Here is a 55411-nt window from a genome sequence, read left to right as displayed (position 1 = left end):
GGAACAGCTCCGCCTTGGCCATAAAATGAACCATCCGCTCGATCGGCGAACCGATAAAGGGCGGGTCCCAATTGCTGGTATGATTGCAGCACAGCACCACTCCGCCTTGGGCGGGGATGTTCTCCAGACCGCTGACTTCCCACCGGAAGCCAATCCGGAACATGCCGCGGAAGCATGCACGCAAGCTTCGGTATAACAGCATGGGGTCGATTACCTCCACTCCGTCTTCATTCTGCACAGATCCAATACGGCATGTACGACCTGCTCCAGGGACATGTCCGTGCTGTCCAGGAGTATGGCGTCTTCCGCCTGCCGCAAGGGTGAAACCTTGCGTTCCCGATCCAGCTGGTCTCTGCGTTCGATGTCGCGTTCGAGCTCCTCCAGGGTCATTCCGGGCTCCGTAAGCTCTTGAAAGCGGCGTTCCGCACGCCTCCTGGCGCTGGCGGTCAGGTATACCTTGACCTCGGCATCCGGAAGCACGCTTGTGCCGATGTCCCGGCCATCCATGACAACCCCTTTGGATGACGCCATCTGCTTCTGAAGATGGACAAGCACCTCCCGCACCCGGGGAATAGCCGCCACATGCGATACGTGCTGATTGATCTCCGTGGAACGGATCCGTTCGGTCACGTCCGTACCGTCCAGCTCCACCGTCTGGCCCAGTGGTCCGGGCTTAATGACGATGTGGGTCCGGGCTGCCGTCTGTGCGATCTTCTCGGTGTCGGACAAGGGAATGCCTTCCGAGAGAATCTTCCAGGTGATGGCGCGGTACATGGCTCCTGTGTCCACATATACGAAATCAAGCTCCTTCGCCACCAATCGGGCAACGGTGCTTTTGCCTGCCCCTGCGGGACCATCAAGCGCAATATTGAACTTCCCCAAAGATGTGGCCCCCTTGTGAATTCCTAGGTCCGAACCGGTGTCCGGGATAGACGCCGGGCCGCCGGCCTATCAGCAAAAAAGCAGGCCGCGCCTGCGAACGATGAAAATTATACCATACAAACCTCTCAGGTGCAAAAATGCTAGGAATCCGATTGGGATGATTCTCCCGATCCGAAGGGCACTCCCTCCAGCCGCTCGACGCGGACCCAAGCCTCCCGCACCGCAGGAATAAGCAGCGCCAGCTGGGCGGCTGCCAATAGAACCGCCAAGACCAACGCTGCGCGTATAAGCATCCGTTCGACACCGGCCGAGAAGACGGCGAACGTCTCCTCATAGCCGGGCTCATCCCCGGCCAGCTCCGCTTCTGTAACCTCCGCCGGCTGACTGCCGGAGTAACGCTTCATGTCCATCGAAATTCCGCCTGCCTTCGGGTTCTTGTCCATCAGGCAGTATACCCTTATCGCGCCGGGATATTACACTTTGCGGAATTCCAGCTGGCGTTCGAAGCAGAATCGGATCACCTTCTGCCGCTCTTTATCGGTTATGTCGGAGAAACGCATCATGATCTGCTGCCTTCCGGACTCCAGAGGCTTCACCCGGACCACCTCGCCCTTGAACGGCACATGGTCCACCTTGCCGCTCTTGTAGGGCAGAAGCAGCCAGCAATGCAGGTTATCCTGCGCCTTCAGCGGGATGCTCCCATCGCACAAGAGCGAGATTCCGCCGCCGCCCACATCATCCGTCATGGCGATGAATTGGATCTGTTCCGTCAGCTTCACGGCAATCTCCAGCTCGGCTGGCACCCGCAGGAAGCTGCGGCGCTGGACCTTGGTAATCGCTTCAGGCTCCGGCTTCTTGATCAGGATCATCCGCACCACGTCTTCCCGGAAGCCGAGAACGGTAGTGGTAAAATAATTCTTGACCCCGCCGTCGGTCAAGAAATAGACGGAAAGCTCATCTCCGACGAACAGGCGCTTTAAACGGCCGGACTTTTCATTCAGCGGCACTTCCATCGTGATGTAATCAGCCGCAATATCGGAAATGCGGGACTTGTACTCCTGTTTGGCTTCTTCTTCATCAATCGAGTTGATTTGCATATGCAGCACTTGGTTGATCTTGGGGAGCATAACCGGCACCTCCTGATGTTGCCACGATTTCCTGACACATGACCTGATTATAGCATTTTTGCAGCTGAATATCGTCATAAAATGAAAAAAGAAGTCGCATTCGTCCGGTTTGGACGTTTGCGACTTCTTAAGGCAGCAGGCTGCAGGATTATTTGCCGTCCAGGCGGAACTCCTCGATCTTCTCCTCCAGTCCGGTATCTCCATTAATGTAGATCCGGTATCCGCTGCCGTTGATCTTGCCTGTGAACTCGTAGCAGAGAACCTCCTGGTCCAGATCGTTCTTGATCCAAGCCAACGTCACGGACTCATTCTGGAAGGACGGGTTCAGCTCCTTGCGAGCCTGCTCCTCGGACAGGGATGGCGCCGTAAAGGTCCGGCTCTTCTGTTCGTACAGGTAATCCGATGCCTGCATGCCGGTTACCTCCGCATTGTCCAGAGCCACCTTAACCACGATCTTCTCGGGATAGACCGTAACGTTGCCGACCTTGTGAGCGAAGGTGAAGGAGGCCACGTTCTCATACTCGTCGTAATTGACCGGAACCATATCGCGAAGCTCGTGGGCGTCCAGGAACTCCTGAGCCGCTTCCCTCGCCCCTTTGATGTCGATATTCTTCTCCTGCACATCCCGAGCGGCCATGTAGTAGATGATATGCCCGCCCTTCTTGGTCAGATCGAGCTGCATGTCCTGTCCGTAGTACGGATGCTTGCCCCGGACGGTAAAGCTGCTGTATTCCGTTCCTCCCCCGTTCTCCGTGACCTGCAGGGCGTTCGCATCCTGGGCTTGGACGAACTGGGCAGCTTTGGCTTTTGCTTCGTCCCCGTTGATCTCCATGCCGGGCAGTGTGCCGTAGCTCCGCTTTTGGTACAAGGTTGCCATCGTCGGCCCCCAATTCAGCTCGCCGTACTCCTGCACCTTCTTGTCCACGGTCTTGAAGCCGTCGACGATCGTGTTGTCCATTTGCTTGGATTGGGTCGCAAGAGCGGTTTCCACGTCCATCCAACGGAGGTTCTGGTTCAGCACCTTGCTCTGCACGTCTTGAAGCTGGGAGGTCATCTCCTTGGACCGCTTATACAGCTCCTGCAAGGTGTTCTGCTCGTCCGGGGAGAGCGGGTTCTTGGTCAAGTCCCGCACGGCCGTCCGGTACGTGAAGTTGGAGATGTTGGACAGGAACTCCTCCGTGTTGTTGAAGGGCAGGAGCGTCAGCGGAAGCTGGTTGATCTCGTTCTGTGCCTGGCTGGCCAGTCGCCATACGTTCGCCAAGCCGCGTCTGTAATAATCGCTGGAGTCCGAATTGGCCGCGATGGTCTTGCCCATTTCGGACTGCAGCTGCTCCATATGGTAGGACAAGTCATGGAAGGCCCGTTGGTACTGGTTTTCCGCTTTGATCAAAACCGCATTTTTCTCCTGATTTTCCTGGTAGCCCCATACGGCCGTCCCAAGAAACGCCAAGGTCATTATCGGGAACAAAATGTAGGTTAATCTTCTATACATGGCGGCATTCGCTTCCCCTTTCGGCTGATGCTTCGAATGGTTCTAGCTTTTGCCCTCCGCCGTCTGAATATGCAAATCTGGCTGATGTCCCCCGTATAGGAAACGAAAAAAGGCGCCGGCTGCACGTAGGTGTGAGCGGTCGCCCTTCTTCAATAATCCTCGTATTCGATCTCGAAATCGCGGTCGTTGTTGCACAGGCACTGCCGGAAGCCGGTCTCAACCTTCCCCTTCTCCCGCTTGCCCTTGAGCACGAACCGTTCGCCGCACTGCTTGCAGCGGATCTTCACCTTCGTCCGTCCCGGGTTCATGGTACCTCCTTGTATCAAGCAAGTATGCCATTACCAGTATGGACGTGTTCAGGAAATTTTAACCTCTTCCTCCCGGATGAATCCGCGCAGCGGGGAGATGTCGTTGGCCTTGTTCATCTTCCAGATGCTCCGGAACCATAAGAATGCCATAAGCGGAAGCATGAGCCAGAGCCAATACTTGCGGTTATCCAGCTGAATATAGTCGAAGATTCCGTGATAGAACACAGGCAGCAGCAGGGCCATCGTCAGGTGATAGGTTTCGCGGCTCTTCAGGAATTTGGCTCTTCCTAAATGATAGCCCATGATCACTCCGAACATGGCATGGCCGGAAACCGGAAGCAGCGCCCTCATCAGAAGGGCGGAGAAATCCATGGATCCGAGAAACGCGTAAATGACGTTCTCTACGGTTGCATAGCCCAACGATACGGCTGCGGCGTATACGATACCGTCGTAGGGCTCATTAAAGTCCTGATGCTTATATATGACGAAGAAGACCAGAAACCACTTCAGGAATTCCTCCAAGAAGGAAGAATAGACGAAGGAGAACAGTATGCGGTTCTCCCCAAAGCCCAGCACGAAGGCCCGCTGGAGGACCATGGTGGGAAAAACAAGCAGGGCGCCGAATGCAAACATTCGGATCACCAAGGAGACCGGCTCGGATTCGTAACGGTCCTTCAGATAGAAGTAAGCCATTAGCGCCAGACCCGGTGCTATGGCTGCCGCTAATACGGACAACGGGAACAATCCGGCTTCCTCCTTCCACAGATGATCCTTCTATATTACCACAAAGCGTCCGTAAACTGGGACCGATTCTCGTAAAACTTCACAAAGACGGTGCCGGAGGCGCCTGAACGGTTCTTAAGGGATGATATACGAAGCTTGCGGGCCCCGTCCGCCGTGGTTCCGGAGGCTTCCAGAGCGAGCACCAGGTCTGCGGAGGCCCGAATATCCAGAGTGACCTCCTCTGGGCGCTCGGCGGGCAGAGCCGCAATGACCGGCACGTTCCAATCCCGGCTCCATTCCTTCAACTGATAGGCCGTGGCCCGAAGTCCCTTGGCTTTGCCCGCTTCGTCGGCTTCCAGAAACCGGTGGAGCGGATCCACGAACACCACCGGATTCTTGCCGGTGACCACATGGATGCGCTCGATGGCCGCTTCAATCTGCCTGAGCTCCGTGGACCGGCCGCATTCCAGGGTCCACTGCATTTTGCCGGCCTGCATGTAGATCTGGTTGGCGCCGTGTACCGCCTCGGGCTCATGCTCCCCGCGCAGGACCGAGCCGTAAGGCACACCGAGCACGCGGGCGATGCTCACCGCCCACAGCTCGAAGGGGGACAGATCCCAGCTGATATAGAGCACCGGCTGCTGGAGGGCGGCAGTCCGGTCCGCGATCTGCTTCAGCAAGGTGGTCTTGCCTAAACCTGGCGGTCCGGCAATAACGCTAAGCCCATCAGGCAGCGTGCCGTTCAGCATCCGGTCCAGCGCGGCGAGTCCGGTGGCGGGCCCATTTCCGCGCCCCTTGAACCTCTTGATATACTCCTCGTTGAAGACCGTCATGTTCCGGATATCCGGAGACATCGGCGCGTAGATTGTTTCCTCGATGGCATGGTTCAGCAGCTTCACGAAGACGTCGACCGGCTGCTGCAGCCGTACGAACAGATCGTTGATATCCCGTACGGATTCCGGCAGCTGGACGATGAAGGTCTCTTGGGCCACGGAAGCGAGCAGGGATTGAAGCCGGACCGATTCCCGGCGGCCCGTCTCATCATTGCCCATGCAGATGAAGACCCGCTTATCCTTCAAGCGCTCCGCATGGACTTCCTTGAAGAGCAGCATGTTCGGCAGACAGATTCCCGGCAGGCCGGCCTGCTGCAGCACCATCACGTCGAAGATGCCGTTGCATAGGATCACATCGTCGGAATCCTCCAGCACGCTCTCCTGGAAGAAGACGTCCTCGATACCGTACAGGGACCGGTACTTGGGCTCCCGATGGTCCACCGAACGGCCGATCAGGTCTACGACTTCTCCTTCCCCGTTCACCAGCGGGATGACCACCCGGTTCTCGAAGGTCTCGGCAACGGGATCCTCATCCGCCACGTAGAAGCCGATCCGTGCCGGGACGAAGCCGACCCGGAACTGCTCTGCCGAATCCCGGTTAACCCCACGCTTCTCCAGATAGTAATAGGCATCTGCATTCATATTCTTCTGAAGGGCTTGGGACAGCTGCTCCAGGTCCCATTCCCGCCCTGCGCCCCACTTCATCTCTGCTTGGCTCATGCGATCCTCACCCGGCTCTCTCTCGTTGATAGGTCCGGCAGGAAACGCCCATTCCTGCCGGAAGCCATAAAAAAGCATCCTCAAAAACCTATGGTTTTGGGGATGCCGGTACTACCGATTATCCTGTTGCGATTCCGCTATGCGGTTGTTCCGATTAGGATGCAAAATGCGAACACAGCACCTTGACCGCATCGTCGGCGATGACGGTCTTCCCGTATTCCTCGAGTACGGCCCGGGTGACGGAGGTGGCTTCCCCGAATTCGGACATGACCGCAATCAAAGCCTGATAACGGCCGTCCTTCTCATCCCATTCGGAAGGCTCCACCTGCAGAATATACTTTCCCTTGTAAGCGAACAACGTTCCGCCCTCCGGAAGAAGGGGCAGGATCACCTTAGACATGCGCAGCAGATCTTCAAAGTCGGAAAATGCATAGGAGATCAGCTCGCTCTCTTCGAGCGTGACTTCCATTTCATATATATCCTCTTCATCCTCCAGCTGGTCGGATGCAGGTGTGCCGCTCATTTTGCCGCGGGTTACGATAACCACCATTCCCTGTGCGGGAAGCGCGAACACTTCCACGGCCAAAGGACCGGTTGCATCGAAGCCCAGCTCCGAGTAGGCCTGCTCCATCATCTCACTGAAGAGCTCATGGACCTTCGGAATTTCCCTCCACATGTCTTCCTTCTGGATCCCGCGTTCGGTCAAGTCGTCAAAAGTGAGGAAAATCCTAATCTTATCCGTACTTAAACGCTCAATTTTCATACCAGGATCCTCCTTTTGTTGCCAGCTTCGTTTCATGGTCTAAGAAGCGCAGCGTACTGATAGTTTATGAATAAAAGCGTGAAAAAGTGTGCTAAAAAGCCCACTGCGGCCACTGGACCCTTGGAGACCATCTGAACGGCGATCCTTGGTTCGTGTCACCCCGGAAACGGAATCGGGTAGTACTATTATTATATCATGTTACCACTCTTTATTGCTAATCGCACCCGAAAATTTATGTATAACAGGTTGTTCCATCCGGGCAAAAAAAAACGCACCGTTCAAGCACGGCGCGCTGGATTTGTTGCCTATCGTCCGAAGCATTCTTGCGTTAATCAGTGAGCGGACATCTGATTTTCGGCCAAGATCTGATCCACTTCAGACCGAACCTGCGGGTCACAGTTGACGAGCTGCTCCACCTTGTCGAGGGATTGGCTATTCTCCGGCTCTCGGTAAGGCTTCATGCTTCTGTCGGCCATTGACATCATGGCCTTGTCCACCGCTTTGTTCAGATTGTCGCCCATCTGGGAGAAGCTCATCATCACCGACTTGTTTGTACGGTTCATGTACATGACAGCTGCAGCGCCTGCCGCCGCGCCAACCAGAAATGTGGTCATACGCATATGGATGTGCCTCCTTTTATAGTTGATTCGGCCTTAGTTTCCTACACAGGGCCCAGGGTTATGTCTGCAAAAAACAGGGAATAAAGGAGCGATATGAACCCGCCCGTTTATGGTACAATAGGATCCGACCCTACTTTCCTAACGAGGAGAACCGTATGAAACGAGCAGCTTTAGCGGCACTTGGAGCTCTTCTCTTGGCTTCAGGTTGCCAGAACACCCAGAAATCCTCCGCACCGGGCAATACTTCCCCCATGCCGGGGAGTACGTCCCAGGCCGCAGCGTCAGCCGCGGCGTCCGTCGCGCCGTCACCGGTTCAGGCCAGTCCATCTCTAGCGCCAACTCCCACGCCTGCGCCGGTGCCGGCGGCGAAGCTCTACAAGATCAACAAAAACTACGACTTCGTCCCCATCGATCCGAATGCGGGCACTCCCACCAAGGTCGTGCTGCTGACCTTTGACGACGGCCCTAAGGACCGGGCGGTGCTGACCTCTATGCTGGATACGCTGGACAAGCATCACGCCAAGGCCATCTTCTTCGTGAACGGCTACCGGGTGAAGCAGAACCCGGATCTTCTGAAGCTGATTCATGAGCGTAAGCAGACGATCGGGAACCATTCGTGGGATCACATCGATCTGAAGAAGGAATCCAACGCCAAGATCGACCAGCAGATCGGAGACGTCCAAGCGAAGGTTCAGGAGTTGACGGGCGCCAGCCCCCGCTTCTTCCGTCCTCCCTTCGGCAGCGGCAGCGACTATGTCCGCGAGAAGGCGGTGAAGGAGAAGCTGCTCTACATGACCTGGTCCAACGGATCCCTGGACTGGGATACGAAGACCAGCGACAAACCCAAGGAAGTCATCGAGAACGTCATGAAGCAGCTCCATCCGGGAAGCAACATTCTCATGCACGAGCTGGCCTGGACCTCAGAAGCCCTCGACAGCTTGCTGACGCAGCTGGAAGGCAAAGGATACGGCTTTGTCGATCCGGCAACGATCGAGCTTGTGGACTAAGGTATCACGCAAAAAAGCACCCTTGCGGGTGCTTTTTTCGTGTTTCTTACAAGTATTCGTTCTCGTGGCGGGCCTTCAGGCGAACCCAACGGCGCTCCACTTCGTTCTCGAAGGATTTCAGCGCTTCGGCGTACTCCGGCTTGGTCATGTGCTTGGTCTTGCCCATGGTCTTCAGCCAGTCGGACAGCGGAACGCGCTTGCCCTTCTCTTCCGGATTGTACGTGATGGACGTCACGCCGTGTTCGATTTCGAACAGCGGGAAGAAGCAGGAATCGACGGCGGCACCGATGATCGATGTGCCTTCCTTCTCTTCGGACAGCCAGTTCAGCGGACAGGTGATCAGGATCTTGCCGTATACCAAGCCCTCGTTCTGTGCGTACCATTGAGCTTTGGCCGCTTTTTTCACGAGATCCTGCGGGAACGCTTCGGAGCCGGTGAAGACGTAAGGAATGTTGGTAGCCGCCATAATCTGAGCGGTGTCCTTGTGGTGGAACATCTTGCCGCCCTGGTGCTTGCCCACGTTGGACGTGGAGGTCCGGTGTCCCAGAGGCGTGGAGTAGGACAGCTGGGCGCCGGTGTTCATGTAGCCCTCGTTATCGTACTCAAGAATGATCATCTTGTGGTTACGCAGTGCGGCACCGATTGCAGCACCCATACCGATGTCCATACCGCCGTCGCCGGTTACCATGACGAAGGTGAAGTCGTCCTTCAGCCCCAGGTGGTCCAGCTCGCCGCGGCGCTTGCGCTCCCAGAAGGCTTCGACTACGCCGGACAGCGTAGCGCCGCCGCTCTGGAACAGGTTATGGATATAGGTTGCTTTGTGTGCGGAATACGGATAGCCGGTTGTAACAACCATCGCGCAGCCGGTATGGAACAGGGAGACGATGTCGCCTTCAATCCCCTTGAAGAACAGCTCCAGGCCGGAGAAGATACCGCAGCCCGGGCAAGCGCCGTGTCCAGGTGCGATCCGCTTCGGCTTCTTGGTCAGAGCGCGCAGCGGCGGGATCTTCACGTTCAGCTTGTTGGTGGTTTCGTCCTTGGTAACGGTGATGAGACCGGTCTTCAAGTCCTCGAACTTCATCGGGTTCAGCACGCGCTTCGGAGCCTTGGTCGGGTCACCCGGAGTATGTCCGTGGTAGTCGAACGGCACTTCAACCTTGCCCTTGGCCAGAGCGTCCAGTGCGTATTGGAACATGGCATGGCCGTCTTCAGCGTAGAAGTCCTTGCCGCCCAGACCGTAGATCCGACTGATGACCATGGTGCTGGAGTTGCCGTGGGTGAACAAGGCTGCCTTAATCTCGTTAACCATGTTGCCGCCGTATGCGCCGTAGGAATCGGCACGGTCGCCGACGGTGATGGCCTTCACGTTCTTCAGGGCTTCGGCAATTTCCTTCTGCGGGAACGGACGAATCATGTTCGGCGCGATGGAACCGGCTTTGATGCCCTTCTCGCGCAGCTGATCGACCACGTCCTTGATGATCTCGGAGGACGAGTTCATCAGGAATACGGCAACCTCTGCGTCTTCCATGCGGTACAGATCCAGAATCGGATAGTCGCGGCCGGTCAGCTCCTTGTACTCCTTGCGGATGCGATCGAACACTTCTCCCGCATTGTACATGGCCACGGATTGCTGCCAACAGTTATTGATGTAGTCCGGCTCGTTCATGTACGGGCCGACGGTGATCGGATTGTTGCGGTCCAGCACGTCCGGGTAACCGACTGGCGGCTGCGGTCCGATGAAGGCATGAACGTCGGAACGGTTCGCGAAGGTCTGAACGCGGCGCTTCTGGTGAGAAGTAAAGTAGCCGTCGGAAGCGACCATGACAGGCAGGCGGACTGCCGGATCTTCGGCCAGCTTGATGGCCATAATGTTCATATCGTATACGGCTTGGGGATCGCGGCACATCAGGATCGGCCAGCCGGTGTTCAGTGCAAAGTACAGGTCAGAGTGGTCGCCGTGAATGTTCAGCGGGCCGGATACGGAACGGCACACCAGATTCAGGACCATCGGGAAGCGGGTACCGGATTGAACCGGCATTTGCTCCAGCATGTATAGATAACCGTTGGCGCTGGTAGCGTTGAAAACACGGGCGCCTGCAGTGGACGCGCCGTAGCAGATCCCCGCGGAGCTGTGCTCGCCGTCGGACGGGATCAGCTTCACGTCATGCTGGCCGCTGGCTTTCATCAAGTCCAGGAACTGCGCGACTTCCGTAGACGGGGAAATCGGGAAGTAACCCATGATATGATAGTTGATTTGGTGGGCGGCATAAGCGGCCATTTCGTTGCCGGATTCATAAACCATCCGCTGCTCGACTTTGCCTTCGCTGATTTCTTTCTTTATCTCGATTGCCATGTCAAGTACACGCTCCTCTCCAGATTAGGCAGTTACCGCACGGTCAAAGCGGTGCGGAACACGGTTTTGCTCGCCGTATCCTACTTCTTCACGTTCGCCGGTCAAGGCTTCGGTCGGGCAGGCAATGACGCACTTCAAGCAACCCTTGCAATATTGGTAGTCAATCCCCTGCAGGAACATTTGCGGACGGCCCTTCTTATCGGCCTGCTCTTCCCATACGAAGCAGAAGTCCGGGCAGACGTTGTCGCAAGCGGCGCAGTGGATACATTTGTCTTCGTGGTAGTGGGGCATCATGCCCGAACGGGAAATGGACAGATCCTTCAGTATGCTGTTACCGGGGTTCGCTACATAGCCGCCCATCGGTTGGGTCTCATAGCCGAGCACCGGTGTATCGTGGCGTACGAACGCAGGCATGGTCACGCCTTCCGGCAGGTTGAAGGTCTGGAATTTCACTTCATTGTAGCCGCGGTCGAAGGTCCGGAGTGCCGGCTCGACGGCTTGCGGGTACTTCTTCTCAAGGGACTTGCGGATGATGTCGCGCATGATCTGCGGGTCCAAGAAATCGACGATCCGGAAGATCGCCCCCATCATAGCCATATTAACGCGGTTCTTCTCTTCCAGGGCGATGCCGATGGCGTCTACTACGGCGACGGTGCCGCCGACCAGCTTCATCTTCTCCTTGAGCACTTCCGGAGTGTCAGTGGAGTTGACTAATACGATGCTGTCTTCCATAACGCCGCTGGCGACATTGACGGTCTTCGACAGCGCTTCGTGGAATACGACAACGACGTGCGGACGCTCGACCGGAGATGTATCCCGGATGTTGGTGTCGATGTCACAGAAGCGGATATGGGCTTTAACTGGAGAGCCCTTCTTCTCCGAACCGTACGAGGAGAAGCTTACGCCGTTCAGACCGGCGCCGACGACACCGGCCTCCGCCAGCATTTTGCCGGCCAGGTTGGCGCCAAGACCGCCGATGGATTCCATACGGATCTCAAAAAATCCCAATTCATTCTTTTTAGGCAAGCTAGACATTGTTTATCCCCTTTCTTCCTCTCCCAAAGGAAGTATATAGTTGTCCTCGTCCTGCAGGGCTATAAAAGTAAGTATTCTATGCTAATCATTATAACAACATCCGAAAAGAGTAGCAACAGTTTTTATTAACATCACCGGAAGCCTTTACAAACAAGCCTATTTCTTTGTGAAAAAATGCTCAAACTGCGTATCCCGTAAGGTTTTCACTACTTAGACAATTTTGAAAGAGATATATAACAGAATCAATATCGCATATAGTACAGAAGCGAAACAAGCCCGGTCAGAACCCTCCCGACCAGTAAAACCAACTCGCCAGCGCCGCGATCAGGAGTGCAAAAAGAATCACCAGCGCCGCATAAAACCGCCTCGTCCACTTCAAAGCACCGGAAGGATGCAGGGTTCTTCGGGGAGGCAGGGTGTAGTCCTCATCCTTCTCTTCTACTCTCATGGTTTATCCCTCCGGTATCTCAGAATCAGTCCCATGGACAGATCGATAATAAAATGGGCCGCAACAGGCGCCCACAGCGTTCCCGACCAATCATAGAGCGTCCCCAGCCCGTAGCTGATGCCGAAGACCATCCCGGTAAGCAGCCAGTGCCGCAAATAACGGACATGAATGGCGGCGAACAGGATGCTCGTCCAATATGGGCCCCATGCGTGCTGGACGGCGCCGCGGAACAGCAGCTCCTCACAGAGGGACACCACCAGCGAGATCACGGCGATGTGCCAGACCGGCCGGCTGCCGAACAGCATCTCGTTCACTCCCCCGTCGTCGGTCATTTCCTCGGGCACCCAACGGGAGATCAGCAGATCCGCCGCCAGCACCAGCGCCGCGAAGACCGCTCCCCATAGGAACGGCGTGATGTTGGGGGGGATAGCCAGCAGCTTCAAGGGATTCTGACGCTGCCAAGCCATAATGGCCAATCCGAGAAGTAAGGTTAGACCTTGGGTAAGATAAAGATTGATCAGAAGCAACCGGTCGTCCAAATCATGGATATCAACCTGCTTCAGCTTAAAGTCCCGCAGCCGGAACCGTTTCATCGCCATCATCCTAGTCTTTTCGCCATATTCCCTTTTCTTTCGATATCCCATATACTGTTGGTATGACTGCCAAAAGTCCTTACAGACAGCCTTGATAAAGGAGCCTCGCGATGGAAAAAAGGTTAACACGGTCGGATTTTGTATTCATACTGGTCTTCATCTTCATGCTGATCTTAGCCCTGGGAGCTTTCTTCTACGGCATGAAGATGGGTTCGGACCGCACCGAAGTCAAATATACCGAACTGTTGAAGAAGTACGAAGAGAAAAGCGGCGGCCTGACCGCCTACCACCAGTCGTATCTGGTGTCCTTCTATCATACCGTATATCTTCCCTTTAGAGAATTCAATACCAAATGGGACGATGCCCAAGATGAGATGGCCGGTCAAAGCGCGGATGCCTCTTCGATTCTGAAGCAATTGGCCAAGCTGGCCGATGAGAAATACGAATCCATGGTTTCCCAGTCCATGCCCGAAACCTCGCCCCTGCTGAAGGAAGGGCATCAGAATTACCTGAAGAGTCTGAAGCTGTTCAGTCAAGCCGCCAGCGGCATGCAATCCAAGGCCAACGGTCTGGCACCGGCCGTGCTGATGACGGAGATCGAGAAGAACGCCTCCTTCACCGAGGCCAAGAACTTCGCGCTTCAAGCCCAGAAGCAGTATTACGCGGCGATTGTCGCTTGGCATCAGTCTATGGAAGAAGGAGCACGGGGGATGGATTCCATCAAGGACCCCGCAGCCTTGAACTTCAATGACTGGAACGCCTTGAACTTGAACTTGAAGAATGCCAGCATCGCGTCCATCCTGGCGTCAAGCCGGCAATTCGCTCTCTTCACGCCGCAGGACGTAACCTTGCGGGTGGATGAGATGATCAAATCCGGTCAGGCCAAACGCTTGAATGCCTCCACGATCTCCCAAGTCATGGATATCCTAATCGGAACGCATGCCGTCCGCCCAGGCGATTTCGTCCACGGCAAATCCAAATATTATCCCGATGACCTGCTGCCCCAGCTTCCGTTCTTCACGAAGATGGAGTAGCGCCGATCAGGAGCTTGTCTCATATGAAAGCCGGATGCACACCTGCATCCGGCTATTTTTTATCGGTCAATCGTATGAAAAGCCGCGAAGCTCCGCCACGGCGGCCATGCCGCCCTCCACGTTCACCGCATTGCGGAAGCCGTTCTGCCGGAGATACCGGCATACCATCTCGCTGCGGACTCCGTGCGCGCAGATGACGTATAACGTTCGGTCCCTCGGAAGACTGCCGAGCTCCTCCGGTATCGTACCAACGGGCATAAGAATTGCCCCTTCCAGGTGATAATAATCCCATTCCGCCGGCTCTCTGACGTCCAGCAGAACCGCCTGATGCATTCGCTCTGCGTTACCATACTCAGTCAGGAACTCCTCCGGAGTCATATCCGTCCTGTTCATCCGCTCGCCTCCCCTCTCCAAAAGAATAACGAAATGTTCACATTCATTCAAGCGGAAAGCATTGCAACCGCATCGAAGTTCTGCTATAAATGGTTCCAGAAGTTCCCATAACTTTCTTCCATAAGGAGGTTTTCCCATGTCCAACCTAATCGTGGATGCATTCATCGAGATCCCTACCGGCAGCCAGAACAAGTACGAATACGACAAGAAGCGCGGGGGCTATGTTCTGGACCGCGTCCTGTTCTCCCCCATGCATTATCCCACCGAGTACGGTTATCTGGAGGGTACCTTGGCGCTGGATGGAGATCCGTTGGATATTCTGGTCATCACCTCCTTCCCCACCTTCCCCGGCTGTATAATCGAATCGCGGGTGGTCGGCGTGCTCGTCATGTCCGACGATAAGGGACAAGACGAGAAGCTGCTGGCCGTTCCCACCAGCGATCCCCGGTTTAAGGACGTGCTTAATCTCGAGGATATTCCGGAGCACAAGCTGAAGGAAATCGCCCACTTCTTCCAGGTCTACAAGGACCTGGAGAACAAAACGACCTTTATCGAGGGCTGGAAAGATGCCGATTTTGCCAAATCTTTGTATGAGGAATGCATGAAACGCTACAACGCCGCTCCATAATCCGACAGCTGCTGATAAAATTTACCTTTGTCCCGGGTACGTATTTTTTTATGCAGGAGCTTATTGACAGCAAAACCGGGAGCGTGGTACATTATGAAAAACATTAGTACACCAAAGCGATGAAGGAATCAAGTATTAGGAAGCCTCCAGAGAGCCGGTGGGTGGTGCGAACCGGTGGCCGCAATAATACGGTCCATTCCAGAGTTGGTATATGAGATCTTGGATAAGTCGAAGGAATTCGTCATTTTCTGGGGTTTAAATATACTCGGCAGGAAGCCGTTATCTTCCCAGGTCAATTCTGACCGGCCAAGGCCGTAAGCGTGAGCTTCCGGCGAATTAGGGTGGCACCACGGAGATCAACTCCCGTCCCTTCTACTCATTAACGTAGATGGACTGGAGTTTTTTTATTTATCTGCTCCCGCTTCATCTGCAGCTGGATGTAACAGAAACCATACCTAATCAAACGGAGGGAATCACACATGTTTAAAGTTCTCGTATTGGATGGAATCAGCGCGCAAGGGGTTCAACTGTTGAATGACGCACCGGACGTGCAAGTGGATAACAGAGCGACAATGCCCGAAGCCGAGCTTCTGAACGTCATCGTCGACTATGACGCCGTACTCGTCCGCAGCCAGACCAAGATCAATGATCGCGTCATGGAAGCCGGCAAGAACCTGAAGGTTGTAGGCCGCGCCGGCGTAGGCGTGGACAACATCGACCTGGAGGCTGCTACCAAGCGCGGTATCGTCGTCGTCAATGCTCCGGACGGCAACACCATCGCTACCTGCGAGTTGACTTTTGCCATGATGATGGGCCTGGCCCGTATGATTCCCCAAGCATATAAGAAAACGATCGGCGGCGAATGGGACCGCAAGACGTTCGTAGGCGTCGAGCTGCGCAACAAGGTACTGGGCGTCATCGGCATGGGCCGGATCGGCAGCGAAGTGGCCAAGCGGGCCAAGGCCTTCGGCATGGACATCATCGGCTATGACCCGTTCATGACCGAAGAACGCGCTGAGAAGCTCGGCATCACCTTGGGCTCGGTGGAAGACATCGTTCGCCAAGCCGACTTCATCACTGTTCATACCCCGTTGACCAACGAAACCCGCGGCATTATCAGCCGTCCGCAGTTCGAGATCATGAAGAAAGGCGCCCGCATCATCAACTGTGCCCGCGGCGGCATCATCGATGAGGGCGCCCTGGTGGAAGCCATCGACGCAGGCATCGTCGCCGGAGCCGCATTCGACGTCTTCACCCAAGAGCCGCCGGCTGCCGACCATCCGTTCCTGAACCATCCGAAGATCATCGTAACCCCGCACTTGGGCGCATCGACTATCGAAGCCCAAGAGAACGTAGCCGTGGACGTATCCGAGGAAGTGCTGCACATCCTCCGCAGCGAGCCGTTCAAGAATGCCGTCAACATGCCTTCCGTTCCGGCTAACGTCCTGAAAAAGCTCCAGCCTTACTTTAACTTGGGCGAGAAGCTTGGCAAGGTCATCAGCCAGATCACCGAAGGAGCCGTCAGCGAGATCCAGATCAAGTATTCGGGTGAGCTGATGGATGTGGATACCAACCCGCTGACCCGTTACATCGTTCTCGGCGTGTTGTCCACTCATCTGGGCGAAGAAGCCAATGTGGTCAACGCCATGCACTTGGCCAAGACCCGCGATATCAACGTCGTCGTGCAGAAGTCTGCGGAAGCCAAGAGCTTTACCAACCTGGTAACCGTCACACTGAAGACCAAGCAGGAAGAGCGCGTAGCCGCTGGTACCCTGCTGGCGGGTTACGGCGAGCGGATCGTTCAGATCGACCAGTACCCGGTTGACGTCGCACCGGAAGGCACCGTGCTCTTCATCGCACATAACGACAAGCCGGGTATCATCGGTAAAGTCGGCACCCTGCTGGGCGACAATGAAGTCAACATCGCCAGCATGCAGGTAGGCCGTAAGGTCGTCGGCGGTGCAGCCATCATGCTGCTCACCATCGACAAGCCGGCTTCGGACGATCTGCTGGCGAAGCTGAAGAATGTACCGGAGATCAGCGTAGCTAAGGACATTGCGCTGTAATCCTATCACGATGGAAGAGGCCATTCGATGGCCTCTTTTCTTTTGCGGACAGGTCTTGACCGTTCCCTAGGGGAACAGAGTACACTGAAGGCAGAACCGGTATACGAGACACCGCGAAAGGATGTGTTCATGGATGTTAATCGGCGAAGCGGCGGCAAGCACCGGGCTGACCAAGAAGGCCATCCGGTATTATATCGAGCAAGGGCTGTTGAATCCGGAGACCCAATCTGCCGGCAGCTGGTTGAACTTCACGGACGGCGATGTGGAGACGCTCGCTATGATCCGTGAGCTGCGCGGCCTGAATCTGAACGTATCGGAGATCCGCGGTCTGCTGGACTGCCCCCCATCCCAGCTTCTCCTCCTGCTGCGGCAGCATCTGCAGCGTATATCTGCGGAGCAAGATCACTTGTCAGAGCTGCAGAGACGGCTCGGACAGCTGCTGGAGTGCTGCGAAACAGCGGGAGGCGGTGATATAAGGAACGCTATCTTGGCGTTAGGAGCCCGCAGCAAGGAAGGCCTCCCCCGCTTCCGGGACCGACTAAGCAGCCTATTCCCCGGACCCTTCGGCACCATGCTGGCCTGTCATTTCGAAGCCTTCCTACCGGAGGAGCCCCTCTCGGAGGAACAGGAGGCCGCCTGGGAGGAGCTGATCCGGCGGTTGGACGAGCTGGAGCCGGCCTCCTATCCGGAGGAGCTGGAGCGGCTGTATGGGATGTTCTCTCCGGAAGCGGTCCGCGAGATGATCGAACAGAACCGGAAGTCTGCCCTTCATCTGGCCCATTCCGGGCCGGAGGCGCTAATCCCTATAGCGGAACGGCTTCGGGCAGCCATTCAAGCCTCTCCATCCTCCTCTCCGCTCCACGGCATGATACCTTGGATGAACGCTTCGAAGCAAGCGCTGGCCCGGAGCGGCTATTACGATATCATCCCACCCCTTATGCGTCGAATCAGCCCTCTCTACGACCAGTATATGAACCGTCTCGAGGAGCTCCAGCGTTTGGTTCCGGTCCGTGCGGATCACACGGGCTATCACCTTCCGTAGCTCTTCGGCTTCGACACGATTTTATGTTCCACGCAGATGTTCCACGAGTAACAATATTATGGATGAGCATTCCGCAAAAAAAAGCACGGTTCGGTAGGTTCCGAACCGTGCTTCGCGTTTTTATGCCTCCCGGCGAATCGGAAGGATGATGGAAAATGTCGTGCCTTGTCCGACCTCGCTGCGCACATTGACCGAGCCCTGGTGGGCTTCTACAATGTTCTTCACGATGGCCAGTCCCAGGCCCGTACCTCCTGTTGCACCGCGAGTGCGGGCTTTGTCGGCCTTATAGAACCGTTCGAAGATATAGGGCAGATCATCCGGAGGTATTCCTCTTCCTTCATCCTCAATCTCGATCAGCGCGGCGGAAGAATCCAGATGAGACATGGTCTGATAGCGAAGATAAATCTTCTTGCCTGCAGGCGTATGCCGGATGGCATTGTCCAGCAGGTTGGTCAGCACCTGCTCCAGACGGTCCTGGTCAGCTTGCTCCAGCACCACATCCTCCGAAGGAAACTCCGCTTCCAGCTGAATATCGCGATCCCTCGTCAGGGTAAGGAACTTGCGGTATACCCGCTTGAAGAGAGGCGACAGCTGGACCTCCCCCATATTCATCTCCATATGTCCGGCTTCCATCCGGGCCAGGTCCAACAGATCCTTCACCAGCCGACCCATGCGCAGGGATTCATCATGGATCACTTGAGCCAGATCCCGGCGGTCCTCCTCCGTGGTGACGATGTCATCCAGCAGCGCTTCGCTGTAGCCTTGAAGCATGGACAGCGGCGTCCGGAGCTCATGGGATACATTGGCCACAAAGTCCTTCCGGAGCTTCTCCAGCCGGTGCTCCTCCGTCACATCCCGCAGCACGGCCACTGCCCCGCGGATCTGCTTCAGGGTGTACAAGGGAGCCATGACAATGGACCATACGCCCTGCTGCACATGAATCTTGGAGTAGACCGGACGGATCTCCTCCACCACTTCGACGAACAGGTTCTGCAGCGGCTCCGGCACATGACTGTCCGCGTGGCCCGAATCCGGATCCGGCTCGGTCCACTGGATCTCGCTCCATTCCTCCAGAATGCGCTGGCCTCTCGGATTGGTGAAGATGACCTTGCCGGCGGCGTCGAAGGCCATGACGGCGTCGGACATACTTCCGAGCACACCGGATAGATTATTTTTCTCCTGATTCAACTCGTTGATATTGGCCTCCAGCTGCTCTCCCATCAGATTGAAGGTTTGGGCCAGATCCCCCAGCTCATCCCCTGATACCACGGGGACCCGGGTCGCATATTCGCCTTGGGTAATCAGGTTGGCCGCCCGTTTCAGCTGCTTCAGCGGCCGGGTGAGTCGCGTGATCAGGAAGAATGCGAAGAACGTGGTCAACAGGAAGCCCATGAAGGAAACGAAGGCGAACAGTCTCTTGACGAAGAGCTGTAGATTGTCCGACGCCTTCATCGGCTGGTACATCACCACCGCACCGACGATCTCGGCGGTCTTCGCGCTGGTAACGGGAACCGCCACGGCGAGAAAGTCTGTTTTCTCATGAACCGATAAGGGCGTGAAGCGTTTTTCGAACACTTCGCCCCGGAGCAGCCTGCTGCGCTCCTCTTGGCTCAACACCTCGTTCAGCGGAACGGGCTTGCTCTTCAAATCCGTATTCCGCTCGGTGCCGTTGGTTTCCATTACGATCATGCCGATGCTCTGCGCGCCCAAGAGATCGTTCATGGCACGGATGTAATCGTTGTCCCGCTCCTTCAGAGCCGCCTCTGCCGCGATCTTGAAGGTCAGCCGTTCCAGATCGTTCGATTGGTCGTCCAGCTTGGGGAAGTTCGAATCAATGTAACGGAAAAGAAACAAGCCCAGGATGATCAGCACGACGGCCACAAGGGCAATAATGGTCATCCAGAGCTTGACGACGATATTTTTGGCTATGAACACTATTTCGGAACCTCAAGCTTGTAGCCGACGCCCCACACGGTGGTGATCATGGCGGCGGCGTCCGGGGACACCTTGTTCAGCTTCTCCCGGAGACGCTTCACATGGGTATCCACCGTGCGGAGATCGCCGAAGAACTCGTAATTCCATACGTCCTTCAGCAGCTCTTCCCGGGAGAACACCTTGTCCGGCGACGTGGCCAAATAGTGCAGAAGCTCATATTCCTTCGGAGTCAGAGCGACCTCCTGCCCTCCCGCCGTTACCCGGTGGGCATCATGCTCGATCACCAAATGGGGGAATACGATGTTGTTGCTCGAGTTCGCATCCTTGGAGAGGTAAGCGGTTGCCGAAGAACGGCGCAGGATCGCCTTCACTCGGTAGATGACCTCGCGGGGGCTGAAGGGCTTCACCACATAGTCGTCCGTGCCGACCTCGAAGCCCTGCACACGGTTCGCCTCTTCACCCTTGGCCGTCAGCATGATCACCGGCGTCGCCTTGTATTGACGGAGCCTGGAGCATACCTCAATGCCGTCGATCCCGGGAAGCATCAGATCAAGAAGAATCAGATCATAATCCTTCTCCAGCGCCTTTTGCAGGGCGGATTCACCGTCCTCTGCCTCTTCGATGGTATAGCCTTCCTTCTCCAGGTACATCCGCAGCAGTCGGCGGATTCGTTCTTCGTCATCCACGATCAAAATATTCAATCCGAGTTCAGCCAAGCATCAACACTCCCCACGTTTGTCTCCGACTATAATCCCTTATCTCATTATAGTTAGTTTTATGCCATTATACGACAAATTATATTATACTCCCGCGTAAGAGTGAAGACCCGCAATCACTAAATTTACGCCAATCAGCGTAAACATGACTACGAGGAAGCCGATCACGGCCAGCCACGCTGATTTTTCCCCCTGCCAGCCTCTCGAAAGCCGAAGATGAAGATAAGCGGCATAGAAGAGCCAGGTGATGAGAGCCCATACCTCCTTGGGATCCCAGCCCCAGAAACGCCCCCAAGCCTCATGGGCCCAGATCATGGCGAAGATCAGCGCTCCGAGCGTAAAGACGGGATAGCCGATGGCAATGGAACGATAGGCGATCTCGTCCAGATCCTCTGGATCCATGGATCTCAGTAGGGGCTGGAGCAGCTGGCCCAGCGGCCGGCGGATCACCAGACGGATGAGCCCGTACAACACGCCGCCGATCAGGAGGGACCAGATGACCGTGTTCAGCTTACGGCCGGCTTGGGTGCCCTTCATCCAGGACGGCGCCTGAAACGGGGCCTCCTCCATACCGAGGAACGGAGTCATCTCCTTCACCACCGACTGGTGGGGAGCAACGATCGGCGGAAGCACATAGAGCGTCTGCTCGACCCGGGAGGATTGCTCCCCGGTGCTTGCGTCCGTCGTGATGATGGTGTTCTCGAAGACCGCTTTATACCCCGCTCCGTTGAAGGTGAAGATGCCGCCGACGAAGCCGACGATCACCAGCAGGACGAACAGGGTGGCCTCCACCCAGCGCTGCCTCTTCCGCGCCTCCTTGCTGCGCCCCTGATAATCAATGGTACGCAGCAGGTACATGAGTCCCCCGGCGAAGCCGACGGCGAAGAAGGCTTCCCCTGCAGCCGCCGTGGTGACGTGGATGTTGAGCCAATAGCTCTTCAGAGCCGGAATCAGCGGTGTAATCTCCTTGGGGAAGACCGAAGCGTAAGCCAGAATCAGCACGCCCAAGGGAAGGGCGAAGGCCCCGATCACCAGGGTCCGGTAGATGAGATACACGACAATGGAGGCGAATACGATCATCATAGCCAGGAAGGTCATGAATTCGTACATGTTGCTGGTCGGTATATGACCGCTGGCATACCAGCGGGTGAAGAAGAACAGCAGATGGCCGGCCCAGCCGGCCAAGGTGGCGATGAAGGCGGCCCTGCCCCACGCTTTCATATGAGCCTCGGGCTCGTTGCCGCTCCAGCGCTTGCCCGTGATGGCGATAACATATAGCAAGAAGGCCAAGCAGTACAGCCAGAACGCGGCCAGCAGGAAGTTCCCGCTCGCACCGCTGATGGAATCCAGAAGCTCGGTCACGATCCTTTTCCCCCTGTATCAAGCGATTTGGGATCCACCTGAATCCCGGTCTTGCCCAAGATATCCGCACATTCCTTCCGCAGCCCGAACCAATTCTTGTTCGTGTGGGCTCCCAGCAGCAGCTCCCCGCCGTCCAGCCGGAGCCAGATTCTACGGTGCTGCCAGTAGAAGCCCATGATCAGGCCGATCATGGAGATGGCGGCTCCCACCCAGATGAATGGCATGGCCGTATCCTTGCGAATGTTCAAATAGCTGACGAAGGCGGAGATCTTCACGTTCTCCATGCTTCCGGCCGTAAGCTCCAGCTTGTCGGCCAACGGCCCGTTCAGCTTATCCTGAACGAATCTTTCCTTATCCACCTGCTTCGGGAAGTACATGTAGACCTCCCCTTGCGAGGATAATCCGGGCCCTTCGATGAGAAAAATAAACGCAGGCGTATTCGGATCCTTCGACTTGGTTACCGGCTGTCCCTTCTGATCCAGCTCGAAGTCGGGGAAGTACCCCTTCAGCGACAGCTTGTAAGGTCCGGCCTGATAGACCGGCTTCGGATTGAACATGGACAGCTCGAAGGAGCCGTAGGTTTCCCCCGTCTTCTTGTTCCGCAGGCTCGGCGTCACCGACAGGAGCATCGGATTCTGCTTGAAGTCGAACTGGTACGCCAATAGCCCGTGGTAGGAGAGCGGCTTGTTCACGATAATATTCTGCCGGTGAACCTCTTCCAGGACCGGCTCTCCCTGCGGATCGTCGCACTGGGACTTGCAGGTATAGAGCACGGCCTGGGTCTCATACAGCTTCGGAACCGATGGGTTGTTCTCGTAGAACTCGACGGTGAATTTTTCGTTCAGCAGGTAATAGGGCGTCTCCGGAATCGGTACCGGCTGTCCCTCGGGGAAGCCGATGTACTGGTCCATGTGCCAGCCCGGGATGCTCCTCATGAGCACCGCACCGAGGAAGACGATCAGGCCAATGTGATTGATGTAAGGTCCCCACCGGCTGAAGCGGTGCTTCTCGGCCAACAATGCTCCCTGATCAGCATCCGTATGGATTCGGTATCCCTTCTTGCGGAGCGCCTTGGCCGCAGTCTCCATCCAGCTGCTGGACGCTTGTTCCCCGCTTCCTCCGGGAATCGTCCCCGAGTAGGAGATCTTCTGGCGCCGCAGGAAGGACTGGTGCTTGCGGATCTGCTGCTTGTTAAGCGCCCTGTAGAGCGGCAGGACCCGGTCCAGGCTGCAGACGATGAGGGACGTGCCGATCATGAGCAGCAGCGTGATGAACCACCAGGACTCGTAGGTATGGGACAGGCCCAAGAGATAATAGAGGTGTCCCAGAGTGCCGTAGGTTTCCTTGTAGTACACGGACGGATCCAGATTAATAAACGTGTTCTCCTGGGGATAGATCGTACCGAGTGTCGATCCCAGGAGCGTGATCACGATCAGATAGATGGCGATCTTGACTGAGGAGAAGAAATTCCACACCCGGTCGATGGGACCGGGATTGTCCCTCTGGGAGCGCCGGGCTACCCCGTCGTACTTCATCTCCAGAGGCTCCCGGCTTTCCTCTCCTCCCTCCTCCAGCGGTTTCCCGCAGGACTCGCATAAGATGGTTGCGAGCGGATTCTGGTGTCCGCATTCGCATTTGGTATTCTCGATCATGCCTGTCCTCCTGAGTGCCGCAGCTGCATCCGGCGCCTCCTTAGCGGGAGGCCAGCAAGGCGGTTAACGTTTGTTCAATGTAAGCGTCATCCATCTCTCCGATCTTCTTCTCGAAGATAGTGCCGTCCGGGCGGATGAAAAAGGTGGACGGATAGGACATGACGCCGTACCGCTTGCGGATGGTTTCATCCTTGTCGAGATAGACGGGGAATCTCACCTTGTACTGCTCGACGAAGCTCTTGACCGATACCGCGTTCTCCCCCAGGTTCATGCCCAATACGGTTACGCCGGAGGAAGCCCATTTGTCTGCCGCTCTCTGCAGCGCTGGCATCTCGTCGCGGCATGGCAGACAGAAGGTGCCCCAGAAGTTCAAGACGACCGGCTTGCCCTTCAGATCCGACAGCTTCAGCGCCGATCCGTCCAGACCCTTGACGCTGAATTCCGGCGCCTTGTCTCCGTTCTGCGGAATCTGGTCCGAGCGTTCGGTCAGGGAGGTGCCGATGGTCCAGCCGCCGATCAGCAGAATGGCGCCGAGAATGACCAGCTGGATCCATTTTCTATTCTTACCCAATGGAAATCACCTTCAATCCCTGTACGGATTTTCCTTTCTTTATTAAGAATAAGTATAAAATAGAACCCGGGGCGGCGTAAAACGAAAGCCGTCTCGGGATCTGAATTTCTCGATTTACTTTTGAACATTTTGTGACGATTTAGGTTCAGCTGCAGCAGCCAGCGCTTCCTCTCGGAGCGCCTTCACTTCTGCGGGAAGCAGCTTGCGATACTTGCCCCGGGGCAGCCCCGTTAAGCCCAAGGAGCCGAACATGACCCGCTTCAGCCGGATGACCGGATGATTCACCGCTTCGAACATGCGGCGCACCTGACGGTTCCGTCCCTCGAAGATGGTGATGGTTACGACGGTCTCATTCTTATCCGGGTTGATGTCGTGATAATCGACCTCCGCCGGAGCGGTCATGCCGTCCTCCAGCTTGACTCCGGCTTTCAGCTTGTCCAGCACGTTGCCGTGGATGTTCCCCTTGACGGTGGCATGGTACGTCCGGGGAATATGGTGCTTCGGGTGGGTCAGCAGATTGGCGAACTCTCCATCGTTCGTCAGAATCAGGAGCCCCTCGGTATCGTAATCGAGCCGACCAACCGGATAGACCCGTTCCTTCACGCCTGGAAGAAAATCCGTGACTACCTTGCGGCCCTCAGGGTCCTTCGCGCTGGTGATGACCCCCTTCGGCTTATTCAGCATCAGGTAGATCTTACTCTGGCTCCGGATCGGCCTGCCGTCCACCAGGATGACGTCCACCGTCGGGTCCACCTTGGTGCCCAGCTCCGTAACCAGCACGTCATTCACCATGACCCGTCCGGAGGTTATGTATTCCTCGCATTTGCGTCGCGAGGCGATGCCCGCTTGGGCCAGTACTTTTTGTAATCGTTCCATCTTGTTATCCGTCACCTCATGCTAATGATACCCGTCCTGAACGGAAATCACAAGCTCGGCCCATGGAAAACCTTTCCCCGGACATGATTCCGTGTGGGACTGGATGTGATCAAGCGGAAATCCGAGTGTCCGGGACAGCCGGATCACCAGCTTCTGGAACAAGAACAACTGCTCCTTGCGCTCCGGACTCCCAAGCTCAGCTCCAGCCATCCCGGCGAAATCCCCCTCCAGACAAATATGCACGTATCCGGGCTCCGTCTGAACGGAGGAAGGAATGATGATCCCGTTCTTCATGATAAAAAAATCATAGCCCTTCCCGTTGATGGAAGGGCAAACCGAATGATGAACGACAACGCCCACCGTCTTCATACCCGCTCACCCCGCTTGGTCTGCTTGGTGTACAGTATATGAATACGCGGGCGCCGGGGTTCGGCAATAGCTCGGCCGAAGTTCAACCGAATACGAGGAAACAGACGGCGATCGCCGCCAGGAAACCGACAAGATCGGAGATCAGGCCGACCTTCAAGGCGTACCGCGACCTCCGGATGCCAACAGCGCCGAAGTATACCGCCAGGACATACAAGGTGGTGTCTGTGCTGCCCTGGATCGTGGAGGCGATCCGTCCGATCATGGAGTCGGGGCCGTACTGCTCGATCAGCTGCTGGGTGTAGGCCAGGGAGCCGGCCCCCGTCAAGGGCCGAAGAATCCCCAGCGGCAGCACCTCCCCCGGGATGCCGACCCGGTCCAGAAGAGGCCGGAACACCCCGATGATCAGCTCCATGGCTCCCGATGCGCGGAATACGGAGATCGCCACCATCATGGCGACGAGGTACGGGATCATGCGGATGGCCGTATCGAAGCCTCCCTTGGCGCCCTCCGTGAAGGACTCATAGACAGGCACCTTCTTATACATCCCGTACAGCGGGATGAACGCCAAGATGACGGGGATCGCCCAAGCGGATATGAGGGATACGAAGGCGTACATGAACCGTCATCCTTTCCGGGTCGGAAAATGTTTGCGCTGGTAATACTTATCCACCAATATGGCGACAGCCGTCGCGATGGCGGTGGCGAGCAGCGTCGTGCCGACGATCTCGGCGGCGTTGGCGGAGCCGTTCTGCAGGCGGATGGCAATGATTGTCGTCGGAATCAAGGTGATGCTGGCCGTATTGATGGCCAGGAGCGTACACATGGCCGCCGAAGCTTGATCCTTCTCCGGATTCAAGCTCTGCAGCTCCTGCATGGCCTTGATCCCCATGGGGGTCGCGGCGTTCCCCAGACCGAGGATGTTGGCGCTCATATTCGACATGATGTAGCCGATGGCCGGATGGTTAGGCGGAACGCTGGGGAACAGCCAGCGCACGACGGGCCGGAGCAGGACGGCGATCTTGTCCAGCAAACCTGAATCCTCTGCAATTCTCATGATCCCCAGCCAGAATACCATAATGCTGATCAGACCGAAGCAGACGGTGACTCCGGATTTCGCACCGTCGAACACGGCTTGGGTGACGGCCTCGATATTGCCGGTCGCCGCGGCGGTCAAGAAGCCCCCGGCGATGAAGAACAACCAGATCCAGTTCACCATGGTTTATCCCTGCCTTTCCCCGCCGCCGAACAAGGTGCGCAGCAGGGCCCCCAGCACGTCAGCCCAGCCCTCCCGGAAGCCCACCACTGCCGCTTGGCTCGTATAGCGGTTCACTCCCGCGTCGCCTTGGGCGCCGCTTAATCTGGGGCTTCCTGCCGGATAGACGGGGACGGCGCCAATCGGCTTTCCGTCGAGGAGCACCGTCAGCCTGCCCGCTTCCCCCAGCCGGTAAGCCGTGGAGGTCTTGTCGTTCCATTCCACCTTCTTCTCAATCTTGCTGATCTCCCCCTCCTCCAAGGCGTAGGAGAAGGAACGCCCGGCTACATAGCCGTTCTCCACGGCATCCTGCTGCTTCACCAGAGGCGTCAGCGTGAAGCTTTTGAAGCCCCAATCCAGCAGACGGCTGTGGTCCAGCCAGTCATCCGGATCGTTCAGAGTCACGACGGCCAGCTGCTGTCCGTTCCGGGTGGCGGAGGATACGAGACATCGCTTGGCCAGCTTGGTGTAACCGGTCTTCACTCCGTCGGAGCCTTCGTAGATGTTCAGCATCTTGTTCTTGTTGGTCCAGACGCGGTCCCAATTCTCGGAGGGGTTCGGCACCTTTTTGACCTCGGTCTTGACGATCTCCTGAAAGACGGGATTCTGCAGCGCATAGGCCGTCAGCTTGGCCATATCGTTGGCCGTGGAATAGTGCTCGTCGTGGTCCAGCCCGTGGGGATTCATGAAGTGGGAGCCGATCATCCCGAGCTCCTGGGCCTTCTGGTTCATCAGGTACACGAAGCCCATCTCGGAGCCTCCCACATGCTCCGCAATGGCCGTGGCGGCGTCGTTCCCGGAGCGAAGCATCAGTCCGTACAGCAGGTGGTGCAGGCTCATCTCCTCACCGAGCTTCAGATAGACGGAGGAGCCCTCCTTCCCGTACGCATTGCTGCCGACCTTGACCGAATCGGACAGCCTGCCCTGTTCGACGGCGACGATGGCCGTCATGATCTTGGTCAGACTGGCGATCCGCATCCGTTTATCCCCCTGCTGGGTGTAGAGCAGACGCCCGGACTTGACATCGATCAGTGCCGCGGCTTCGGCTCGGGTGCCGATCCGCTCGGGTGCTGCAGCGGCCGGAGCCCCGCCGCCGCATAATCCCAGGAGCAGAACCGCGATCAGCAGCAGGTGAAGCGTTCCTTTTCTCATGACAGTGATCCATCCCTTCGGTTCCAAGCATACTTGTACCATATATATGCCTGTACACCGGGGTTCATGTCCCCCGAATGGTCCAAGCCGCGTACGCCCCGGAAAGGGAAAAACCGCCCGGCAGCCTCGTGGCCGCGGACGGTTTGAGAAGGAATTCTTGCATTGGGTGGAGCCTGTTACACCGGACAATTCTGATTGTTGCTGCTCCAGTCGGATTGCTGGGTGTCAGGCGTTTGAGTGGTATCGGTGGATCCCATCATGCCGCCCATGGTGCTGCCCATCATGCCGCCCATCATGCCTTGGGCTTGCTGCTTGCCGCCCTTCAGCATGCTCTGGATTTTCTCCACCACCTGCGGAGCCGCGTCGATGAGACGCTCGTAGATGTGGGTTTGATTATCCAGCGGCACCACTTTCACACCTTGCTTGCTGACTACGAGGAACGCGATCGGCGTAATGGATACCCCGCCGCCGCTGCCGCCGCCGAATGGAAGCATTACGGTTGCGGCATCCGCTTCCCGGTGAACGCTGCCGTTCGGGCCGGATTCGTTTTCCTCTACTTCACCGTAAAACTCGCTGCCGCCTGCTGCGAAACCGAAGCCCACCTTGGAAATCGGCATGATCACGCTGCCGTCCGGCGTTTCCACCGGATCACCGACGATCGTGTTCACGTCCACCATCTCTTTGATGTTCTCCATCGCAACTTTCATGAGGCCTTGGATAGGATGTTCTGCCATGCCTTAATTCCTCCCTTCACTTTCATGATGCGAACCAGCAAATGCAGTCCGGCAAAGATAGCTTGACCCAGACGAATTTGGGCTATGCAAGAGATTTCGGTGGAAAAAACTGTTTGATTGTACATGGGGATCACCCGGATATCCGGCTTCACATCGCGTTTGATAAACTTGAACAGATACCCCAAAATAGAGGACTTGACGGTCCAGACCAGTCCCGTCGTGATGGCCGTCTCCGGCGCATCCCCGATCCCCACCCGCGTGATCCACTTCATATCCGTACAGCATGTTTGGGCCAGAGTATCCTTCACCCATTCCTTCATATCGAAGGTCGCCTGAAGAGCCCGTTTGAACTTATCGTAATACCGGAGGATCTTCTCCCGGTCGATATTGCCCACGCTCTCGTCGATCAGGCTGGAATTCAGCTCGTTGACCTTCTCCGACTTGAAATCGATCCCCTTGTGCAGACCCCTGAATTTGATGATGGGCACCTCGTACTTGTAGCGGACAAGCCCGTACAAGCCGCGGACCAACACATAGAAGCGGTCATTGTCCTCCACCCGGGAATAGAAGATCTGGATCTTCACGTTGCTGACCCAGGCTGCCAACACGACGACAGCAAGCACAAGCAGTGTCCAAGCCCACCAATCCATCCGTTATACCGCCTCCCAAAAGATAGCTTTCCTGATAAACGCCAAAAAACTCCGAACCGGGACGCGGGGAGCCGCGCCGGTTATGCGGAGTTAGTGTAACCTTGTTATTGGCAGGCCATGCATTTATTCCTGTTCCATGTCGTCGATGGTCATCTGCTTGCCATCCAGCTTCTCGAAGAGCATCCGGGTCTCCTCCTCCAAGTCCACCTCATGCTCGAACTGGGAGGAATCCGGCAGATCATGGAGGCCGTTCAGGGCAAAATAATCCAGGAACGACTTGGTGGTTCCGTACAGAATCGGCCGACCGATCGCTTCGGCCCGGCCCTTCTCTTCGATCAGATCCTTGGCGATCAAAGTCTGCAGAGCCCTGTCGCACTTGACGCCGCGGATCTCCTCGATCTCGACCCGGGTAATGGGCTGCTTGTAGGCCACGATGGACAAGGTTTCAAGAGCCGCTTGCGATAAGGAGGAACGGCTCGGCGAGGCCGCCAGGCGCTCGAAATAAGGCGCATGCTCCGCCAAGGTAGCCAGCTGAAGGGCGCCTGCAATCTCCACCATCTGAATGCCCCTTCCGGAGCGCTTCATATCCTCTCTCAGCTCGTCCACGAGACCGGCCGTAAACTTCACATCCAGTTCCAATACTTCCGCAAGCTGCTTCAATTCCAATCCTTCTTCGCCGGCAGCGAACAGAAGTCCCTCAATAATCGACTTCCACTTCGGCAACTCCATCCCAATTTCCGTCCTCTCTTGCCTGAATCACGATATCCTCGAACAGCTTGTGCTGATAGCAGAGAATCTGCTTCATCTTCATCAGCTCCAGCAGGGCGAGGAAGGTGACCACAATCTCTTCCCGCGTGTTGTCCTCCGACAGCAGCCCCGAGAAGAGGATCTTGCCACCCGACTCCCGGAGCGTTTCCGCCACCTGGCGGATCCGGTCCTTCACCGAGATCTCGTCTCTGCGGATGCGGGCCACCTGATTGCGGCTCATCTGCTTGCGCAGCGCCTTCTTGAAGGCCAGCAGCAAGTCGGACAGTCCCAGCCCCTCCACCGGGTTCTCCACGGTCTGCTGAACGAAGGGGGACAGGTCCGCAGGCTCTCGCGTGAAGAGCAGACTGCGTTCCTGTTCCTTCTCCCGGAGATGATCGGCGATTCCCTTATACTTCCGGTATTCGATCAGCTTCTGAACCAGTTCGGCACGCGGATCGAAATCGCCGTCCATCTCCCAGTCCGGGTCTTCGTACTCGATGACCGGAGGCTTCGGCAGCAGCATCTTGCTCTTGATGGCCAGAAGAGTGGCCGCCATGACCAGAAACTCGCTCGTAACCTCCAGCTCCAGCTCTTGCATGCCTTGAATGTAGTCCAAGTACTGCGCCGTGATTACACTAATGGGTATATTATAAATATCCACTTCCGCCTTATCGATCAGATGCAGCAGAAGGTCCAAGGGTCCTTCGAAGGTTTCAAGCTTGAACGTCACCTTCATGGGAGGGGGCCTATGCCTCGAACTGCTTCAGCAAATTCGCCATCTCGATGGCGGTGGAGGCGGCCTCCCAGCCCTTGTTGCCCGCTTTGGTGCCGGCCCGCTCGATTGCTTGCTCGATGGAATCAGTGGTCAGCACGCCGAAGATGGTCGGCACGCCGGTCTTCAGGGAGATGGCGGCGACACCCTTCGACACTTCGGAGCAGACATAGTCGAAATGCGGCGTGGAGCCGCGGATAACTGCACCCAAGGTGATGACGGCATCATACTTGCCGCTGGCTGCCATCTTCTGCGCGACAAGCGGGATCTCGAACGCGCCCGGCACCCATGCGACCTCCACCTCATCCTCCTTGGCGCCGTGGCGCTTCAGCGCGTCTAGTGCGCCGCCCAGCAGCTTGGAGGTGATGAATTCGTTGAAACGGCCGGCAACGATGCCGTAGCGCAAGCCTTCGGAAACTAAATGGCCCTCATATACTCGTGTCATTGTATGTTCATCCTTTCGGTTCGTTAGTGATTGCAGCCAGCTCATCCTGGAACTGCAGCATGTGGCCCAGCTTATGCTTCTTGGTCCGGAGATAGCGGGTGTTGTCCTCATTCTCCACCATCTGCAAGGGTACTCTTTCGACAACTTGGAGGCCATATCCTTCCAAGCCTTTGATTTTTCTTGGATTGTTCGTCAAGAGCCGGATGGTCCGGACCCCCAGGTCCTTCAGAATCTGGGCGCCGATGCCGTAATCCCGGAGATCCGCCCCGAAGCCCAGCTTCAGGTTGGCCTCCACCGTATCCAGGCCCTCTTCTTGCAGCTTGTAGGCCTTCAGCTTGTTGATGAGCCCGATGCCGCGTCCTTCCTGCCTCATATATAGAAGCACGCCCGAGCCCGCCTCGTCAATCTGCTTCAGGGCTGCCGCCAGCTGCGGACCGCAGTCGCACCGGTGGGAATGGAACACGTCGCCGGTCATACATTCCGAGTGAACCCGGACCAGCACCGGCTTCTCGGGGTCGATCTTTCCCTTCACCAAGGCCACGTGCTCCTTACGGTCCACTTCGTTCGTATACGCCACCGCCGTGAACATCCCGAAGTCCGTCGGCATCTTGACCTCCACCTCGCGCTGGATCAGCTTCTCCTTTTCATTCCGGTAATGGATCAGGTCCTCGATGGAAATGAGCTTCAGCCCGTGCTTGCGGGCGAACTCCGCCAGATCGGGCAGACGGGCCATCTCCCCGTCCTCCTTGACCACCTCGCAGATGACAGCTGCCGGATAGGAGCCGCACATCCGAGCCAGATCCACCGCCGCTTCGGTATGGCCGGCGCGCCGCAGGACCCCGCCCTTCTTGGCGATCAGGGGGAACATGTGTCCCGGCCGGCGGAAATGCTGGGGCCTGGCGTTGGGATCGATGAGGGCCTGGACGGTCCGCGCCCGCTCGTAGGCGGAGATGCCCGTCGTCGTCTCCACGTGGTCCACGGATACCGTGAAGGCTGTACCGTGATAGTCCGTATTCTGATGGACCATATGGTCCAGCTGCAGCTCCTGCGCCCGCTCTTCGGTGATCGGCACGCAGACCAGCCCGCGCCCCTCCCTGATCATGAAATTGATGATGTCCGGCGTAGCTTTGTCCGCCAGCGCGATCAGATCGCCCTCATTCTCCCGGTCTTCGTCATCCACCACGATAATGGCCTTGCCGAGAATCAGATCATAGATCGCTTCCTCGATGGAATCCAATCGGATCGGTTCATTCATGGCTCTTCACTCCCTAGTGTCTTTATCTGAAGTTCCTCTGCTTACAGAAATCCGTTCTCTGCCAAAAAAGCTTCCGTCAGGCCGCCCTTCTTGGCGTTATGGCTTGCCGAGCCGCCCTCGTCTCCCTTACGGAAGGTCAAGAGCCTCTCCACATACTTGCCCAGGATATCGGTTTCCAGATTGACCTGTTCACCGGCCCCCTTATCCGCCAGCACCGTCTCCGCCAATGTGTGGGGGATGATGGAGACGGCAAACTCCCGCTCCGTCACCCGGATGACCGTCAAGCTGATGCCGTCGATGGCGATGGAGCCGCGAGGCAGCACATAGCGCAGCACGTCCTTGTCCTCCGGCTCCACGGTGAATACCACGGCGTTCTCCTCGGGAATCCTGGAGGTGATCCTTCCTGTAGTATCCACATGGCCCTGGACGATATGCCCGCCGAACCGCTTCTTGGCTCCCATGGCCCGCTCCAGGTTCACCCGGCTGCGGGAGGCGAGCTCTCCCAGGTTGGTCTGGCGGAAGGTCTCCGGCATCACATCGGCGGTGAAGGATTCCGAGTCGAACGCGACGACGGTCAGACACACGCCGTTAACCGCGATGCTGTCTCCCAGGGCCACGTCCTCCAGCACCTTCCTGGCGCCGACCGTCAGCATCATGGCCTTGCCCTGGCGGTACACCCTTCGAAGGGTTCCGATCTCTTCGATAATACCCGTAAACATCTTCTATCCCTCCTCTCCATATAGGGGATATCCGGTGATGCAGATATCGTCCCCGAAGCTCTCCGTGCGGAGTCGCCCGAGCCGGATGGCTTCCTGCATGCGGTCGAAGCCGTCGAAGGTAAAGCTGCCGGGCGCCCCCATGCCGCCGATAATCTTAGGTGCGAGGAACAGAATGACCTTCTGGATCAGTCCCTCGGCCAGCATGGCTCCGTTCAGCCTGCCTCCCCCCTCCAGCAGAATGGAGGAGATCTCCCGCTCGCCCAGCAGCCTCATCGCTTCCCGAAGGTCCACTCTGGGGCCGAAGCCCGTCAGCAGCACCGTGTGACCCTGCTCCTCCAGGCGCCGGATCTTCTCCTTGGGAGCGTCGTAAGTGGTCAGCAGGATCGCTCCCGGCCGGGACAGCACTTGGGCTGTATCCGGGATCCGGAGACTGGAATCCGCAATGACCGGAATCGGATTCAAGCCCGGCACCGTCAGGCGAGTGGTTAAGGACGGATCATCCGCCAGCACCGTCTCGACGCCCACCATGATGGCTTGGCTGCGATGCCGGAGGGTATGGACATAGGCGCGGGAGGCTTCCCCGCTGATCCACTTGCTGTCCCCGGTCCTGCTTGCGATCTTGCCATCCAGCGTGCTGGCCGTCTTCACGGTGACGAAGGGGGTTCGGGTCAGAATATAGTGATTGAACACCTCGTTCAAGTCCCGGGACTCCTGCTCCAAGCAGCCGGTATCCACGGGAATGCCTGCTTCCTTCAAGCGGAGAATCCCCCGGCCCGCCACCTGCGGATTCGGATCCGTACAAGCCACGACCACCCGGCCCACTCTCTCCTGGACCAGCCGGTCCGCGCAGGGCGGCGTTCGCCCGTGGTGGCTGCAGGGCTCCAAGGTCACATAGACCGTAGCCCCCTCCGCCTCCGGTCCGGCCATCCGCAGCGCGTGGATCTCCGCATGGGCCTCGCCCCGCTTCAGGTGTGCCCCCATGCCGACAATGCGCCCGTCCTTCACGATGACGCACCCCACCGCCGGATTGATGCCCGTCTGGCCCAGCGCACCGGCAGCCAGCTCCAATGCCAGCCGCATATAAGTCTCATCATTCAGCTTCGTTCTGTCGTCTCCCATATCTCGTCTCCTTGTACGCCAAAAAAACCCCGGCTCCTGTATTCAGGAGCTCCGGGGCGGGGTGATATCGAAAGCATGGCCAAATAAATCCGATGAATCGATGGTCGTCGAAGTCCCCTTGTGAAAAAAGGAACTTGCCAGACGCATCTGTCCAACAGCGGTCACGCCATCATCTTCTCCCATCCAGACTATACTGTCGGTCTCGGATTCTCACCAAGTCCACCGGCCGGCGCCATCTGGCAGGCTCATAAGGAGCCCCGTTGGCCGGCTCGGGTCACGGACTGACCGGATCGTAAGCCAGGCGCTGCTGCTGCCTGTGGAACGCTGTACGACCGGATCACCGCCGGTGGGGAATTCCACCCCGCCCCGAAGATGTTCAGCTATGAAGTTAACTTAAGCTGAATATTACCACCGGGATGCGGTTTTTGCAAGAAAATCCCGAGTCTTTTCATCAACTTGCCTTGACTGCGGACAAATGCCGGATCCCCGCGATCAGGTAACGGACCAGCAGGAAGGTTAGCGCCAGGCTTGCAAAGGAATCATACCAGTCCCATGCATGGTATTGGATGACCATCGAATTCCGCTCCAAGGCCACCTCCACCAACGTCATGATGCTGCTGTACAGCACGGCCTGGAACAGAATGCCGCTATGGTTCGCCTTCAAGGTCGTCTCGTAGAACAGCACGCAGGAGGCAGGGAAGGCCACGTACTCGAACAGGATCGAGGAGTCGAAATATTGTGGCAGCAGGCGTACCGGATAATCGATCCAGCCCTCGGAAACGACGAGGACGCCGAAGAAGCTGGAGATATAGGCTTGTATGAAAAACACCAGAAGCATGTCCCGGACAGGAAGCCGGCGATAGGTCCGGATGAAGATCAGGATGACGATAACCAGCGCGGCCCCATGGATCGTCCACTCTTTGATATACATGCGCTCCCCTCCTGTATTACAATATTCCTCCGCAAGACACGGGCTAATCCTCTTCCCTGCAAAAAGAAAAGGAGCCCGCCAAGGGGCTCCTATTAGGGAACAGGCTTATGCGCCGATTCCGTCCTCCATCTCCAGACCGCCGGCATCCTGCTTCAGCTTGCGGACCTTCAGTCTCGCAATCCGCAGGTGATCCGTTTCCTCGATGGTGTATTCGAATTTCTCGTAAACGATCCGATCGTTCTTCCGCGGTGGAATCTCGACCTGGGAATACACCCATCCGCCGATGGTGTCGTATTCCTCCGTACTGATCTCGGTTCCGAAATAATCGTTGAAGTCGGCGATGAGCAGCAGTCCGTCTACGGAGAAGGTGTCCTCCTCACGGATCTCGATGCTGGGCCGTTCTTCGTCGAATTCGTCCTGGATCTCGCCTACGATCTCCTCCAGGATGTCCTCCACCGTCACCAAGCCGGCGGTACCGCCGTACTCGTCGATCAGGAGGGCCATCTGATGCTTCTTGCGCTGCATGTTGGCGAGAAGCGCGCTGATGGAGATGCTCTCCGGCACGGTGGTCAGAGGCCTTAGGATGCTCCGAATGTCCCGGATCCGGTCACGCGGGTTGAAGAGATCCTTGATATGGATATATCCGATGATATTGTCCTTGTCGGGATCACAGACCGGGAAGCGGGTGCGCATCTCATTCAAGGCGATTTCTATATTATCCTCAATCGGGAGGTTGGCGTACAAGCACGCCATCTCCGTTCTCGGAATCATAATTTCCCGGGCGGTGGTCTCACTGAATTCGAAGATATTGTCCATCAGGGTCATCTCAGCCTTGTCGATCAGACCGCTCTTATGGCTCTCCTGCATCAGGACGCGGATCTCTTCTTCGGTATGCGCCGATTCATGTCCTACCTCCGGTTCGATGCCTGATCTGCGGAGCAGCCAGTTGGATGCGCCGTTCAGGAACCAAATGAAGGGGTACATGATGTAGTTGAAGCCGATCACCGGGAGCGCGGTCCACAGGGTAATGGCTTCCGACTGGCGGATGGCATACGTCTTGGGGAACTGTTCCCCCAGGGTAATATGGAATGCGGTAATGACTGCAAATGCAATGATGAATGAGATGGTGTGGTTCGCAGCCTCAGGCAGGCCCATCCGGTTAAATACGGGCTCCAGGAGTCTCGAAACCGTAGGCTCACCCAGCCAGCCCAGAATCAGGGACGTCAGCGTAATACCCAACTGGCAGGCGGACAAGTAGGCGTTCAGATTGCGGAGGATTCGCTGGGCGTATTTCGCCAGTACGCGTCCTTCTTCAGCCAATGCGTCAATGCGGCTGGCCCTTACTTTCACGTATGCGAACTCCGCCGCTACGAAAAAGCCGTTCAAACCGACAAAAACCAACACCAAAATCAAATTCAACCACGCAGGTAACGGGTCAATGCCCAAAATGTTTTCCTAACCGTCTACAGAATCGACCGGTTAGGATACACCTCCTTCAATTGATAAGTAGATATAGATAAAGACTTATTATGAATATAAACGGAAACAGGCTGTTGCGTCAAACTGCCGAAGTGCTCCTCCCGGGTCATGCGATGGTGGCAGAAGGTGAAATATCTCCGGCGAATCCTCGAGAATCGCCCTAAAAGCCGGATTTCGGTCCTAACGGTCCAAAACCGTTGTTTTATAACGAAACCTGATAGATACAGAAAATGGAAGCCCGATTCACATAAAAAAGGACTGCGGTATGCTGGTTGCTCCCGCCGTCCTGGTGTGATTCTTCTATTCAGCCTGCGTTCTCTTGCGGGTCCGCTGCAAGCCGCAGCTGTTGCCCCTCGTATTCGCGCTCCATCCGGTCCCGGTGCTGATGAGCGATCCGGCTGGAGGCGCTTGCTGCAATGGCACCGACCAGATCGTCCAGGAAGGTGTGGACACCGTTCCCGTGCTTGGTATCCAGACGTTTGATGACACCGATCTTATGCTTGTCCAGATGGCCGAACGTGGTCGCGGAGATGGAGCCGTACATAAAGGCCGCGCCCAAGGCAATGGTTTCATCGATGCCGAACAGTCCTTCGTCGGTCTCGATCAGCGATTGCAGCGGCTCGGACAGAAGTCCCTTCTCCGCCAGCACATCAAGCTCGATGCCGACTAATACGGCATGCTGGACCTCTCGCTTATCCAGAACCGCCTTGATGCAATCCATGCAGGTTTCCATTTTCAATTCGGGCTGGTAAGGCACTTGCATCTCGTAGACGATCTCGGCGATTTCTTCCAGGGTAACGCCCCTCTCCTCCAACCGGCGGTAAACGGCGTTCCGGACCTCGCTGCTGTGCACATGTCTCTTCATTTAGGTTCCTCCCTGACAGAGATAACCCTATCATAGCAAATTATGCGAGCGTTGGACATGACATGAGTATGGAAACTTCGTGTCGGCTTGCCATAGCCTGCCATCAGCTTCCATAGCTGAACTTGTATCCGATGCCGCGGATGTTGTGAATGTACTTGGGCGATTCGGCCGACGGCTCGATCTTCTTGCGCAGGCTGCTGATATGCACCAATACGGTCCGGGTATCGGAATTGCTCTCCGCTCCCCATACATGATGATACAGCTGCTCGGTCGTGAACACCTGATTGGGGTTCTGAGACAGGAAGAACAGGAGCTGGACCTCCTTGGCCGACAGGGGCACCTGCTGTCCGTCCAGCCGGACGGCGTAATTCTTCAAATCCACGGTCAAGGCGCCGAAGTGAAGCACATCGCTTGTTTCCGGCCGGACCGCCTGGGTCCGGGAGCGGTTGAAGATCGGAGCCCGCCTCAGGTTCGCCTGAACCCGTGCGAGTACAACAACGGGATCGAAGGGCTTCGTGACGTAGTCGTCCCCGCCGATCTCGAGACCGTTCACCACATCCTCCGAATCGTTCCGGCAGCTGATGAAGATGACGGGCACGTTGGACACCTTGCGGATCTCCTTGCAAACCCCGAAACCGTCGATCATGGGGAGATTGATGTCCAGAAGCACCAGATCGGGCAGCTCCTTCTCGAACATCCTCAAGGCCTGAAGCCCGTCCTCGACGGCCGTCACTCGGAAGCCGTGCTTCTCCAGATACAGTACCATCAGCTCTCGAATCTCTTGGTCATCCTCGGCAACCAGCAATTTCTCAGAAGCCATGTTAGTCCACCACCATTGGTATGAATTCGACCGGGAGATCGAAGAAGAAGGTGCTTCCTTTTCCCGGTTCGCTTGTAACGCTCATGTTGCCGCCATGGTGCAGTACGATTTCCTTGGCGATGGCCAGCCCCAGTCCGCTGCCGCCCTTGGCGTTGCGGCGGGGTCCGGAGTCCTTGACGAATCGGTCGAAAATATGGGGCAGCACCGAAGGGGCTATGCCCTTGCCCGTATCCGAGACCGACAGGATGAGGCGGTCGCCCGAATATTCGCCGGCCAGGGTGATGGTGCCGCCCTCCATCGTGTAATTCAGCGCATTGCCGATCAGATTGTTCAGCACCTGCCGGATCCGGATCGGGTCGATCCGCACGATGGCCAGCATATCCTCCGGAGACTCGGGCTGCTTCATTACGAAGCGGATGCCCATCTCCTCCACATCCCACCGGAACTTGGAGAATTGGTCCATGAACAGCTCCTCCACGATCACATCCACCATATGGAAGCTGGTCTGGCCCTCCTCCAGCTTGGTCAGATCGAAGAGGTCCTGGACGAGCCGCTCGGCCAGCTGGATTTTGTCATAGATGATGCGAATGTATTGCTTCTCCGGCTGGACTACCCCGTCCAGGAAGGCCTTCATGTACCCTTGGATGGAGGTCATCGGAGTTCCCAGCTCGTGGGTGATGTTGGCGATCAGCTCCCGCCGCGAGTTCTCCACCCGGTTCAGATGCTCATTGGCATAGACCAGGTACGAGTTGCTGACCTCCAAGGCCCGCGTCCGCTCCCCGATCTTCTCCTCCAGCTTCAAATTGATCTCCGAGAGCGCTCCGGAGAGCCGCTCCACCTCCGCATACGCTTTGACGAACTTGAGCGCCACCACCAGAGTCTGAGCGAAGAAGAAGGCCAGCACGCCATAGGGAGCCAGGTCGATCCCGGCAATGTAGTGATTGTAATACAGCACATCATGGACCACCGTAACAATAATCACCAATCCGCCGAACAAGCAGAGCTTCGAGCCGACCCGCTTCTCCCGGACCGCCAGGATGATCGTATAGAACAGGTACAAGGCGGAGGCGACCAGGAACACTTCAAACACCAGGATGCCCAAAGTAAACACCCGGGCGGGGAACAGAAGCACGAAGAGAGCGATTCCGGCGCTGATGCCGCACTGAATGCCGATGACCACCCGGTTGGTCTCCAACGGGAACAGCTCGCGGACGAATAAGGCGAACATGGAAACGCACAGATAGACGCCCCAGTATTCGAACTTGACCCCCCACTCCCAGCCAATGCCGGGAAAAAGCCGGACCAGCAAGGTATCCCCCAGGAGCAGGGAGCGAATGCACACCAGGAAGCAGGCGCCGCCCGTCAGGACGGCCAGCTTGTTGCGCCGCAGCAGGAAGACGGCCAGATGATAGAGGCCCATCATGAACAGGGCTGAACCGATGAACAGCTGCGAGGCGGCGTTGGCATCCCGCTGGTCCGCAATGGCTAACGGATCCCCCAGCTGGATGGAGGACCATAGCCCTCCCTTGCGCTGGACGTAGTTGCTCACCTGGATGACGACCTCATTGAACTCCGGACGCACCGGAAAGGTGAAGACCTTCGCATAATTCTTGGGGATCATGTCATGCAGGCTAGTCCCTACCGTGCCGTTGCCCCCCAGCTCCACCCCGTTGACCCAGATGCGGTAAGCGGTGGCGGCGTTACGGATGTAGATGGACTTCAGATGCCCTGACTCTGCGTCGGAGAATCGAATCTGCAGCCGGTAGGTGCCATAGCCATGCCTCTCCGGCGCCGAAGGATTACCCGGCCCCCAGATTCCCGGCACCTGAATGTATGCCGCCGGGTCTGCTGCAGCATGGGACAGCTCCCGCGGCTCAAGCAGTTGTCCCCAATGGAATTCCCACAAGCCGTCGAGGGACACGCGGCTTGGGGAGCTGTCGGTTGGAGCAGACAAATCCAGCAGCCCCTGACTGATTCCGCTCAGCTCCTCGCGAGCAGCGCTGGCGGGAACGGTTGGCCCCCATAGGATGGCAGCCAAGAGCAGGAAGACGATTCGGATCAGAAGGAGCTTCGTATGGGAGGATGGGATCATGACTGTCGCTCGCCCCTTTATTTATTCTGTCTATCATTCTATCAGAAGAAGAGCACCGGGGTAACCCGCAGTTGGAGTCTGAATCACTCTTGAACCATTTTTAATGGGATTTTGAGACATGCGGCTCTCCTCTTCTGGTATATTGAGGGTAATACAGACAGAAGGAGGATGGCCATGGCAAAAATTATGATCGTCGACGATACGGCATTCATGCGGGCCATGATCCGTGAAATGATTAAGGGTAGCGGACATGAGATCGTAGCGGAGGCTAAAAACGGAGAGGAAGCGGTTAAGCTGTATCCGAACGCCAAGCCCGACGTCATGACGATGGATATTACGATGCCGGATATGGATGGGGTAACGGCTCTGAAAAATATTCGCAAGCTGGATCCCCAGGCCAAGGTCATCATGTGCTCGGCCATGGGCCAGCACGCTATGGTGCTGGACGCCATCCAGGCGGGCGCCAAGGACTTCATCGTCAAGCCCCTGCAGCAGCAGCGGCTGCTCGAAGCCATCGCCAAGGTTATGGGTTAACAAAATAAGAACGGCTGAGCCGCAAGGGATCTCCCTTGCCGGACTCAGCCGTTTTTGCTTGCCTTTATTCCTCAACCACGCGGACTTCCTTCATTTTGTCGCCCTGTTGGATCTTGTCCACCACATCCATGCCTTCCACTATTTTGCCGAATACGGTGTGAACGCCGTCCAGATGCGGGAACGCGTCATACGTGATATAGAACTGGCTGCCGCCGGTATCCTTGCCGGCATGGGCCATGGCCAATACGCCGCGTACGTGCTTGTTCGGGTTGCCTGCAGTTTCACACTTGATGGTGTAGCCCGGTCCGCCGGTACCGGTGCCGTGGGGGCAGCCGCCTTGGGCGACGAAGCCCGGAATAACGCGGTGGAACTTCAGTCCGTTGTAGAAGCCTTCGCCGGACAGCTTCTCGAAGTTGCCGACGGTGCCCGGGGCATCCTTCTCATGGAGCTCGATCTTGACGGTGCCGCCTTTTTCCATATCGATGTACGCAAATTTGCTCATGGTTGGGTAACACTCCTCTTTTATAGTGGCAATATGATCTATTTTACCCGGGTTTGTCCTTGAAAACAAATCTTCCCCGATAAAAAAGAACCCGGCTCTGGTAACCAGCCGGGTTCTTGCGTTCTAGAAATTGGCTTAAGCGTGTGCGGTCTGCTTCTGCAGACGCTCCGGAATCACATCGTTGCCGACGATATCGCCGAAGGACTCCCGCTTCACGGCAAGATCCGCCTGGCCGTCCTTCACGAAGACCACCGCAGGGCGGCGGATCCGGTTGTAGTTGCTGGCCATGGCGTAGTTGTAAGCGCCTGTGCAGGCAACGGCCAGAACGTCGCCGGTCTGCACCTTCGGCAGCTCCAGATCCCAGATCAGCATGTCGCCGCTCTCGCAGCACTTGCCTGCAACGGATACGACTTCTTCCTGTTTCTCCGTGGCACGGTTGGCCAGCATTGCCTCGTACTTGGATTCGTACAGAGCCGGACGGGGGTTGTCGGTCATGCCGCCGTCCACCGCCACGTACTTGCGGATGCCCGGGATGTCCTTGTAGGTCCCCACGGTGTACAGCGTCGTGCCGGCATCGCCTACGATGCTGCGGCCCGGCTCGATCCAGATCTCCGGCACCGGATAATCATGGCCGGCGAAGGAGGTGTTGATGCTGTCCACGATCGCATTGACATACTGGGCTACCGGCAGCGGGCTATCCCCTTCCACATAGCGGATGCCGAAGCCGCCGCCCAGGTTGACTACCTTGAAGAGCACGTTCAGCTCGGTGCGCACCTTGGTGGCGAAGCCGATCACCTTCTCGACGGCCATCTTGAAGCCTTCCACTTCGAAGATCTGGGAGCCGATGTGGGAATGAACCCCCAGAATTTCCAGGTTCGGCAGCTTCGACGCTTCCTCGATGGCCCGGTATGCAGCGCCGTTGCCCAGGTCGAAGCCGAACTTGGAGTCCTGCTGGCCCGTGGAGATGTATTCATGAGTATGGGCGGATACGCCCGGCGTAATGCGGAGCAGAATGTTCACCTTGCGGTTGCGCTCGCCGGCCAATGCGTTCAGGAGCTGGAGCTCCACGAAGTTGTCCACGACGAAGCAGCCGATCTTCGCATCGAGAGCCATCTCGATTTCCTGCGGCGTCTTGTTGTTGCCGTGGAAGTGAATGCGCTCCGGCGGGAAGCCTGCCTGCAGCGCCGTATATAATTCCCCGTCCGATACGACGTCCAGGGACATGCCCTCTTCGTCCGCAATGCGGCACATGGCCATGACGCAGAATGCCTTGCTAGCGTAAGCCACCTGGAACTTCAAGCCGGAAGCCTTGAAGGCCTCGACGAATTCCCGGCAGCGCTGACGCACCAATGCCTCGTCCACCACATACAACGGCGTGCCGAAGTCGGACGCCAGTTTCACGGCATCCACACCGCCGATTTCCAAATGACCGTGATCGTTGATTCGACTTGTTCCGTGCAAATACATAGAGAGTTCTCCTTTGACCGTTAATGATTTAATAAAGATTATCATTAAGGTATCACAGAACAAGCTTTTTTGCCATATACAATGCTCCTACTGATTTGCACTTTCCTTCCGCTAGGTCGGCTGCCGCGTGCTGTCCAGTGTCTGGGTCAGACTAGGCCGTTTCTTGCCGTGGCCGAAGGGCTTGCGGATCAGAAGGGTCAAGCAGGCTTTTGCATTAAAGGGAATGAAGGGCCACATGTACGGCGATTGGTACGAACGCTGAAGTGTCAGCAGCACGAGCCAGATGGTGGCTGCCACCACAAGGCCGGGAATGGAGAACGCCGCCGCGGCAAGCAGCAGGAAGAGCCTCGAGAGCCGGTTGGCCATGCTGAGCTCATAGCTGGGCGTTGCGAACATCCCGATGGTTGCGACCGCCATATACATGATGACCTCGTTGACGAACATTCCCGTCTCCACCGCAATCTGCCCAACCAGAATGGCCGCGATCAAGCCCATGGCGGTTGCCAGAGGGGTCGGCGTATGAATGGCTGCCATCCTCATCATATCGATGCCGAGCTCGGCGATCATAAACTGCACGAGTACGGGAAGCTTGCCGGTTTCCTGCGGCCCGATCCACGGCATGCCCGGCGGCTTCAGCTCCGGATGGGCGACCATCAGATACCACAAGGGCAGGAGAAACAAGGAAGCCAGGATGCCGAAGTAACGGACCCACCTCATATAGGTTCCCACCGCGGGGGTCTGCCGGAATTCCTCTGCATGCTGCATCAGCTGGAAGAAGCTGCAGGGGAGAATCATGGCGCTGGGGGAAGTATCGGCCATCAGGACGGCGTGCCCCTCCAGCAAGTGGGAGGCCACCACGTCCGGACGTTCGGAATAGCGGACCAAGGGGTACGGATTCCATCCGTTCTTATTCACGAGCACTTCCTCAAGCTGTTTCTCCCCCAACGGAAGCCCGTCCAGCACCACCTTCTTGATCTTCTTGCGGAAGCCGTCGATCAGCTCCGGGTTGGCGATATCCTGAATGTAGGCGATGCAGATGTCCGTGCGGGTGCGGGTGCCGACCTTCATGATCTCGAACTTCAGCCTCGGATCGCGAAGACGCCTGCGGATTAGGGCCACATTAGTCATCAGAGTTTCGACGAAGCCGTCCCTTGAACCACGGACTACACGTTCCAGGTCGGGCTCCTGGGTGCTGCGGACAGGGTAGCTCTTGGCGTCGATGACCAGAGCCGCTCCGGCCTTCTCCACGAACAGCGCCGTCATGCCGCTCAGGACCTTCTCGATGAGGTCCCCGAATTTCTCCACCTTATCCACTTGATTATGCGGGATCAGCTTCTCCTGCAGGGTCTCGATCGAATGCTCCTTCAGGTCGGACGAGTCCGTGTACGTCAGTCTTTTCAGCACCTCGATGAGGGCCGCGTCCTTGGCGAACCCGTTCACATAGAAGATCCCGCATTTCCGGCTTCCGAACGTCATCTCCCGGAGCACCAGATCGAAGCTGACGCCGAGTCCCACCTTCTCCTGAAGGGCCCGCTTGATCTCCTCCATGGTGTCCGGAATGGCGTCCATGTCTTTTAACTGCTGCTCCTGATGGGACATGCTCTTTTCCTTGATGCTTGCCTGCTTGGACGGCTTGGCCGTGCCGGGATGATCCGGGTCGTTCACATCCGCGGGAACCAGCCCTTCAGGAAGGATCGAATATTCCCGGTGCTCCGTTTGGTCTGAAGTCATTGCTAACACCTCGCTGTCATAATTATCCGTGGTAGATCAGCCATTCGAACAAGGAACCGAACACTTTCCCGAATACCATAGCCATCAGAAGCCACAGCATATACCGGGACATGCCAAGGCGTTTAGCCAGTATGGGCAGAACATTGATGACCTCCGTCAAGGCGGCGGCCAGAAGGCCGACGAAGAGGCCGCACAGGAGGCCGGCGAAGCCTGGAAGGAGCACGGTTGCGTTCATCCGGAGGTCGAAAAAATCGGCGAAGGTCCAATAGACCGCTCCCGCCACCACCGCCCCTTCGTACCAATGAATCCGGTCGTAGGACCGGGTAATCTGCGCTAATCGGGGGATGATGTCCAGCACGACCAAAAAAGCCACCATGCCGCTGCCCACGGCCAGTCCGCCCGCCAATCCGATGAATGCGACGGCAGCGGTTGCCCATAGGCCCGTCATGTTTCCTTCCCTCCGCCGGGCGGCATCTTCGCGTACTCTTCGGCGACGACGTAGTGGTTCATGTTCTGCTGGTACAAGAACATCTCCACCTCCAGCGGGCTGGGCTCCTCATTGAATTTGCGCTTGAACCAATGGTTGAAGAACAGAATCATCCCCGCGCCGATGCCGAAGGAATACGGAATTTGCAGCCAGTACGGGTGCGTGGGCCTCTCACCCGTCAGCAGCTCGTAGATCCGCAGGTGGACCTCCGGCATGCTAACGTCCTCGTGAAAGTTCATGATGGCCAGGCCCGATCCGATGAACAGGAGCAGCCAGACGGCAGCGATCAGTAGCGGATGCCGCTTGCGCTCCCGCTCGGCGATCTCCACGATCGTATGGGGATCTCCGAAGTGCTCCACCTGCATGCGGGGGTCCAGCTCACGAACCAGCTTCACCACCTGCATCATATCCACCAGAATGAGATTCCCGTCCTTCTCCTGCGGCTGCGTCACCAGAAGCTCCGTTACCCTCGTCTCCAACTCCGGCTCAGTCAGGATCTGGGCCACTTTCCCCAACGTAACCGGCTCCCCTCGGCGGACGGTTATTCTTTTGCGGAAACGCAGATACAGACAAGGCGTCTCCGTGCTCCGGACCATAGGCTCTCCCTCCCTAAGTCGGTGTCGATGCTGCGGGTGCGATTCCCGGACGGTCCTTGAAGGGAATGTACAGGATAGTATGCAATTTTTCGGCTTCCGTTAACCGCAGGTGTCAACTTTCTAGCATTTTCTTCGTCTAGAAGAATAGAGAGTTTATAGAAGGAGTTGGAAATCAATGGAACCCAGCCGTTGGCGGGGGGTGCTTCGCAATCCCGTGTTCTGGACCGGATTCGTTCTGCTGGCCGCATCCCTGCCCATGATCGCTCCCGTATCCGGGACTTATCCTACCCTCTTCAGCCTGCTGTACCCCTACTTTACCCTGGTCATGGGAGTCCCACTCCTGTTGACCGGACTATTCTACGAGCTCTGGATCAAGGACCGCTGAACCTTCATCGCAGGCACCAAAAAAAGACCAGCGCCCTATTGGGCGATCTGGTCTTTGATGGATTGCAAAATTTTCTTCTCGAGCCGGGATACCTGGACTTGGGAGATGCCGAGGCGGCTGGCCACCTCCGACTGGGTCTGGTCTCGGAAGTAACGGAGGTAGACAATGAGTCGCTCCCGTTCCGACAACCCTCCGATAGCCTCGTTCAGAGCCAGCTTGTCGAACCATTTCTCCTGCGTGTCATCCGCAATCTGGTCCATCAGCGTAATCGGATCCCCGTCGTTCTCGAACACCGTCTCATGGATCGAAGACGGCGGCTTGTTCGCTTCCTGAGCGAACACCACATCCTCGGGCGAGATGCCCAGCTCATCCGCCACCTCCTTGATGGTAGGCAGACGTCCGATCCGCTTGGAGAGCTCATCCTTCGTCTTGCGGACCTTATTGGCCAGCTCCTTCAGAGAGCGGCTTACCTTCAGCGTCCCGTCATCCCGGAGGAACCGCTGAATCTCGCCGATGATCATGGGAACCGCGTAGGTGCTGAACTTCACATCGTAGGATAGATCGAACTTGTCTACGGATTTCAGCAGGCCGATGCAGCCGATCTGGAACAGATCCTCCGCCTCGTAGCCCCGGTTCAGGAAGCGCTGAACCACCGACCACACCAGACGGATATTGCAGTTCACCAGGGTGTCCCGGGCAACGTGATCCCCGGCTTGGCTTAAGGCGATGAGCCGCTTCACTTCGTTATCGTCCAAATAATGATGGGAGGCGTGTTTCAAATCGACATCCATAGATCAAACTCCCTAGTTGAACAAAGCTTTTTTGGTTTCAATTCGCTTTGTCATGGTCACAGTGGTGCCTTGTCCCGGCTGCGTTTCCACTTCCATCTGGTCCATAAAATTCTCCATGATCGTAAAGCCCATGCCCGACCGTTCCAGCTCCGGCTTCGAGGTATACAGCGGCTGTCGCGCCTGCTCCAGATCGGCGATGCCCGCGCCGCGGTCGATGACCTGAATGCGCACCGTGTCGTTGCGGATCTCGGCTTGGATCGTGACGACGCCGTTCGGGTCGTTGTCATAGCCGTGGATGATGGCATTGGTCACCGCCTCCGACACCACGGTCTTAATATCAGTCAGTTCATCCAGCGTGGGATCCAGCTGGGAGACGAAGGCGGCCACGACGACGCGGGCGAACGACTCATTTTCGGACATACTGGCGAAATCAATCTTCATGTGGTTGCGGAACTCACTCATGATACGACCTCCAGACTGGAGATCGCTTGACGCTCGTTCTCCTTCACCGCCAGAATCTTGAAGAGTCCCGACATTTCGAACAGCCGGTACACGGAGGGGCCGACCTCGCAGAGGACCATCTTGCCGCCTTTGCCGCTGACCTGCTTGTAGCGGCCCAGAAGCACGCCCAGCCCGGAGCTGTCCATAAACTTCAACTCTTTAAGGTTTACGACCACATGGGAGACATTTCCCCGGTTAATCGCTTCTTCCATGCGGGCTTTGACCGCTTCCGCCGTATGGTGGTCCAATTCTCCCTTGAGCCGGACGATCAGCGCTTTCGATCCATGCTCCATCTCCACGTGTAGACTCATGTGTGCTCACTCCTCTTTCTGACTTGAGTGACACTTTCTACATCCAGGAAATGGATTCCTGCCTCCCGACAAAACTAGAAGAAAAGATCCAGAAGCGGTCAAGAGCCCCTACATTCGGCTACGGTTCGAGGCTAATCCAGGAAGAACAGGTGGGAGGTCGTCCGCTTCACCATATCCCACCAGCCGGCCTTCGGCACCTCTACGGGAGACTCCAGCGGGAACTCCTTCACCTGCTGGTCCCCTTTGTACACCACGATCTTCCCGATCGGCTGTCCGGCTTGAAGAGGCGCCTTCAGCTCCGGATCGATCTGCAGCTCGTGTCGAATGCCATCGGTGGCTTCGCCTTTTTTCAACAGAATGCTGTATTGGTGGCTGGCGGTAAGCTGGATGGCCTCAGGCTTGCCCCGCTTCACCTTCACCTCGCCAAGGACGTCGCCCGTCTTCACGAGCGGATGGTTCGTATATTGGGAGAACGCGTAATCGAAGAGCTTGGACACTTCGGCGTTCCGGGTCTTGGTGTCGGGCTCGCCCAGCACCACGGTGATGATGCGGAAGTTATCCCGCTTCGCGGTAGCGGACAGGCAGAACTTGGCTTCGCTGGTGTAGCCGGTCTTCAGGCCGTCGGCCCCATTATAGAAGCGGACCAGCTTGTTGGTGTTAACCAGCCAGAAGGGGCGCTCGGAATCCTTGCGCAGATAGTCCTGGTACTGGCTCGTGAACTTGGTGATCTCCTCATGCTTCAGAAGCTCTCTCGACATGATGGCGATATCCCGGGCAGAGGAATAATGGTTGTCCGCAGGCAAGCCGTTAGGATTGGCGAAGTGGGTGTTGTTCATCCCCAGCTGCTTGGCCTTCTCATTCATCATCTGCACGAAGCCCTGCTCGGAGCCGCCGATCTTCTCGGCCATCGCCACGGAGGCGTCATTGCCCGAAGCCATGGCGATCCCCTTCAGCATGTCCTGAACGGTCATCTCCTCCCCGACCTCGAGGAAGATCTGGGACCCGCCCATAGAGGCGGCGTACTCGCTGGTGCGGACCTTCTCGTCCATCTTCAGCTTGCCTTGATCCAAGGCCTCCATCACCAGCAGCATGGTCATGATCTTGGTGATGCTGGCCGGAGGCAGCTTCTCGTCCGGATTCTTCTCGAACATGACGGTACCGGTATCCGCATCGAGCAGGATGGCCGATCTGGAGCTGGGCGCCAGATCAACCGCCTGGGGAGCTTTTTCTTCGGCGAAAGCGACAGGCATCAGAGCAAACAGCATTAATGTGAAGATTAGCATTCCGGACAAACACTTTTTCAGCATCGGATTCAGGTCCCTCCCTAGAAAAATGGCATAGCCAATGGAACCGGCTTGGTTGATCGGTGATGCTCCGGCTTGGCGCTGCAGTCTGATTACCATTGTTGACCAATTCCTGCCGGAATATTCTTATCGGTCGAAATGATGGATGAGGGACGGCGCCGTTTTCTAATTCGCTTGCGGAATGGATGGGATTCGGTTAAACTGTACTCAAATTAGTTACAGGAGGAATGAAGATGTCCTTATTGTTCTCCCCTATCACTCTTGGCGGTGTTGAACTGAAGAATCGGATCGTCATGTCGCCGATGTGCATGTTTTCCAGCACGGCCGAAGACGGTCAGGTCACCCCCTGGCATCAGGTCCATTACGTGAGCCGGGCGGTGGGCCAAGTCGGCCTCATAATCGCCGAAGCTACGGCTGTGCTGCCGGAGGGCCGCATCTCCAAGCGGGATCTGGGCCTCTGGGAGGATGCGCAGATCCCCGGCTTCCGGTCCTTGACAGAGCAGATCCACGCTAACGGTTCCAAGGCGGGGATCCAGCTGGCCCATGCCGGCCGTAAGAGCGAGGCCGTACCGGCCGGAGCCGCTCCGTCGGCCATAGCCTTCCCGGGAATGCCGGAGCCCCGCGAGCTGACGCTGGCGGAGATCGACGGTATCGTCGACGCCTTCGCGGCGGCAGCCAGCCGTGCGGCAGCGGCGGGCTTCGATGTGATCGAGCTTCATGCCGCCCATGGCTACCTCTTGAATCAATTCCTGACGCCGCTGGCCAATAAGCGGGAGGATGAATACGGAGCGGGACGGGAAGGACGCTTCCTGCTGGTTCGACGTGTGGTCGAGGCCGTGAAGAAGGTCTGGACCGGCCCCCTCTTCGTCCGGATCTCCGCCGACGAATACGATCCGCAAGGCAGCAGCATGGAGGACATCCTCTATTACGTCCGGGAGCTGGGAGCCCTTGGCGTTCATCTGATCGATTGCAGCAGCGGCGGCGTCGTTCCCGCCAGCATTCAAGTCGTTCCCGGCTACCAAGTGAAATATGCCGCCGAGATCAAGGAGCGCACCGGTGTTCCTTCGGGAGCGGTGGGCCTCATTACCGGAGGCGCCCAGGCCGAGGACATCTTGAAGCAGAGTCAAGCGGATCTTATCTTCATCGGCCGCGGTCTGCTGAAGGATCCTTATTGGGCCCGGACGGCCGCAGCCGAGCTGGGAGCCGAGCTGAAACCGCCGGTGCAGTACTACCGGAGCTGGTAAAAAAAGGGACTGTCTCCGGTGAGAGACAGTCCCTTCCGTTTATTCATCGATGATGTCCAGCAGATAGCCGGTGTACGTCTCATCATCCATCTTCGAGATGGAGGTCATGATCCTATCCGCTGCAGCCGCCGCATTCAGACTCCGATAATCGGACATCGGCAGCCGGGCCATCTCAGCCTGCAGCTTCTCGCTTCCGTTGTCCATAATGAATGCAGCCACCTCGGGCAGGGGCCTCTTCTTCAAGGTCCAGACACTGGTCGATTCCATGGACTTCCTCTCCTCCGCTGTGAAGTACCGGTATAGGGTACTCCCTGAAGTCCCTGCTTAATCAACATATTTTCGCTTCAGCCAGGGGAGCCTAAGGCTATTCACATGAAGAAGGAGATGTCTTCTATGGCCTTGAAACACATGCTGACCCTTGCTGCCATGCTGGGCCTGTTCCTTGCGGCGGATGCCCCCGTCCTCCATGCTGCGGCCTCCGGCACCGATCCGATGACCTCCACCGGCCACCCCCGCCGGAACAACACCACCGGAGCCGATTTCGGCAGCGACGTGGAGTTGGGAGTGTCCGGCAGCACACCGGGGATTATCCTGAACCAATCCGGAACCGACGGCACCTACCGTACTCAAGCAGCCGGTGCCGATGATGACAATACCGGCTGGGGGCTTCTCGGTTTGTTAGGTCTGCTGGGCCTTTCCGGTTTGCGCAGCCGCCGCAGATCGAAGCTCAACGCTTGATCCGCTGCGCATACGGGCCGCCTCCTCCCGCTTGGACGGGAGGGGCGGCCTGTTTGTTGCGCCCTCTTATCGCGATGATTCGTACTAAACCCAAGCTTCAAGTATAATGGGGTCAATCGTACCTTGAAAGGAGTGCAAACGATTGAGAGAGATCGAATTGGGCTCAGCGGACCGGTACTCCCGGTTTCCTGCCGAAGTGGTAATCGAGCGCAAAGCCTACTATCTGCTCCGAGAGGAAGACCGATACGAACTGATGTCCCGCCGGTGCCCCCATGCGGGGGACACGGTGGAGTTGGAGGACGGAGAGCTGGTCTGCCCCATGCACGGTTGGACCTTCGAGCTGCACACCGGGCGATGCCATAATGTGCCGAGCGCCAAGCTGAACACCTACGAGGTTCAGGTCAAGGACGGAATGCTGGTTGCCCTTCTTCCGTAGCGCCTGACAGATTCGGTGATAGGCTGGCCCGCCTCTGCGCATCCTATGGAAAAACATCAAGGATGAGGTGCTGATTATGGGGCTGACCATGCTGGGGCAGGTTCCGATTGCCATTCAGAATGACGATCAATTCAACGAGGATGTCTATACGATCCGCAATCCGGTCATACAGGCTGCAGGGCTGAAGGATGAGCAGGCGGTGGCGCGGTTGATCGAGGAACAAGGAGAAGAGCCGGAGCGCTATGTCGTGCTACAGGGCGGCTCTGGTGCGGAGGTGTCGACCAAGCAGCCGGATGCCGTCATTCAACTGGCGCTGATGCTGAATCGGCGGTTAGGCTCCGAGGTGGAGGATGAGGAAGTGGACCGGGTCCGGGAGCTGCTCATACTGCTCCAGAAGGGGCGGCGGGATAATTATGACCCGCTCAGGCATTTAAAGAACGGATCGTTGCAATGAAGCGCTCCAGCTCGTTCGCAACCGCATAGAGGCTGGCCCTGTTCTCGAACTCTTCCCGGGTCTCGGGAAGGGGCAGCAGCTTGTGGTACTCGCGGATAGCAAGCAGCTTATCCAAGAGATTCGTATCATAGAGATGATTGTTCAGGCAGGTGTTCATCTCGTCGATAAATTCGCCGAGACGGCTCCCCTGCTCCAACTGGATCGTTATCCGGGAGATGGAGGGCAGCATCCGTTCCATGATCTCATATTGCTGCCTCTTGATATCGAAGTAGTGCTCGTAGCTGCGGTCCTTGCGAAGCGGCTTGTTTTCCATGTCCAGCTGGGCCATTCTTCTCGCCTTCTCCAAGACGGCCGGCAGCTTCAACAGCTCCTGTCCTCCCCATTCCGTGCTGCCTTCCTTGAGATACAGGGCGATCTGCTTCAGGATCGCATCCGTCAGCCCGTCCACCTCGTCCTTGAACCGCGCCAGCTCCCGGTCGATACTGGGCATATACCAATTAACCAGCAGAGCCATGCCGAGACCGATCAGAATGACCTGAATCTCGTTCAGGAAGAAGCCGGGCTCTACGGTCTTATGCATGTAGACGTGCATGACGATAACGGAGCTGCTGGCTATCCCTTCTTGCACCCTCAGCCGGACCGTCAGCGGGATGAAGAACAGCAGATAGAGGAAGAACACATAGGGATAGTAGCCCAGCAGTTGAAAAAGAACGCTGGCGCATCCCAGCGCCAGCATACAGGCGCACAGCCGGCTGAATGCGGCTTGAGCAGACTGCTTGCGGGATTTCTGGGTGCATAAGAGCGTCAATATTCCCGCCGCCGTGAAGTAATCCAAGTGAAGCGACTGTGCGATCAGGATGGACAGGCTGACTCCTGCAGCGGTTTTTAAAGTGCGAAATCCGATCTTCATGTTGTCACCCGCATCGTGTTTTTTGGGTTTATTGTACACACGCGTGGTCGGGATGTAAATGACTTCTTCCCCCTCGGGAAAACTTGCGGGGTGAGATCTATAGACAAGCTTTCCCCTTGGGCTACCACCTATGCAGGACAACAGACGCTAGAATCAGGGATGAATAAGGACCGCCTTCCGGAACGATGCTATGTACTGGTCTTACCAATCCAACTCGAGGAGGCATCCCCCATGACCGCAGATCAATCCTGCTCCACCAACAGCACCATTCCATCCAATACTGCAACCTCCGGTGTTACCCCTACGGCATCCAGTTCAGCCGCAGGATCCAGCACGATCCAGAATGCACAGCAAACGGCGGAGAAGCTGACCCAGCAAGCCCAGCAAACGGCACAACAGCTCCAACAGCAAGCCAAGCTGACCGTTCAGCAGGCCACACAGGCGATCCAGACCGCCAACCAGGTGTTCCAGCAGGCACAGCAAGCGCAGCAGCTCTCCCAGCAGGCTCTTCAGGCCGAGACCATGGTCACCCAATCCTTGGCCCAAGCCGAGCAGCTGATGAAGCAGGTCCAAGCTGCCATGCAGCAGACCGCTTCTATGGGTGGAACCGCGACTGCCACGGCAGGCTCGGTCACAACCTCCAACGCCACCGGCTCCGCTTGCGCGACCAACAACCTGCAATAAGGAATAACGCCGCTTCGGCCGCTGTCAGGCGCCGGAACGGCGTTTTTCTCATTCCTCATATAAAAAAGAAGCGATCGGAGTGGTGCTCCCATCGCTTATCTCTATTTAGACCCCGTTCAGATTCAACGGCTCATCCTCACGACCTTCATTCAGATCATCCTTCATCAGATTGATGGAGGTTACGTTCTGGGCATTCTCCAAGGTGTCATTCACAAACGCCATGTCCTGATTTTCCGCACTCATATTTGTGGTGCCTACGTAGTTGCCGCGGTGCTTCTTGTTCTCCATACTTTCACCTCCTCCTTCATACAGCATTCCCTTCACGGTACTCCGGTTTTCCTGGCATTTATGTACAGCTTGGAGCCACAAGCTACTGGCTGCGGTTATTATCCTCCACTGCCCCGGGATCCTCCGGTTTGGCCGCCTTTTCCGCCGCTATTGCCGCCTTGACTTCCTCCGCCTCCGCTCTTACTGTCGCTACCGCCACCTTCACTCCCCCCATCACCTCCACCCTCAGAGGAGCTCCCGCTTTCGGTCCCTCCTTTTCCCTGGTTCTCTCCTCCCGAGCCGCTTCCCATCTCTCCCCCTTGATCGCCTTTACTTTCTTTGTTCGTGGATTGCTGCTTTGTTGACCCACCCGTGTTATGCTCTTGAGTCGTACCGCATGCGCAAGCGAGTATGGCCAAAGCGATGCATAACATCCAGGCTCTCCATATGGAACGGTTGTGTGCTGTCACAAGTTCACCTCCTTTGACCCACAAGTAATTTACCCATTTTATTACATTTTAATGTGATTTATGGTATTTTATTAATCAACCGGAACTGAAGGGCGCTACGCTTTGAGATTCTGTATTAATTTCCACACTAAGATCGCCATCAGGATCGTTCCGGAGAAGTAACCCAGAAGCATTTCCGATGCAGCGATACCATTGGCTAGCGGGCCTCTCGTGTTGATCTCTCCTAGTCCCGTGGACGTGAAGGTCATGACACTGAAATATAGAAATTCATCCTCGGACATCTGGTCTGCGGAGAAAGCCTGACCGCCGTAAACCCTATAGATTCGATGATACAGAACGGAATATCCGATTATGATCATCGCAATTAATAACGCCGCGGCGGTTAAGACGCGTCCTATCCCAACTCGAGCTTGGGGAAGATCTCGTATAAAGCAGCCGACATGGTATACCACATAGGGAAGGATCACGAAGCCGATCCCAAGCTGAACGATTAAGTGGGATAGAAACGGAACCTTCACGGAAAAGAAGGCTTCCCCATACAGCAGCAGCAGCAAACTTACGTTTATCAATATATAGACAACAATTCGAGTCTTGGTAAAGTCAGCGGATCTTTGCCTGTTTCTCAAAGGGACACACTCCCATAACAGCTATCACACTCTAAAGCTCTCCCATTAGGGTCTCCACCGGCCCTAATTTATTTCAGATCAGAAGACACAAGAGCCCGTTTGTGCTTGGCACCGTCTATTCCGCACCTCCACGGCCGCCGAATGGCGGTACTTGCCGGGCTTCGAGCTGCCACGATTAGAAGGTTCGGACACTCTACAGCGTAGGACCTCGCGCACAAAACAAAAAAGCCCTATGGTCAAAAGACCAAAGGGCTCGTTTGTGCTTGGCGACGTCCTACTCTCCCAGGACCCTGCGGTCCAAGTACCATCGGCGCTGGAGGGCTTAACGGTCGTGTTCGAGATGGGAACGCGTGGTTCCCCTCCGCCATTATCACCAAACAGTCAAGGTTTGCA

General features: G+C 56.8%; 64 protein-coding genes, 1 rRNA gene and 1 riboswitch (1 of these 66 cut by a window edge). Of the genes, 12 read left to right on the top strand and 53 right to left on the bottom strand.

All coding sequences use genetic code 11. The features are described 5' to 3' along the window. The 10 genes from ACSEXW_RS07895 to ACSEXW_RS07850 all read right to left on the bottom strand — a co-directional run. Window positions 1–199: the 5' end (the start) of a lysophospholipid acyltransferase family protein gene (locus tag ACSEXW_RS07895; RefSeq protein ID WP_438445863.1), read on the bottom strand. It extends 395 nt beyond the left edge of the window; only the first 199 of its 594 coding nucleotides appear in the window; it begins with the start codon at window positions 197–199; its stop codon lies off the left edge, out of view. 11 nt (window positions 200–210) lie between these two features. After that, window positions 211–882 (bottom strand): (d)CMP kinase, encoded by a 672-nt coding sequence (gene cmk, locus ACSEXW_RS07890; RefSeq protein ID WP_438445582.1) that lies wholly within the window; start codon window positions 880–882, stop codon window positions 211–213. 140 nt (window positions 883–1022) lie between these two features. Then, on the bottom strand, window positions 1023–1292 hold the full coding sequence (locus tag ACSEXW_RS07885) for a hypothetical protein (protein WP_438445581.1): 270 nt from the start codon (window positions 1290–1292) through the stop codon (window positions 1023–1025). A 63-nt stretch (window positions 1293–1355) separates the two neighbouring features. After that, on the bottom strand, window positions 1356–2009 hold the full coding sequence (locus tag ACSEXW_RS07880; RefSeq protein ID WP_438445580.1) for a flagellar brake protein: 654 nt from the start codon (window positions 2007–2009) through the stop codon (window positions 1356–1358). A gap of 148 nt (window positions 2010–2157) precedes the next feature. Further along, the gene (ypeB, locus tag ACSEXW_RS07875; RefSeq protein WP_438445862.1) at window positions 2158–3465 is read right to left on the bottom strand and encodes a germination protein YpeB; all 1308 of its coding nucleotides are present in this window, start codon (window positions 3463–3465) and stop codon (window positions 2158–2160) included. Between the two features lie 185 nt (window positions 3466–3650). Beyond that, complete coding sequence (locus ACSEXW_RS07870; RefSeq protein WP_438445579.1) at window positions 3651–3809, bottom strand: hypothetical protein; 159 nt, start codon at window positions 3807–3809, stop codon at window positions 3651–3653. Window positions 3810–3857: 48 nt separating this feature from the next. Next, on the bottom strand, window positions 3858–4553 hold the full coding sequence (prsW, locus tag ACSEXW_RS07865) for a glutamic-type intramembrane protease PrsW (RefSeq protein ID WP_438445578.1): 696 nt from the start codon (window positions 4551–4553) through the stop codon (window positions 3858–3860). A gap of 35 nt (window positions 4554–4588) precedes the next feature. Beyond that, entirely contained in the window at window positions 4589–6085 is a 1497-nt protein-coding gene (locus tag ACSEXW_RS07860; RefSeq protein WP_438445577.1) for a DnaB-like helicase C-terminal domain-containing protein, read from the bottom strand. 154 nt (window positions 6086–6239) lie between these two features. Next, complete coding sequence (locus ACSEXW_RS07855; protein WP_438445576.1) at window positions 6240–6848, bottom strand: genetic competence negative regulator; 609 nt, start codon at window positions 6846–6848, stop codon at window positions 6240–6242. 332 nt (window positions 6849–7180) lie between these two features. Beyond that, window positions 7181–7468 (bottom strand): hypothetical protein, encoded by a 288-nt coding sequence (locus ACSEXW_RS07850; protein WP_438445575.1) that lies wholly within the window; start codon window positions 7466–7468, stop codon window positions 7181–7183. A 155-nt stretch (window positions 7469–7623) separates the two neighbouring features. Here ACSEXW_RS07850 and ACSEXW_RS07845 point away from each other — a divergent pair, with 155 nt between their 5' ends. Then, window positions 7624–8475 (top strand): polysaccharide deacetylase family protein, encoded by an 852-nt coding sequence (locus ACSEXW_RS07845; RefSeq protein ID WP_438445574.1) that lies wholly within the window; start codon window positions 7624–7626, stop codon window positions 8473–8475. A gap of 46 nt (window positions 8476–8521) precedes the next feature. Here the strand turns inward: ACSEXW_RS07845 and ACSEXW_RS07840 are convergent, their stop codons facing one another. The 4 genes from ACSEXW_RS07840 to ACSEXW_RS07825 form a co-directional block, all read right to left on the bottom strand. Then, window positions 8522–10828, bottom strand: coding sequence for a thiamine pyrophosphate-dependent enzyme (locus ACSEXW_RS07840; RefSeq protein WP_438445573.1), 2307 nt, complete (start codon window positions 10826–10828; stop codon window positions 8522–8524). A gap of 24 nt (window positions 10829–10852) precedes the next feature. After that, window positions 10853–11863: a 2-oxoacid:acceptor oxidoreductase family protein gene (locus tag ACSEXW_RS07835; protein WP_438445572.1), complete on the bottom strand. Its 1011-nt coding sequence runs from the start codon at window positions 11861–11863 to the stop codon at window positions 10853–10855. A 280-nt stretch (window positions 11864–12143) separates the two neighbouring features. Beyond that, entirely contained in the window at window positions 12144–12311 is a 168-nt protein-coding gene (locus ACSEXW_RS07830; RefSeq protein ID WP_438445571.1) for a hypothetical protein, read from the bottom strand. Continuing rightward, window positions 12308–12904, bottom strand: a complete 597-nt coding sequence (locus ACSEXW_RS07825) for a CPBP family intramembrane glutamic endopeptidase (protein ID WP_438445570.1) — start codon at window positions 12902–12904, stop codon at window positions 12308–12310. The genes ACSEXW_RS07830 and ACSEXW_RS07825 overlap by 4 nt, the downstream gene beginning before the upstream one ends. A 110-nt stretch (window positions 12905–13014) precedes the next feature. Here ACSEXW_RS07825 and ACSEXW_RS07820 point away from each other — a divergent pair, with 110 nt between their 5' ends. Next, window positions 13015–13938 (top strand): hypothetical protein, encoded by a 924-nt coding sequence (locus ACSEXW_RS07820; protein ID WP_438445569.1) that lies wholly within the window; start codon window positions 13015–13017, stop codon window positions 13936–13938. 66 nt (window positions 13939–14004) lie between these two features. Here ACSEXW_RS07820 and ACSEXW_RS07815 read toward each other — a convergent pair whose 3' ends face one another. Beyond that, complete coding sequence (locus ACSEXW_RS07815) at window positions 14005–14331, bottom strand: rhodanese-like domain-containing protein (protein ID WP_438445568.1); 327 nt, start codon at window positions 14329–14331, stop codon at window positions 14005–14007. Window positions 14332–14467: 136 nt separating this feature from the next. Here ACSEXW_RS07815 and ACSEXW_RS07810 point away from each other — a divergent pair, with 136 nt between their 5' ends. The 3 genes from ACSEXW_RS07810 to ACSEXW_RS07800 all read left to right on the top strand — a co-directional run bounded on the left by ACSEXW_RS07810 (window position 14468) and on the right by ACSEXW_RS07800 (window position 18067). Then, window positions 14468–14959 carry an inorganic diphosphatase gene (locus tag ACSEXW_RS07810; protein ID WP_438445567.1) on the top strand — a complete coding sequence of 164 codons (492 nt, stop codon included), beginning with the start codon at window positions 14468–14470 and terminating at the stop codon, window positions 14957–14959. A gap of 479 nt (window positions 14960–15438) precedes the next feature. Further along, a complete protein-coding gene (serA, locus tag ACSEXW_RS07805) occupies window positions 15439–17025 on the top strand; it encodes a phosphoglycerate dehydrogenase (protein WP_438445566.1) in 1587 nt (528 codons plus the stop codon). Between the two features lie 133 nt (window positions 17026–17158). After that, on the top strand, window positions 17159–18067 hold the full coding sequence (locus ACSEXW_RS07800; RefSeq protein ID WP_438445565.1) for a MerR family transcriptional regulator: 909 nt from the start codon (window positions 17159–17161) through the stop codon (window positions 18065–18067). Window positions 18068–18187: 120 nt separating this feature from the next. Here the strand turns inward: ACSEXW_RS07800 and ACSEXW_RS07795 are convergent, their stop codons facing one another. The 23 genes from ACSEXW_RS07795 to ACSEXW_RS07685 form a co-directional block, all read right to left on the bottom strand. Then, window positions 18188–20002: a HAMP domain-containing sensor histidine kinase gene (locus ACSEXW_RS07795; protein WP_438445564.1), complete on the bottom strand. Its 1815-nt coding sequence runs from the start codon at window positions 20000–20002 to the stop codon at window positions 18188–18190. Continuing rightward, window positions 20002–20718, bottom strand: a complete 717-nt coding sequence (locus ACSEXW_RS07790; RefSeq protein ID WP_438445563.1) for a response regulator transcription factor — start codon at window positions 20716–20718, stop codon at window positions 20002–20004. The genes ACSEXW_RS07795 and ACSEXW_RS07790 overlap by 1 nt, the downstream gene beginning before the upstream one ends. 84 nt (window positions 20719–20802) lie before the next feature. After that, complete coding sequence (ccsB, locus tag ACSEXW_RS07785; protein WP_438445562.1) at window positions 20803–22080, bottom strand: c-type cytochrome biogenesis protein CcsB; 1278 nt, start codon at window positions 22078–22080, stop codon at window positions 20803–20805. Continuing rightward, the gene (resB, locus tag ACSEXW_RS07780) at window positions 22077–23732 is read right to left on the bottom strand and encodes a cytochrome c biogenesis protein ResB (RefSeq protein ID WP_438445561.1); all 1656 of its coding nucleotides are present in this window, start codon (window positions 23730–23732) and stop codon (window positions 22077–22079) included. Before resB ends, ccsB begins: the two co-directional genes overlap by 4 nt. 40 nt (window positions 23733–23772) lie before the next feature. Then, window positions 23773–24303 carry a peroxiredoxin family protein gene (locus ACSEXW_RS07775; protein WP_438445560.1) on the bottom strand — a complete coding sequence of 177 codons (531 nt, stop codon included), beginning with the start codon at window positions 24301–24303 and terminating at the stop codon, window positions 23773–23775. 114 nt (window positions 24304–24417) lie between these two features. Then, the gene (locus tag ACSEXW_RS07770) at window positions 24418–25179 is read right to left on the bottom strand and encodes a pseudouridine synthase (RefSeq protein WP_438445559.1); all 762 of its coding nucleotides are present in this window, start codon (window positions 25177–25179) and stop codon (window positions 24418–24420) included. Window positions 25180–25200: 21 nt separating this feature from the next. Beyond that, window positions 25201–25548, bottom strand: coding sequence for a hypothetical protein (locus ACSEXW_RS07765; RefSeq protein ID WP_438445558.1), 348 nt, complete (start codon window positions 25546–25548; stop codon window positions 25201–25203). 82 nt (window positions 25549–25630) lie between these two features. Beyond that, window positions 25631–26164, bottom strand: a complete 534-nt coding sequence (locus ACSEXW_RS07760) for a spore maturation protein (RefSeq protein ID WP_438445557.1) — start codon at window positions 26162–26164, stop codon at window positions 25631–25633. Window positions 26165–26170: 6 nt separating this feature from the next. Next, complete coding sequence (locus ACSEXW_RS07755; protein ID WP_438445556.1) at window positions 26171–26764, bottom strand: nucleoside recognition domain-containing protein; 594 nt, start codon at window positions 26762–26764, stop codon at window positions 26171–26173. Window positions 26765–26767: 3 nt separating this feature from the next. Further along, window positions 26768–27952 carry a D-alanyl-D-alanine carboxypeptidase family protein gene (locus ACSEXW_RS07750; protein ID WP_438445555.1) on the bottom strand — a complete coding sequence of 395 codons (1185 nt, stop codon included), beginning with the start codon at window positions 27950–27952 and terminating at the stop codon, window positions 26768–26770. Window positions 27953–28128: 176 nt separating this feature from the next. Beyond that, on the bottom strand, window positions 28129–28686 hold the full coding sequence (ytfJ, locus tag ACSEXW_RS07745) for a GerW family sporulation protein (RefSeq protein WP_438445554.1): 558 nt from the start codon (window positions 28684–28686) through the stop codon (window positions 28129–28131). Beyond that, window positions 28656–29336: a DUF2953 domain-containing protein gene (locus tag ACSEXW_RS07740; protein ID WP_438445553.1), complete on the bottom strand. Its 681-nt coding sequence runs from the start codon at window positions 29334–29336 to the stop codon at window positions 28656–28658. The genes ytfJ and ACSEXW_RS07740 overlap by 31 nt, the downstream gene beginning before the upstream one ends. Before the next feature lie 123 nt (window positions 29337–29459). Continuing rightward, a complete protein-coding gene (scpB, locus tag ACSEXW_RS07735; protein WP_438445552.1) occupies window positions 29460–30065 on the bottom strand; it encodes an SMC-Scp complex subunit ScpB in 606 nt (201 codons plus the stop codon). Further along, window positions 30034–30819: a segregation and condensation protein A gene (locus ACSEXW_RS07730; protein WP_438445551.1), complete on the bottom strand. Its 786-nt coding sequence runs from the start codon at window positions 30817–30819 to the stop codon at window positions 30034–30036. Before ACSEXW_RS07730 ends, scpB begins: the two co-directional genes overlap by 32 nt. Window positions 30820–30829: 10 nt before the next feature. After that, window positions 30830–31300 (bottom strand): 6,7-dimethyl-8-ribityllumazine synthase, encoded by a 471-nt coding sequence (gene ribH, locus ACSEXW_RS07725; RefSeq protein ID WP_438445550.1) that lies wholly within the window; start codon window positions 31298–31300, stop codon window positions 30830–30832. A 7-nt stretch (window positions 31301–31307) separates the two neighbouring features. Further along, the gene (locus tag ACSEXW_RS07720) at window positions 31308–32555 is read right to left on the bottom strand and encodes a bifunctional 3,4-dihydroxy-2-butanone-4-phosphate synthase/GTP cyclohydrolase II (RefSeq protein ID WP_438445549.1); all 1248 of its coding nucleotides are present in this window, start codon (window positions 32553–32555) and stop codon (window positions 31308–31310) included. A 41-nt stretch (window positions 32556–32596) separates the two neighbouring features. Continuing rightward, window positions 32597–33274 carry a riboflavin synthase gene (ribE, locus tag ACSEXW_RS07715; protein WP_438445548.1) on the bottom strand — a complete coding sequence of 226 codons (678 nt, stop codon included), beginning with the start codon at window positions 33272–33274 and terminating at the stop codon, window positions 32597–32599. Between the two features lie 3 nt (window positions 33275–33277). Further along, entirely contained in the window at window positions 33278–34393 is a 1116-nt protein-coding gene (gene ribD, locus ACSEXW_RS07710) for a bifunctional diaminohydroxyphosphoribosylaminopyrimidine deaminase/5-amino-6-(5-phosphoribosylamino)uracil reductase RibD (RefSeq protein WP_438445547.1), read from the bottom strand. Window positions 34394–34560: 167 nt separating this feature from the next. Beyond that, window positions 34561–34771, bottom strand: a riboswitch (FMN riboswitch). Between the two features lie 73 nt (window positions 34772–34844). Further along, entirely contained in the window at window positions 34845–35324 is a 480-nt protein-coding gene (locus ACSEXW_RS07705) for a CBO0543 family protein (RefSeq protein ID WP_438445546.1), read from the bottom strand. Window positions 35325–35429: 105 nt separating this feature from the next. Continuing rightward, window positions 35430–36770 carry a hemolysin family protein gene (locus ACSEXW_RS07700; RefSeq protein WP_438445545.1) on the bottom strand — a complete coding sequence of 447 codons (1341 nt, stop codon included), beginning with the start codon at window positions 36768–36770 and terminating at the stop codon, window positions 35430–35432. Window positions 36771–37107: 337 nt separating this feature from the next. Beyond that, on the bottom strand, window positions 37108–37668 hold the full coding sequence (locus ACSEXW_RS07695) for a phosphatidylglycerophosphatase A family protein (protein ID WP_438445544.1): 561 nt from the start codon (window positions 37666–37668) through the stop codon (window positions 37108–37110). Window positions 37669–37771: 103 nt separating this feature from the next. Beyond that, entirely contained in the window at window positions 37772–38488 is a 717-nt protein-coding gene (locus ACSEXW_RS07690; protein ID WP_438445543.1) for a response regulator, read from the bottom strand. Between the two features lies 1 nt (window position 38489). After that, window positions 38490–40580 (bottom strand): sensor histidine kinase, encoded by a 2091-nt coding sequence (locus ACSEXW_RS07685; RefSeq protein WP_438445542.1) that lies wholly within the window; start codon window positions 40578–40580, stop codon window positions 38490–38492. Window positions 40581–40754: 174 nt separating this feature from the next. Here ACSEXW_RS07685 and ACSEXW_RS07680 point away from each other — a divergent pair, with 174 nt between their 5' ends. Next, on the top strand, window positions 40755–41114 hold the full coding sequence (locus tag ACSEXW_RS07680; protein ID WP_438445541.1) for a response regulator: 360 nt from the start codon (window positions 40755–40757) through the stop codon (window positions 41112–41114). A gap of 64 nt (window positions 41115–41178) precedes the next feature. On the opposite strand, the gene ACSEXW_RS07675 is transcribed toward ACSEXW_RS07680, so the two are convergent. From ACSEXW_RS07675 to ACSEXW_RS07655, 5 genes are all read right to left on the bottom strand, one after another. Further along, window positions 41179–41616, bottom strand: coding sequence for a peptidylprolyl isomerase (locus tag ACSEXW_RS07675; RefSeq protein ID WP_438445540.1), 438 nt, complete (start codon window positions 41614–41616; stop codon window positions 41179–41181). Between the two features lie 135 nt (window positions 41617–41751). Beyond that, the gene (gene lysA / locus ACSEXW_RS07670; RefSeq protein ID WP_438445539.1) at window positions 41752–43083 is read right to left on the bottom strand and encodes a diaminopimelate decarboxylase; all 1332 of its coding nucleotides are present in this window, start codon (window positions 43081–43083) and stop codon (window positions 41752–41754) included. Window positions 43084–43194: 111 nt separating this feature from the next. After that, window positions 43195–44814 (bottom strand): spore germination protein, encoded by a 1620-nt coding sequence (locus ACSEXW_RS07665; RefSeq protein WP_438445538.1) that lies wholly within the window; start codon window positions 44812–44814, stop codon window positions 43195–43197. A 22-nt stretch (window positions 44815–44836) separates the two neighbouring features. Beyond that, window positions 44837–45262, bottom strand: coding sequence for a stage V sporulation protein AB (locus tag ACSEXW_RS07660; RefSeq protein WP_438445537.1), 426 nt, complete (start codon window positions 45260–45262; stop codon window positions 44837–44839). After that, on the bottom strand, window positions 45259–45897 hold the full coding sequence (locus ACSEXW_RS07655; RefSeq protein WP_438445536.1) for a stage V sporulation protein AA: 639 nt from the start codon (window positions 45895–45897) through the stop codon (window positions 45259–45261). Before ACSEXW_RS07655 ends, ACSEXW_RS07660 begins: the two co-directional genes overlap by 4 nt. Window positions 45898–46072: 175 nt before the next feature. On the opposite strand from ACSEXW_RS07655, the gene ACSEXW_RS07650 reads away from it, so the two are divergent. Next, on the top strand, window positions 46073–46282 hold the full coding sequence (locus ACSEXW_RS07650; protein ID WP_438445535.1) for a hypothetical protein: 210 nt from the start codon (window positions 46073–46075) through the stop codon (window positions 46280–46282). A gap of 35 nt (window positions 46283–46317) precedes the next feature. Here ACSEXW_RS07650 and sigF read toward each other — a convergent pair whose 3' ends face one another. The 4 genes from sigF to ACSEXW_RS07630 all read right to left on the bottom strand — a co-directional run bounded on the left by sigF (window position 46318) and on the right by ACSEXW_RS07630 (window position 49192). Then, complete coding sequence (gene sigF / locus ACSEXW_RS07645; protein WP_438445534.1) at window positions 46318–47073, bottom strand: RNA polymerase sporulation sigma factor SigF; 756 nt, start codon at window positions 47071–47073, stop codon at window positions 46318–46320. A gap of 12 nt (window positions 47074–47085) precedes the next feature. Continuing rightward, entirely contained in the window at window positions 47086–47535 is a 450-nt protein-coding gene (gene spoIIAB / locus ACSEXW_RS07640) for an anti-sigma F factor (RefSeq protein WP_438445533.1), read from the bottom strand. Continuing rightward, window positions 47532–47885, bottom strand: a complete 354-nt coding sequence (gene spoIIAA / locus ACSEXW_RS07635; RefSeq protein ID WP_438445532.1) for an anti-sigma F factor antagonist — start codon at window positions 47883–47885, stop codon at window positions 47532–47534. The genes spoIIAB and spoIIAA overlap by 4 nt, the downstream gene beginning before the upstream one ends. A 131-nt stretch (window positions 47886–48016) precedes the next feature. Next, window positions 48017–49192 (bottom strand): D-alanyl-D-alanine carboxypeptidase family protein, encoded by a 1176-nt coding sequence (locus ACSEXW_RS07630; RefSeq protein WP_438445531.1) that lies wholly within the window; start codon window positions 49190–49192, stop codon window positions 48017–48019. A gap of 230 nt (window positions 49193–49422) precedes the next feature. Between ACSEXW_RS07630 and namA the strand changes: the two genes are divergently transcribed. Then, on the top strand, window positions 49423–50433 hold the full coding sequence (gene namA / locus ACSEXW_RS07625) for an NADPH dehydrogenase NamA (protein WP_438445530.1): 1011 nt from the start codon (window positions 49423–49425) through the stop codon (window positions 50431–50433). A 39-nt stretch (window positions 50434–50472) separates the two neighbouring features. Here namA and ACSEXW_RS07620 read toward each other — a convergent pair whose 3' ends face one another. Beyond that, entirely contained in the window at window positions 50473–50700 is a 228-nt protein-coding gene (locus ACSEXW_RS07620) for a hypothetical protein (RefSeq protein WP_438445529.1), read from the bottom strand. Between the two features lie 105 nt (window positions 50701–50805). On the opposite strand from ACSEXW_RS07620, the gene ACSEXW_RS07615 reads away from it, so the two are divergent. From ACSEXW_RS07615 to ACSEXW_RS07605, 3 genes are all read left to right on the top strand, one after another. Then, window positions 50806–51171 (top strand): WGxxGxxG family protein, encoded by a 366-nt coding sequence (locus ACSEXW_RS07615; RefSeq protein ID WP_438445528.1) that lies wholly within the window; start codon window positions 50806–50808, stop codon window positions 51169–51171. Between the two features lie 142 nt (window positions 51172–51313). Then, the gene (locus ACSEXW_RS07610; RefSeq protein WP_438445527.1) at window positions 51314–51607 is read left to right on the top strand and encodes a Rieske (2Fe-2S) protein; all 294 of its coding nucleotides are present in this window, start codon (window positions 51314–51316) and stop codon (window positions 51605–51607) included. Window positions 51608–51683: 76 nt separating this feature from the next. Beyond that, a complete protein-coding gene (locus ACSEXW_RS07605; protein WP_438445526.1) occupies window positions 51684–52061 on the top strand; it encodes a hypothetical protein in 378 nt (125 codons plus the stop codon). On the opposite strand, the gene ACSEXW_RS07600 is transcribed toward ACSEXW_RS07605, so the two are convergent. Next, window positions 52030–52971 (bottom strand): aromatic acid exporter family protein, encoded by a 942-nt coding sequence (locus tag ACSEXW_RS07600; protein ID WP_438445525.1) that lies wholly within the window; start codon window positions 52969–52971, stop codon window positions 52030–52032. The genes ACSEXW_RS07605 and ACSEXW_RS07600 overlap by 32 nt on opposite strands. 231 nt (window positions 52972–53202) lie before the next feature. Between ACSEXW_RS07600 and ACSEXW_RS07595 the strand changes: the two genes are divergently transcribed. Continuing rightward, complete coding sequence (locus ACSEXW_RS07595) at window positions 53203–53655, top strand: hypothetical protein (RefSeq protein ID WP_438445524.1); 453 nt, start codon at window positions 53203–53205, stop codon at window positions 53653–53655. A 105-nt stretch (window positions 53656–53760) separates the two neighbouring features. On the opposite strand, the gene ACSEXW_RS07590 is transcribed toward ACSEXW_RS07595, so the two are convergent. From ACSEXW_RS07590 to rrf, 4 genes are all read right to left on the bottom strand, one after another. Next, entirely contained in the window at window positions 53761–53943 is a 183-nt protein-coding gene (locus ACSEXW_RS07590) for a hypothetical protein (protein ID WP_438445523.1), read from the bottom strand. Between the two features lie 82 nt (window positions 53944–54025). Next, on the bottom strand, window positions 54026–54166 hold the full coding sequence (locus ACSEXW_RS07585; protein ID WP_438445522.1) for a hypothetical protein: 141 nt from the start codon (window positions 54164–54166) through the stop codon (window positions 54026–54028). Between the two features lie 321 nt (window positions 54167–54487). Then, window positions 54488–55018, bottom strand: coding sequence for a hypothetical protein (locus ACSEXW_RS07580; RefSeq protein WP_438445521.1), 531 nt, complete (start codon window positions 55016–55018; stop codon window positions 54488–54490). A gap of 261 nt (window positions 55019–55279) precedes the next feature. Then, window positions 55280–55396: ribosomal RNA gene (rrf, locus tag ACSEXW_RS07575) — 5S ribosomal RNA — on the bottom strand. Window positions 55397–55411 lie beyond the last annotated feature (15 nt).

Origin of the sequence: Oryzibacillus soli, assembly GCF_051594765.1 — a bacterium.
Taxonomy (GTDB): Bacteria; Bacillota; Bacilli; order Paenibacillales; family NBRC-103111; genus Paenibacillus_AR.
The sequence above is the reverse complement of the archived record's forward strand: the minus strand, read 5'-3'. Positions and strand labels throughout refer to the sequence as shown.

Coding starts and splice junctions, on each gene's coding strand:
- ACSEXW_RS07885 (WP_438445581.1), bottom strand. CDS start 1,292: ATGGACATGAAGCGTTACTCCGGCAGTCAGCCGGCGGAGGTTACAGAA.
- ACSEXW_RS07880 (WP_438445580.1), bottom strand. CDS start 2,009: ATGCTCCCCAAGATCAACCAAGTGCTGCATATGCAAATCAACTCGATT.
- ypeB (WP_438445862.1), bottom strand. CDS start 3,465: ATGACCTTGGCGTTTCTTGGGACGGCCGTATGGGGCTACCAGGAAAAT.
- ACSEXW_RS07870 (WP_438445579.1), bottom strand. CDS start 3,809: ATGAACCCGGGACGGACGAAGGTGAAGATCCGCTGCAAGCAGTGCGGC.
- ACSEXW_RS07860 (WP_438445577.1), bottom strand. CDS start 6,085: ATGAGCCAAGCAGAGATGAAGTGGGGCGCAGGGCGGGAATGGGACCTG.
- ACSEXW_RS07855 (WP_438445576.1), bottom strand. CDS start 6,848: ATGAAAATTGAGCGTTTAAGTACGGATAAGATTAGGATTTTCCTCACT.
- ACSEXW_RS07850 (WP_438445575.1), bottom strand. CDS start 7,468: ATGCGTATGACCACATTTCTGGTTGGCGCGGCGGCAGGCGCTGCAGCT.
- ACSEXW_RS07845 (WP_438445574.1), top strand. CDS start 7,624: ATGAAACGAGCAGCTTTAGCGGCACTTGGAGCTCTTCTCTTGGCTTCA.
- ACSEXW_RS07840 (WP_438445573.1), bottom strand. CDS start 10,828: ATGGCAATCGAGATAAAGAAAGAAATCAGCGAAGGCAAAGTCGAGCAG.
- ACSEXW_RS07835 (WP_438445572.1), bottom strand. CDS start 11,863: ATGTCTAGCTTGCCTAAAAAGAATGAATTGGGATTTTTTGAGATCCGT.
- ACSEXW_RS07830 (WP_438445571.1), bottom strand. CDS start 12,311: ATGAGAGTAGAAGAGAAGGATGAGGACTACACCCTGCCTCCCCGAAGA.
- ACSEXW_RS07825 (WP_438445570.1), bottom strand. CDS start 12,904: ATGAAACGGTTCCGGCTGCGGGACTTTAAGCTGAAGCAGGTTGATATC.
- ACSEXW_RS07820 (WP_438445569.1), top strand. CDS start 13,015: ATGGAAAAAAGGTTAACACGGTCGGATTTTGTATTCATACTGGTCTTC.
- ACSEXW_RS07815 (WP_438445568.1), bottom strand. CDS start 14,331: ATGAACAGGACGGATATGACTCCGGAGGAGTTCCTGACTGAGTATGGT.
- ACSEXW_RS07810 (WP_438445567.1), top strand. CDS start 14,468: ATGTCCAACCTAATCGTGGATGCATTCATCGAGATCCCTACCGGCAGC.
- serA (WP_438445566.1), top strand. CDS start 15,439: ATGTTTAAAGTTCTCGTATTGGATGGAATCAGCGCGCAAGGGGTTCAA.
- ACSEXW_RS07800 (WP_438445565.1), top strand. CDS start 17,159: ATGTTAATCGGCGAAGCGGCGGCAAGCACCGGGCTGACCAAGAAGGCC.
- resB (WP_438445561.1), bottom strand. CDS start 23,732: ATGATCGAGAATACCAAATGCGAATGCGGACACCAGAATCCGCTCGCA.
- ACSEXW_RS07770 (WP_438445559.1), bottom strand. CDS start 25,179: ATGGAACGATTACAAAAAGTACTGGCCCAAGCGGGCATCGCCTCGCGA.
- ACSEXW_RS07765 (WP_438445558.1), bottom strand. CDS start 25,548: ATGAAGACGGTGGGCGTTGTCGTTCATCATTCGGTTTGCCCTTCCATC.
- ACSEXW_RS07760 (WP_438445557.1), bottom strand. CDS start 26,164: ATGTACGCCTTCGTATCCCTCATATCCGCTTGGGCGATCCCCGTCATC.
- ACSEXW_RS07755 (WP_438445556.1), bottom strand. CDS start 26,764: ATGGTGAACTGGATCTGGTTGTTCTTCATCGCCGGGGGCTTCTTGACC.
- ACSEXW_RS07750 (WP_438445555.1), bottom strand. CDS start 27,952: ATGAGAAAAGGAACGCTTCACCTGCTGCTGATCGCGGTTCTGCTCCTG.
- ytfJ (WP_438445554.1), bottom strand. CDS start 28,686: ATGGCAGAACATCCTATCCAAGGCCTCATGAAAGTTGCGATGGAGAAC.
- ACSEXW_RS07740 (WP_438445553.1), bottom strand. CDS start 29,336: ATGGATTGGTGGGCTTGGACACTGCTTGTGCTTGCTGTCGTCGTGTTG.
- scpB (WP_438445552.1), bottom strand. CDS start 30,065: ATGGAGTTGCCGAAGTGGAAGTCGATTATTGAGGGACTTCTGTTCGCT.
- ACSEXW_RS07730 (WP_438445551.1), bottom strand. CDS start 30,819: ATGAAGGTGACGTTCAAGCTTGAAACCTTCGAAGGACCCTTGGACCTT.
- ribH (WP_438445550.1), bottom strand. CDS start 31,300: ATGACACGAGTATATGAGGGCCATTTAGTTTCCGAAGGCTTGCGCTAC.
- ACSEXW_RS07720 (WP_438445549.1), bottom strand. CDS start 32,555: ATGAATGAACCGATCCGATTGGATTCCATCGAGGAAGCGATCTATGAT.
- ribE (WP_438445548.1), bottom strand. CDS start 33,274: ATGTTTACGGGTATTATCGAAGAGATCGGAACCCTTCGAAGGGTGTAC.
- ribD (WP_438445547.1), bottom strand. CDS start 34,393: ATGGGAGACGACAGAACGAAGCTGAATGATGAGACTTATATGCGGCTG.
- ACSEXW_RS07705 (WP_438445546.1), bottom strand. CDS start 35,324: ATGTATATCAAAGAGTGGACGATCCATGGGGCCGCGCTGGTTATCGTC.
- ACSEXW_RS07695 (WP_438445544.1), bottom strand. CDS start 37,668: ATGAAGAGACATGTGCACAGCAGCGAGGTCCGGAACGCCGTTTACCGC.
- ACSEXW_RS07690 (WP_438445543.1), bottom strand. CDS start 38,488: ATGGCTTCTGAGAAATTGCTGGTTGCCGAGGATGACCAAGAGATTCGA.
- ACSEXW_RS07685 (WP_438445542.1), bottom strand. CDS start 40,580: ATGATCCCATCCTCCCATACGAAGCTCCTTCTGATCCGAATCGTCTTC.
- ACSEXW_RS07680 (WP_438445541.1), top strand. CDS start 40,755: ATGGCAAAAATTATGATCGTCGACGATACGGCATTCATGCGGGCCATG.
- ACSEXW_RS07675 (WP_438445540.1), bottom strand. CDS start 41,616: ATGAGCAAATTTGCGTACATCGATATGGAAAAAGGCGGCACCGTCAAG.
- lysA (WP_438445539.1), bottom strand. CDS start 43,083: ATGTATTTGCACGGAACAAGTCGAATCAACGATCACGGTCATTTGGAA.
- ACSEXW_RS07665 (WP_438445538.1), bottom strand. CDS start 44,814: ATGACTTCAGACCAAACGGAGCACCGGGAATATTCGATCCTTCCTGAA.
- ACSEXW_RS07660 (WP_438445537.1), bottom strand. CDS start 45,262: ATGACGGGCCTATGGGCAACCGCTGCCGTCGCATTCATCGGATTGGCG.
- ACSEXW_RS07655 (WP_438445536.1), bottom strand. CDS start 45,897: ATGGTCCGGAGCACGGAGACGCCTTGTCTGTATCTGCGTTTCCGCAAA.
- ACSEXW_RS07650 (WP_438445535.1), top strand. CDS start 46,073: ATGGAACCCAGCCGTTGGCGGGGGGTGCTTCGCAATCCCGTGTTCTGG.
- sigF (WP_438445534.1), bottom strand. CDS start 47,073: ATGGATGTCGATTTGAAACACGCCTCCCATCATTATTTGGACGATAAC.
- spoIIAB (WP_438445533.1), bottom strand. CDS start 47,535: ATGAGTGAGTTCCGCAACCACATGAAGATTGATTTCGCCAGTATGTCC.
- spoIIAA (WP_438445532.1), bottom strand. CDS start 47,885: ATGAGTCTACACGTGGAGATGGAGCATGGATCGAAAGCGCTGATCGTC.
- ACSEXW_RS07630 (WP_438445531.1), bottom strand. CDS start 49,192: ATGCTGAAAAAGTGTTTGTCCGGAATGCTAATCTTCACATTAATGCTG.
- namA (WP_438445530.1), top strand. CDS start 49,423: ATGTCCTTATTGTTCTCCCCTATCACTCTTGGCGGTGTTGAACTGAAG.
- ACSEXW_RS07620 (WP_438445529.1), bottom strand. CDS start 50,700: ATGGAATCGACCAGTGTCTGGACCTTGAAGAAGAGGCCCCTGCCCGAG.
- ACSEXW_RS07615 (WP_438445528.1), top strand. CDS start 50,806: ATGAAGAAGGAGATGTCTTCTATGGCCTTGAAACACATGCTGACCCTT.
- ACSEXW_RS07605 (WP_438445526.1), top strand. CDS start 51,684: ATGGGGCTGACCATGCTGGGGCAGGTTCCGATTGCCATTCAGAATGAC.
- ACSEXW_RS07600 (WP_438445525.1), bottom strand. CDS start 52,971: ATGAAGATCGGATTTCGCACTTTAAAAACCGCTGCAGGAGTCAGCCTG.
- ACSEXW_RS07595 (WP_438445524.1), top strand. CDS start 53,203: ATGACCGCAGATCAATCCTGCTCCACCAACAGCACCATTCCATCCAAT.
- ACSEXW_RS07590 (WP_438445523.1), bottom strand. CDS start 53,943: ATGGAGAACAAGAAGCACCGCGGCAACTACGTAGGCACCACAAATATG.